Annotated in this window: 60 protein-coding genes (1 of these 60 only partly in view); 37 read left to right on the plus strand and 23 right to left on the minus strand. The window is 69.4% G+C overall.

What is annotated here, in order from left to right:
- The coding region (locus JWP60_RS22725; RefSeq protein ID WP_299796473.1) for a DEAD/DEAH box helicase at positions 1-1,344 on the plus strand (1,344 nt) is incomplete at its 5' end.
- Positions 1,345-1,516: 172 nt separating this feature from the next.
- On the opposite strand, the gene JWP60_RS22730 is transcribed toward JWP60_RS22725, so the two are convergent.
- Entirely contained in the window at positions 1,517-2,347 is an 831-nt protein-coding gene (locus JWP60_RS22730) for a symmetrical bis(5'-nucleosyl)-tetraphosphatase (protein ID WP_299796476.1), read from the minus strand.
- Positions 2,332-3,255: a DUF2971 domain-containing protein gene (locus tag JWP60_RS22735; protein ID WP_299796479.1), complete on the minus strand. Its 924-nt coding sequence runs from the start codon at positions 3,253-3,255 to the stop codon at positions 2,332-2,334. Before JWP60_RS22735 ends, JWP60_RS22730 begins: the two co-directional genes overlap by 16 nt.
- Before the next feature lie 85 nt (positions 3,256-3,340).
- Between JWP60_RS22735 and JWP60_RS22740 the strand changes: the two genes are divergently transcribed.
- Positions 3,341-4,645: a hemolysin family protein gene (locus tag JWP60_RS22740; RefSeq protein ID WP_299796482.1), complete on the plus strand. Its 1,305-nt coding sequence runs from the start codon at positions 3,341-3,343 to the stop codon at positions 4,643-4,645.
- Positions 4,646-4,670: 25 nt separating this feature from the next.
- A complete protein-coding gene (locus JWP60_RS22745) occupies positions 4,671-5,405 on the plus strand; it encodes a SapC family protein (RefSeq protein WP_299796485.1) in 735 nt (244 codons plus the stop codon).
- A 15-nt stretch (positions 5,406-5,420) separates the two neighbouring features.
- Here JWP60_RS22745 and JWP60_RS22750 read toward each other — a convergent pair whose 3' ends face one another.
- The 3 genes from JWP60_RS22750 to JWP60_RS22760 form a co-directional block, all read right to left on the minus strand.
- Complete coding sequence (locus JWP60_RS22750; protein ID WP_299796488.1) at positions 5,421-5,777, minus strand: hypothetical protein; 357 nt, start codon at positions 5,775-5,777, stop codon at positions 5,421-5,423.
- 180 nt (positions 5,778-5,957) lie between these two features.
- The gene (locus tag JWP60_RS22755) at positions 5,958-6,641 is read right to left on the minus strand and encodes a response regulator transcription factor (RefSeq protein ID WP_299796491.1); all 684 of its coding nucleotides are present in this window, start codon (positions 6,639-6,641) and stop codon (positions 5,958-5,960) included.
- A gap of 83 nt (positions 6,642-6,724) precedes the next feature.
- A complete protein-coding gene (locus JWP60_RS22760; protein ID WP_299796494.1) occupies positions 6,725-7,033 on the minus strand; it encodes a hypothetical protein in 309 nt (102 codons plus the stop codon).
- A gap of 355 nt (positions 7,034-7,388) precedes the next feature.
- Between JWP60_RS22760 and JWP60_RS22765 the strand changes: the two genes are divergently transcribed.
- The 7 genes from JWP60_RS22765 (at position 7,389) to JWP60_RS22795 (ending at position 11,726) form a co-directional block, all read left to right on the plus strand.
- Positions 7,389-7,742, plus strand: coding sequence for a YXWGXW repeat-containing protein (locus JWP60_RS22765; RefSeq protein ID WP_299796497.1), 354 nt, complete (start codon positions 7,389-7,391; stop codon positions 7,740-7,742).
- A gap of 41 nt (positions 7,743-7,783) precedes the next feature.
- The gene (locus tag JWP60_RS22770; protein WP_299796500.1) at positions 7,784-7,918 is read left to right on the plus strand and encodes a hypothetical protein; all 135 of its coding nucleotides are present in this window, start codon (positions 7,784-7,786) and stop codon (positions 7,916-7,918) included.
- Positions 7,919-7,925: 7 nt separating this feature from the next.
- The gene (locus JWP60_RS22775; RefSeq protein ID WP_299796503.1) at positions 7,926-8,624 is read left to right on the plus strand and encodes a TerC family protein; all 699 of its coding nucleotides are present in this window, start codon (positions 7,926-7,928) and stop codon (positions 8,622-8,624) included.
- Positions 8,625-8,699: 75 nt separating this feature from the next.
- Positions 8,700-9,392 (plus strand): SGNH/GDSL hydrolase family protein, encoded by a 693-nt coding sequence (locus tag JWP60_RS22780; RefSeq protein ID WP_299796506.1) that lies wholly within the window; start codon positions 8,700-8,702, stop codon positions 9,390-9,392.
- Positions 9,393-9,443: 51 nt separating this feature from the next.
- Entirely contained in the window at positions 9,444-10,892 is a 1,449-nt protein-coding gene (locus tag JWP60_RS22785) for an amidase (protein WP_299796510.1), read from the plus strand.
- Positions 10,889-11,422 carry a Mut7-C RNAse domain-containing protein gene (locus tag JWP60_RS22790; RefSeq protein WP_299796513.1) on the plus strand — a complete coding sequence of 178 codons (534 nt, stop codon included), beginning with the start codon at positions 10,889-10,891 and terminating at the stop codon, positions 11,420-11,422. Before JWP60_RS22785 ends, JWP60_RS22790 begins: the two co-directional genes overlap by 4 nt.
- A gap of 55 nt (positions 11,423-11,477) precedes the next feature.
- The gene (locus JWP60_RS22795; protein ID WP_299796517.1) at positions 11,478-11,726 is read left to right on the plus strand and encodes a hypothetical protein; all 249 of its coding nucleotides are present in this window, start codon (positions 11,478-11,480) and stop codon (positions 11,724-11,726) included.
- A 14-nt stretch (positions 11,727-11,740) separates the two neighbouring features.
- Here JWP60_RS22795 and JWP60_RS22800 read toward each other — a convergent pair whose 3' ends face one another.
- A complete protein-coding gene (locus tag JWP60_RS22800) occupies positions 11,741-12,655 on the minus strand; it encodes a diacylglycerol kinase family protein (RefSeq protein WP_299796520.1) in 915 nt (304 codons plus the stop codon).
- 143 nt (positions 12,656-12,798) lie between these two features.
- Here JWP60_RS22800 and JWP60_RS22805 point away from each other — a divergent pair, with 143 nt between their 5' ends.
- The 3 genes from JWP60_RS22805 (at position 12,799) to JWP60_RS22815 (ending at position 15,391) form a co-directional block, all read left to right on the plus strand.
- Positions 12,799-13,410, plus strand: coding sequence for a DUF1080 domain-containing protein (locus tag JWP60_RS22805; protein WP_299796523.1), 612 nt, complete (start codon positions 12,799-12,801; stop codon positions 13,408-13,410).
- 522 nt (positions 13,411-13,932) lie between these two features.
- Entirely contained in the window at positions 13,933-14,205 is a 273-nt protein-coding gene (locus JWP60_RS22810) for a YkvA family protein (RefSeq protein ID WP_299796679.1), read from the plus strand.
- Positions 14,206-14,443: 238 nt separating this feature from the next.
- Positions 14,444-15,391 carry an alpha/beta fold hydrolase gene (locus JWP60_RS22815; RefSeq protein ID WP_299796526.1) on the plus strand — a complete coding sequence of 316 codons (948 nt, stop codon included), beginning with the start codon at positions 14,444-14,446 and terminating at the stop codon, positions 15,389-15,391.
- A gap of 9 nt (positions 15,392-15,400) precedes the next feature.
- Here the strand turns inward: JWP60_RS22815 and JWP60_RS22820 are convergent, their stop codons facing one another.
- The 3 genes from JWP60_RS22820 to JWP60_RS22830 form a co-directional block, all read right to left on the minus strand.
- On the minus strand, positions 15,401-16,684 hold the full coding sequence (locus tag JWP60_RS22820) for a RidA family protein (protein WP_299796529.1): 1,284 nt from the start codon (positions 16,682-16,684) through the stop codon (positions 15,401-15,403).
- A 23-nt stretch (positions 16,685-16,707) separates the two neighbouring features.
- Entirely contained in the window at positions 16,708-17,679 is a 972-nt protein-coding gene (locus JWP60_RS22825) for a tripartite tricarboxylate transporter substrate binding protein (protein ID WP_299796533.1), read from the minus strand.
- 104 nt (positions 17,680-17,783) lie between these two features.
- Complete coding sequence (locus JWP60_RS22830) at positions 17,784-18,767, minus strand: tripartite tricarboxylate transporter substrate binding protein (RefSeq protein ID WP_299796536.1); 984 nt, start codon at positions 18,765-18,767, stop codon at positions 17,784-17,786.
- Positions 18,768-19,018: 251 nt separating this feature from the next.
- Here JWP60_RS22830 and JWP60_RS22835 point away from each other — a divergent pair, with 251 nt between their 5' ends.
- From JWP60_RS22835 to JWP60_RS22860, 6 genes are read left to right on the plus strand one after another with little or no spacing between them, the layout of a single operon-like run.
- Entirely contained in the window at positions 19,019-19,735 is a 717-nt protein-coding gene (locus tag JWP60_RS22835) for a DUF1028 domain-containing protein (protein ID WP_299796539.1), read from the plus strand.
- Complete coding sequence (locus tag JWP60_RS22840) at positions 19,735-20,748, plus strand: ABC transporter ATP-binding protein (RefSeq protein WP_299796542.1); 1,014 nt, start codon at positions 19,735-19,737, stop codon at positions 20,746-20,748. The genes JWP60_RS22835 and JWP60_RS22840 overlap by 1 nt, the downstream gene beginning before the upstream one ends.
- Positions 20,745-21,833, plus strand: coding sequence for a dipeptide ABC transporter ATP-binding protein (locus JWP60_RS22845; protein ID WP_299796545.1), 1,089 nt, complete (start codon positions 20,745-20,747; stop codon positions 21,831-21,833). Before JWP60_RS22840 ends, JWP60_RS22845 begins: the two co-directional genes overlap by 4 nt.
- 15 nt (positions 21,834-21,848) lie before the next feature.
- Positions 21,849-23,366 (plus strand): ABC transporter substrate-binding protein, encoded by a 1,518-nt coding sequence (locus JWP60_RS22850; RefSeq protein WP_299796550.1) that lies wholly within the window; start codon positions 21,849-21,851, stop codon positions 23,364-23,366.
- A 12-nt stretch (positions 23,367-23,378) separates the two neighbouring features.
- Positions 23,379-24,320 carry an ABC transporter permease gene (locus tag JWP60_RS22855; protein ID WP_299796553.1) on the plus strand — a complete coding sequence of 314 codons (942 nt, stop codon included), beginning with the start codon at positions 23,379-23,381 and terminating at the stop codon, positions 24,318-24,320.
- A complete protein-coding gene (locus JWP60_RS22860) occupies positions 24,320-25,207 on the plus strand; it encodes an ABC transporter permease (RefSeq protein ID WP_299796556.1) in 888 nt (295 codons plus the stop codon). The genes JWP60_RS22855 and JWP60_RS22860 overlap by 1 nt, the downstream gene beginning before the upstream one ends.
- A gap of 45 nt (positions 25,208-25,252) precedes the next feature.
- Here JWP60_RS22860 and JWP60_RS22865 read toward each other — a convergent pair whose 3' ends face one another.
- Positions 25,253-26,662, minus strand: coding sequence for an amidase family protein (locus tag JWP60_RS22865; RefSeq protein ID WP_299796559.1), 1,410 nt, complete (start codon positions 26,660-26,662; stop codon positions 25,253-25,255).
- Positions 26,663-26,796: 134 nt separating this feature from the next.
- On the opposite strand from JWP60_RS22865, the gene JWP60_RS22870 reads away from it, so the two are divergent.
- From JWP60_RS22870 to JWP60_RS22880, 3 genes are all read left to right on the plus strand, one after another.
- Positions 26,797-27,801, plus strand: a complete 1,005-nt coding sequence (locus JWP60_RS22870; RefSeq protein WP_299796562.1) for a DnaJ C-terminal domain-containing protein — start codon at positions 26,797-26,799, stop codon at positions 27,799-27,801.
- Positions 27,802-27,924: 123 nt separating this feature from the next.
- On the plus strand, positions 27,925-28,533 hold the full coding sequence (locus JWP60_RS26815; protein ID WP_363320972.1) for a c-type cytochrome: 609 nt from the start codon (positions 27,925-27,927) through the stop codon (positions 28,531-28,533).
- Between the two features lie 104 nt (positions 28,534-28,637).
- Positions 28,638-29,078, plus strand: a complete 441-nt coding sequence (locus JWP60_RS22880) for an SRPBCC family protein (RefSeq protein ID WP_299796565.1) — start codon at positions 28,638-28,640, stop codon at positions 29,076-29,078.
- On the opposite strand, the gene JWP60_RS22885 is transcribed toward JWP60_RS22880, so the two are convergent.
- A complete protein-coding gene (locus tag JWP60_RS22885) occupies positions 29,075-30,013 on the minus strand; it encodes an aldo/keto reductase (RefSeq protein ID WP_299796568.1) in 939 nt (312 codons plus the stop codon). The two genes, JWP60_RS22880 and JWP60_RS22885, sit on opposite strands and share 4 nt — an antisense overlap.
- A 41-nt stretch (positions 30,014-30,054) precedes the next feature.
- Positions 30,055-30,594, minus strand: coding sequence for a cupin domain-containing protein (locus JWP60_RS22890; protein WP_299796571.1), 540 nt, complete (start codon positions 30,592-30,594; stop codon positions 30,055-30,057).
- Positions 30,595-30,650: 56 nt separating this feature from the next.
- On the opposite strand from JWP60_RS22890, the gene JWP60_RS22895 reads away from it, so the two are divergent.
- Positions 30,651-31,067 carry a hypothetical protein gene (locus tag JWP60_RS22895; protein WP_299796574.1) on the plus strand — a complete coding sequence of 139 codons (417 nt, stop codon included), beginning with the start codon at positions 30,651-30,653 and terminating at the stop codon, positions 31,065-31,067.
- Positions 31,068-31,089: 22 nt separating this feature from the next.
- Here the strand turns inward: JWP60_RS22895 and JWP60_RS22900 are convergent, their stop codons facing one another.
- Positions 31,090-31,641, minus strand: coding sequence for a hypothetical protein (locus JWP60_RS22900; protein WP_299796576.1), 552 nt, complete (start codon positions 31,639-31,641; stop codon positions 31,090-31,092).
- Between the two features lie 221 nt (positions 31,642-31,862).
- On the opposite strand from JWP60_RS22900, the gene JWP60_RS22905 reads away from it, so the two are divergent.
- Both JWP60_RS22905 and JWP60_RS22910 read left to right on the plus strand, forming a co-directional pair.
- Entirely contained in the window at positions 31,863-32,366 is a 504-nt protein-coding gene (locus JWP60_RS22905; protein ID WP_299796579.1) for a hypothetical protein, read from the plus strand.
- 133 nt (positions 32,367-32,499) lie between these two features.
- Entirely contained in the window at positions 32,500-32,967 is a 468-nt protein-coding gene (locus JWP60_RS22910; protein WP_363320973.1) for a hypothetical protein, read from the plus strand.
- 109 nt (positions 32,968-33,076) lie between these two features.
- On the opposite strand, the gene JWP60_RS22915 is transcribed toward JWP60_RS22910, so the two are convergent.
- Together JWP60_RS22915 and JWP60_RS22920 are read right to left on the minus strand one after the other, a co-directional pair.
- Positions 33,077-33,352: a hypothetical protein gene (locus JWP60_RS22915; protein ID WP_299796581.1), complete on the minus strand. Its 276-nt coding sequence runs from the start codon at positions 33,350-33,352 to the stop codon at positions 33,077-33,079.
- Between the two features lie 126 nt (positions 33,353-33,478).
- The gene (locus JWP60_RS22920) at positions 33,479-34,096 is read right to left on the minus strand and encodes a TetR family transcriptional regulator (protein WP_299796584.1); all 618 of its coding nucleotides are present in this window, start codon (positions 34,094-34,096) and stop codon (positions 33,479-33,481) included.
- 101 nt (positions 34,097-34,197) lie between these two features.
- Between JWP60_RS22920 and JWP60_RS22925 the strand changes: the two genes are divergently transcribed.
- The 4 genes from JWP60_RS22925 to JWP60_RS22940 all read left to right on the plus strand — a co-directional run bounded on the left by JWP60_RS22925 (position 34,198) and on the right by JWP60_RS22940 (position 40,271).
- A complete protein-coding gene (locus JWP60_RS22925) occupies positions 34,198-35,433 on the plus strand; it encodes an efflux RND transporter periplasmic adaptor subunit (protein WP_299796586.1) in 1,236 nt (411 codons plus the stop codon).
- Positions 35,434-35,446: 13 nt separating this feature from the next.
- Complete coding sequence (locus JWP60_RS22930) at positions 35,447-38,617, plus strand: efflux RND transporter permease subunit (protein WP_299796589.1); 3,171 nt, start codon at positions 35,447-35,449, stop codon at positions 38,615-38,617.
- Positions 38,614-39,999 carry an efflux transporter outer membrane subunit gene (locus tag JWP60_RS22935; RefSeq protein ID WP_299796592.1) on the plus strand — a complete coding sequence of 462 codons (1,386 nt, stop codon included), beginning with the start codon at positions 38,614-38,616 and terminating at the stop codon, positions 39,997-39,999. Before JWP60_RS22930 ends, JWP60_RS22935 begins: the two co-directional genes overlap by 4 nt.
- A gap of 119 nt (positions 40,000-40,118) precedes the next feature.
- On the plus strand, positions 40,119-40,271 hold the full coding sequence (locus JWP60_RS22940; RefSeq protein WP_299796595.1) for a hypothetical protein: 153 nt from the start codon (positions 40,119-40,121) through the stop codon (positions 40,269-40,271).
- 99 nt (positions 40,272-40,370) lie between these two features.
- On the opposite strand, the gene JWP60_RS22945 is transcribed toward JWP60_RS22940, so the two are convergent.
- A complete protein-coding gene (locus JWP60_RS22945) occupies positions 40,371-40,619 on the minus strand; it encodes a DUF6139 family protein (protein ID WP_299796598.1) in 249 nt (82 codons plus the stop codon).
- A 202-nt stretch (positions 40,620-40,821) separates the two neighbouring features.
- Between JWP60_RS22945 and JWP60_RS22950 the strand changes: the two genes are divergently transcribed.
- On the plus strand, positions 40,822-41,223 hold the full coding sequence (locus JWP60_RS22950; protein ID WP_299796600.1) for a response regulator: 402 nt from the start codon (positions 40,822-40,824) through the stop codon (positions 41,221-41,223).
- A gap of 12 nt (positions 41,224-41,235) precedes the next feature.
- Here JWP60_RS22950 and JWP60_RS22955 read toward each other — a convergent pair whose 3' ends face one another.
- The 4 genes from JWP60_RS22955 to JWP60_RS22970 are packed head-to-tail and all read right to left on the minus strand — an operon-like array spanning position 41,236 to position 45,546.
- A complete protein-coding gene (locus tag JWP60_RS22955) occupies positions 41,236-42,024 on the minus strand; it encodes an SDR family oxidoreductase (protein WP_299796602.1) in 789 nt (262 codons plus the stop codon).
- 57 nt (positions 42,025-42,081) lie between these two features.
- Positions 42,082-42,951 (minus strand): SMP-30/gluconolactonase/LRE family protein, encoded by an 870-nt coding sequence (locus tag JWP60_RS22960; RefSeq protein WP_299796604.1) that lies wholly within the window; start codon positions 42,949-42,951, stop codon positions 42,082-42,084.
- An 11-nt stretch (positions 42,952-42,962) separates the two neighbouring features.
- A complete protein-coding gene (locus JWP60_RS22965; protein ID WP_299796606.1) occupies positions 42,963-43,856 on the minus strand; it encodes an SMP-30/gluconolactonase/LRE family protein in 894 nt (297 codons plus the stop codon).
- Positions 43,846-45,546: a thiamine pyrophosphate-binding protein gene (locus tag JWP60_RS22970; protein WP_299796609.1), complete on the minus strand. Its 1,701-nt coding sequence runs from the start codon at positions 45,544-45,546 to the stop codon at positions 43,846-43,848. Before JWP60_RS22970 ends, JWP60_RS22965 begins: the two co-directional genes overlap by 11 nt.
- A 105-nt stretch (positions 45,547-45,651) precedes the next feature.
- On the opposite strand from JWP60_RS22970, the gene JWP60_RS22975 reads away from it, so the two are divergent.
- The 6 genes from JWP60_RS22975 (at position 45,652) to glgX (ending at position 51,418) form a co-directional block, all read left to right on the plus strand.
- A complete protein-coding gene (locus JWP60_RS22975; RefSeq protein WP_299796612.1) occupies positions 45,652-46,572 on the plus strand; it encodes a LysR substrate-binding domain-containing protein in 921 nt (306 codons plus the stop codon).
- A gap of 96 nt (positions 46,573-46,668) precedes the next feature.
- The gene (locus JWP60_RS22980; RefSeq protein WP_299796615.1) at positions 46,669-47,640 is read left to right on the plus strand and encodes a tripartite tricarboxylate transporter substrate binding protein; all 972 of its coding nucleotides are present in this window, start codon (positions 46,669-46,671) and stop codon (positions 47,638-47,640) included.
- A gap of 17 nt (positions 47,641-47,657) precedes the next feature.
- The gene (locus tag JWP60_RS22985) at positions 47,658-48,215 is read left to right on the plus strand and encodes a hypothetical protein (RefSeq protein ID WP_299796618.1); all 558 of its coding nucleotides are present in this window, start codon (positions 47,658-47,660) and stop codon (positions 48,213-48,215) included.
- A complete protein-coding gene (locus JWP60_RS22990) occupies positions 48,202-48,756 on the plus strand; it encodes a cupin domain-containing protein (protein WP_299796620.1) in 555 nt (184 codons plus the stop codon). Before JWP60_RS22985 ends, JWP60_RS22990 begins: the two co-directional genes overlap by 14 nt.
- A 146-nt stretch (positions 48,757-48,902) precedes the next feature.
- Positions 48,903-49,274, plus strand: a complete 372-nt coding sequence (locus JWP60_RS22995) for a DUF192 domain-containing protein (protein WP_299796623.1) — start codon at positions 48,903-48,905, stop codon at positions 49,272-49,274.
- Positions 49,275-49,279: 5 nt separating this feature from the next.
- The gene (gene glgX / locus JWP60_RS23000) at positions 49,280-51,418 is read left to right on the plus strand and encodes a glycogen debranching protein GlgX (RefSeq protein WP_299796625.1); all 2,139 of its coding nucleotides are present in this window, start codon (positions 49,280-49,282) and stop codon (positions 51,416-51,418) included.
- Positions 51,419-51,514: 96 nt separating this feature from the next.
- Here the strand turns inward: glgX and JWP60_RS23005 are convergent, their stop codons facing one another.
- Positions 51,515-52,297, minus strand: coding sequence for an alpha/beta hydrolase (locus tag JWP60_RS23005; protein ID WP_299796628.1), 783 nt, complete (start codon positions 52,295-52,297; stop codon positions 51,515-51,517).
- A 36-nt stretch (positions 52,298-52,333) separates the two neighbouring features.
- Here JWP60_RS23005 and JWP60_RS23010 point away from each other — a divergent pair, with 36 nt between their 5' ends.
- Entirely contained in the window at positions 52,334-53,428 is a 1,095-nt protein-coding gene (locus JWP60_RS23010) for a 3-deoxy-7-phosphoheptulonate synthase (protein ID WP_299796630.1), read from the plus strand.
- A gap of 84 nt (positions 53,429-53,512) precedes the next feature.
- On the opposite strand, the gene JWP60_RS23015 is transcribed toward JWP60_RS23010, so the two are convergent.
- The gene (locus JWP60_RS23015; protein ID WP_299796633.1) at positions 53,513-53,869 is read right to left on the minus strand and encodes an STAS/SEC14 domain-containing protein; all 357 of its coding nucleotides are present in this window, start codon (positions 53,867-53,869) and stop codon (positions 53,513-53,515) included.
- A 97-nt stretch (positions 53,870-53,966) separates the two neighbouring features.
- A protein-coding gene (gene icmF / locus JWP60_RS23020; RefSeq protein WP_299796637.1) for a fused isobutyryl-CoA mutase/GTPase IcmF crosses the window boundary here: on the minus strand, positions 53,967-54,123 show its 3' portion. 3,137 nt of this gene lie beyond the right edge of the window; the window shows 157 of its 3,294 coding nt (coding positions 3,138-3,294); its start codon lies off the right edge, out of view; it ends in the stop codon at positions 53,967-53,969.

Raw genomic sequence — 54,123 nt, forward strand, 5'->3', positions numbered from 1 at the left:
GGCTACGAATCGATGACCCCCATCCAGGCCCAGGCGATTCCTGTGGTGCTGGCGGGCAAGGACGTCATGGGTGCCGCCCAGACGGGCACCGGCAAGACCGCCGCCTTCGCGCTGCCCCTGCTGCAGCGCATGATGAAGCATGAGAATGCCTCCACCTCGCCGGCGCGCCATCCGGTGCGCGCCCTGGTGCTCCTGCCCACCCGCGAACTCGCCGACCAGGTGGCGCAGCAGGTCAAGCTCTACGGCAAATACACCAACCTGCGCAGCGCGGTCGTCTTCGGCGGCATCGACATGAAGCCGCAGACCCTGGAGCTGAAGAAGGGCGTCGAAGTGCTGGTGGCCACGCCGGGGCGCCTGCTCGATCACATCGAGGCCAAGAATGCCGTGCTGAACCAGGTCGAATACGTGGTGCTGGATGAGGCCGACCGGATGCTGGACATCGGCTTCCTGCCCGACCTGCAGCGCATCCTGTCGTTCCTGCCCAAGCAGCGCATCACCTTGCTGTTCTCGGCGACTTTCTCGCCCGAGATCAAGCGCCTGGCCAGCAGCTACCTGCAGGACCCGGTGGTGATCGAGGTCTCGCGGCCGAACACCACCGCGTCGACGGTCGAACAGCATTTCTACAGCGTCGTGGACGACGACAAGCGGCGCGCCGTCAAGCAGATCGTGCGCCAGCGCGGTATCACCCAGGCCTTCGTGTTCGTCAACAGCAAGCTCGGTTGCGCGCGGCTGGCGCGCTCGCTGGAGCGGGAGGGCATGAAGACCACGGCGCTGCACGGCGACAAGAGCCAGGACGAGCGCCTGAAGGCGCTGGACTCCTTCAAGAAGGGCGAGGTCGACCTGCTGGTGGCCACCGACGTCGCGGCCCGCGGCCTCGACATCAAGGACGTGCCGGCGGTGTTCAACTTCGACGTGCCGTTCAACGCCGAGGACTACATCCACCGCATCGGCCGCACGGGTCGCGCGGGTGCGTCGGGGCTGGCGGTGACGCTGGTGTCGCCGAGCGACACGCGCCTCATGGCCGATCTGGAAAAGCTGTTGAAGCGCAAGATCGAGATCGAGCCGATCGAGTACGAGGAAGACCGTCCGCGCGGCCGCATCAACGACGGCCGCCGGGCCTGGCGCGAGGAGGACGAGGACCGTTCCGCGCGCAACGAGGAACGCCGCCGCGAGTCGCGTTCCTTCGGTGCGCCCAAGGACCCCTTCTTCGAGCAGCCCTACGAGCCGCCGCAGCGCGAGGAAGCGCCTTCCTGGGAAGCCGGCGCCAAGCCGGCGAGCGGCCGCGTCTCCGCGAACATCAAGCCCAAGCGCAAGGTGGCGGCGCTGTTCAAGTCGGCGGAATAAGCGCGTCGATGGCTGCCGTCGTGGATGGCGGCTCGAGGCCACATGACAGCCAGAACCGGGCGCCCTTCGCGCCGTCGCAAGGATGTCATCCCGGGCTCGACCCGGGATCCACGCTGCGCATGCATTGGCGCTGTCGTGGATTGCGGCTCGAGGCCGCAATGACAGCCAACGATCACTCCCCCGGCGCCTGCGCCTGTTCGCACGGCTCCTGAATCAGTTCGTGCCCGCCGTCTTCGGCTAGCCGCAGCGCGCTGAGACACCCGCCCCACACGCAGCCGGTATCCAGGCCGATCAGGCCCGGCCGCCGCAGGTAGCCCAGCGTCGACCAATGCCCGAAGGCGATGGTCACATCGGCCGTCCTGCGCCCCGGCACCTCGAACCACGGCAGCAGTCCGCCCGGCGCCTGCTCCGGTCCGCCGGAGGCCTTCAGGTCCATCACCCCTTCCGGCGTGCAAAAGCGCAGGCGTGTGAGCGCATTCACGATCACGCGCAGGCGGTTCGCGCCGCTCAGGCCATCGTCCCAGCGATCCGGCTGGTTGCCCCACATCTGCGCCAGGAAGTCGACCAGCCCGGGCCCGCGCAGCACCGACTCGACTTCCCCTGCCAGGCCCATGACCTGCGGCGCGCTCCACTGCGGCAGCACGCCCCCATGCACCATCAGGATCCCATGCGCCTGCAAGGCCATGGATCGATGCCGCAGCCACTCGAGCATCGCCTCGCGATCCGGCGCTTGCAGGATGTCGTCCATCGTGTCGTTGCGGTGCGGCGCGCGATGCCCGTGCGCCACCGCCAGCAGGCTCAGATCGTGGTTGCCCAGCAGGCAGCGCGCCGCAGCGCCATAGCCCGAGAGGCGGCGCAGCACCGCCGCCGAGGCGGGCCCGCGGTTCACCAGGTCGCCCAGCAGCCAGAGCGTGTCGCGGCTCGGCGAATAGGCGATCCTTGCCAGCAGGCGAGCCAGCGGCGCGTCGCAACCCTGCAGGTCGCCGATCAGGTAATCGGCCATGTGCGTTGCGAGCGGTATGGCGTGGTGGAGCGGGCCACGCGGGTGGCCCACTGCGGTTGGTACAGCTCCAGCATGCGGGCCACGGAACGCACCGCCAGCGGGGTGGCCAGCACGGGACCCAGGATGATCCGCTGCACCATCTGCTCCAGCGAAGGCTTGTGCTCGCCGTCGCCCAGGGCGTCCGTGCTGAAGCGCAGCCGCGGCTCGATGCCGCGCGAACCGATGGCGTAGTGCAGTTGCTGGGTGAAGCGGTCCTCGAGGTCCTGCTCGCGCAGGTAGACCATGCGCCATTCGCGCTCCTCGTGGAAGCCGCGGTGCTTGGTGAACAGGGCGAACAGCTTGATGCGCTCGAACAAGGCCGCGGCCGCGGTGGCCATGTCCTGCACCGAGCCGCCCTGCCGCTGCAGGGCCAGCGCAAAGCGCTGCAGCTTGTGCGCCATCCAGTCCTCGCTGGCCTCGTACGAGAGGTACTCCACCTGGTGCACCAGCAGCGGCGCGGGCGCGGCCAGCAACTGCGACATGTCGAACACGATGGCCACGCCGTTGCCGTCGCCGCCATAGCCGCGCCACATCGACAGCAGGCCGTCGTCGCCGATGTTGTCGTCGTGCTCGGAGCAGCTGAAGACGTAGACGTCGAACGCCGACTCGTTGTCGAAGGCCGTGAACAGCGCATCGAAGGCGTCGAGCAGCGCGTTGTAATGCGCCGGCGGGCAGGCCTGGCGCAGGCCCGTGTGGGTGCGCACGGCGTGCAGGCCCAGATTCATGCCGTAGCGAAGCTCGTCCACGTCGTTCATGTAGAGCGGGTTGGAAAACCAGATCTCCCCCGTCTGCGCGATGCGCTCCAGGGTGCCGATCGACGTGTAATGGGCCAGCAGGGGAACGGCGCCCGGGGCGGGCTGCGCTTGCATGTCTGACCAGAGGACCCGGTCGAGGCTGTCTTCGGGCACGATGCCTTGCAGTAAAGTCCGTCTCCCTGCGATTCTGTCCTGATTCATGGATTTCCTGCTGATCGCATTCCTCACGTTGGTCAACGGCCTGTTTGCCATGTCCGAAATGGCGCTCGCCTCCACGCGGAGGGGGCGCCTGGCGGCCATGGCCGAAGATGGCGACCGCGGCGCGCAGACCGCGATCAAGCTGATGGACCAGCCTACCCAGTTCCTGTCGACGGTGCAGGTGGGCATCACCTCCATCGGCGTCATCAACGGCATCATCGGCGAGGCCGCCTTCAGCTCCGGCGTGGCCCAGTGGCTGCACGGCCTGGGACTGTCGCAGCGCGCCGCCTCGGTGACGGCCACCGCCGTCGTCGTGGCCATCATCACCTACATCACGATCATCTTCGGCGAGCTGGTGCCCAAGCGCATCGGCCAGATCTACCCGGAGCAGATTGCGCGCTGGATGGCTCGGCCGATGCATTGGCTGTCGCGCGCGGCCGGGCCGTTCGTGAAATTGCTGGCCGCATCGACGCAGGCCACGCTGCGGCTGCTGGCCGTCAAGGCCACGCCGCGCATGGTCACCGAGGAGGAGATCGCGCACAGCCTGGAAGAGGGGGTGGATGCCGGCGTGATCGAGCACCACGAGCACCAGATGGTGCGCAACGTGTTCCACCTCGACGACCGCGCGCTCACCTCGATGATGGTCCCGCGCACGGACGTGCGCTGGCTCGACGCGGCCCTCAGCGTGCGCGAGGCCTTGCGGCGCGCCGGCGAGAGCGAGGCCCATTCCTGGTACCCGGTGTGCCGCGGCTCGCTGGACGACGTGGTGGGCGTGATCAGCGTCTCGCGCCTGATCTCGCTGGGCCCGGGCCACGAGGGACCGGTGGAGCCGCACGCGGTGCCGGCCGTGTTCGTGCCGGAGACGCTCAGCGGCATGGAACTGCTCGAGCAGTTCCGCAGGCTGGCCTCGCGCCTGGTCTTCGTGGTCGACGAGTACGGGGTGGTGCAGGGCCTGATCACGCCGCACGACCTGCTGGAAGCCATCACCGGCGAGCTGCAACCGGGCGCCGACGCCCAGGCCTGGGCCACCCGGCGCGAGGACGGCTCCTGGCTGCTCGACGGCCTGATGCCGGTCTCGGAACTGAAAGCCCGACTGGACATCCGCGACCTGCCCGAGGAGGATAAGGGGCGCTACAACACCCTGGCCGGATTGCTGATGGCCGTTTCGGGCCACCTGCCCGGTCCGGGGGAGCGCATCGATTGCGGCGACTGGGTGTTCGAGGTGGTGGATCTCGACGGCCGGCGCATCGACAAGGTGCTGGCCCAGGCCGTCCCGGAGCCCGCGGATGCCGCGGCCGGCGATTGACAAGAACTGCCTGAGGAGGAGAGACATGGCCGACCCCCTGAACTACGCGGCACCCGCGCTGCTCGATCGCAACAAGCACCGCCGCACCCGCGTGCGCCCCGGCGCCGGCTTCGCCTTCGCCCGCAACACCAACTCGGTCTATGTGGCGGCGGCGGAATTCAACGAGGCTGCCAAGGAATACGCGATCGTCTTCACGCGCAGCGGCACCGGCGGTCAGCCCGCGCCCGTGCTGCTGCTGGGAATGCGCGATCGCGAAAACCTGTTCGTGGCCGAGGGCGACCGCTGGGACGGGCGCTACATCCCCGCCTTCGTGCGCCGCTATCCCTTCGTGCTGGCGCAGGCGCCGCAGCAGCAGCTGGCCGTGTGCATCGACGAGGCTTGTCCCGGCTTGTCCGAGAGCGAGGGCGAGGCCCTGTTCGACGGCGAGGGCCAGGAGACGCCCTACCTGAAGAACACGCTCAGCTTCCTCACCGACTACCAGCGCGAGTACGCCCGCACCGAGGCTTTCTGCAAGCGGCTCGACGAGGCCGGCCTGTTGACGGAGATGAATGCGCGCGCCGACCTGAACGACGGCAGCAGCTATGCCGTCAATGGCATGCTGATCGTCGACGAGAAGAAGTTGCTGGCCCTGCCCGATGCCACGGTGCTGAGCCTGTTTCGCACCGGCGAGCTGCACCTGGTGTCGGTGCACCTCGCCTCACTGACCAACATGCAGCGGCTGGTGGACCGGATGGCGCAAAGGCCTGCGCCGGCGCGCTGAGGCAGCGCGGGCCGCTCAGGCCTGCAGCGGCTCGCGACCGGCGAAACGCGCCGGGTCGATCACTTCCAGCGCGCCTTGCGCGACCAGCTGGCGCAGGAGCTTGTCGAGGTCCTGTGCCGGCATCGTGCAGCGCGCCGCCAGCCATTGCCGGTTGACGGGTTGGCTGCTCATGACTGACAGGATGCGATAGATCTCGGCCGTGCGCTCGGTGTCGCCGAGCTCCGGCCACGCCTTGAGCCGAAAGATCAGATCGGCACCAGCGCCGCGGAGGCGGGCCGGGGCGGGCCGGGTGGCCTGGAAGGAACTGGCGCCGGCCTGCTGGGCCGATCCGCCCAACAGCCGGCGAAGCGAGACAAACGTCAATGAAAGCATGTAGGAAGTGTCCGACGCTGCGTTGCACGCGCTCTAGGGGAAAGGTCAGCACGGCCGTAGTGCTTTTCCTAACACCTTCTACCTGCCCTCACAATCGTTCGATGGGAGGTTTGGTGCGCCGAAAGCCTCGGCCAAAAGGAGGGGCCCGAAGGTGAGCCCTCACGAACGTACGCCGCGCGCCTACGCGCCGTCGTCCGCCGCGATGCGGTAACCGACGCCCCGCACGGTCTGGATCACGTTGTCGCCCAGCTTCTTGCGCAGGTGATGTACGTGCACTTCGACAGCGCTGCCATCGCCCACCCGGTTGCCGCTGCGCGCCTGGATGTCGGCGCGGCTCAGCGTCCTGGGCTGGTCTTCCAGCAGGGCCAGCAGCACGGCGAACTCCTGCTCGGTCAGTTCGATCGGCGTGCCGGCGCGCTGCACGAAGCGGTTGTTCGGATCCAGCACCAGGTCGCGGTAGCTGATCTGGCCGGCCGAGAGCGTCGTCCGCCGGCGCAGCAGGGCGCGCATCACGGCGGCGACCTCCTCGAGGTGCACGGGCTTGATCACGTAGCCGTCGGCGCCGAGGTCCAGCGCGGTCAGCCGCGAGCGCAGCTGCGAGCGGGCCGAGACCACCAGCACTGGCGTCTTCGCCTCCGGCAGTTCGCCGGCCGGCGAGCGGCGCAGCTTCTGCAGCAGGTCCGTACCTTCGCCGTCCGGCAGGCTCAGGTCCAGCACGAGGATGTCGAACGAAGCAGTCCGCAGGGCCTCCCACGCGGACGCCAGGTCCTCGCGGGTTTGCGCCTCCCATTGCTGGCGCCGGACGATGCCGGCGAGCGCGGCGGAGGTGGTTGGATCATCCTCGACGATCAGGACACGGGTCATGCGTTCTCAGGAGCTGATGCTCCGAGAATACGGCATGGCCCGGCTTCCTTGGTGCGGCGGAGCCGAACGTGCACTCCCGCCGGTCAGGCGGAGAGTTCGGGCTTCAGTTCCTGGGCCGGGATCACCCCCTGGTCACCGTCTTCGTAGATCAGGTAGGCGGCGTTGCCCATCATGCGCCAGCAGGCGTTGAAGCGCTGGCCCTGGAACAGGGCGGAAGCGGCGCGGTATTCGCCTACGTCGCCGGGTTCGATGCGGCTCAGGACGAGGTCGCTCTTGCACGCCTCTTCTGACAGCCGCACGGAGTCGTTACCCTGCCGGGCGATCAGGTCCTGGGCGAAGACCGGCGCGGCGGCCAGGGTGGCGAGGGCGGCGCAGAACACAACGGCTTTCATCGAAAACTCCAGAAGGTGAGCGCATCCGCAGGCGACGGGATGAGGACTGAAGGTCTGCGCTATGGCCGCAATGTTGCGACGCAGCTTCGCGGGAACCTGTAGGAGAGGCGGTGCCGCAGCCGTCCGCCAAGCACGCCTCGACACCGTCGCTGCCGCGAAGTCGACACAGCGTCGGCGTCCGGCGGGCGTAGGCTGCCCCAGCCGCAATTCGTCAGCGTGACATGCTGCGTGCCGCGCCATCATTTACAGCCCGGGTTGCACTGCATCGACTCCGTCCTACGGGGGGTCGTGCGCCGCGGTCGCAAGCTCGGCTTCGCCGGTGCATGGGTGCCGGCCTTGCAAAGGAGACAGAAGCATGAACAAGAGAGACTTCCTCGGTGGCCTGCTGGCCGTGTCCTTCGGCGGCTGGATGAGCGCGGCCGAGGCGCAGGTGATCGTGCGCGTCGCACCGCCGCCGCCGCGCGAGGAACGCATGCCGCCGATGCGCCGCGGCATGGTGTGGATACCGGGCATCTGGGACTGGAGCGGTCGCCGCTACGTCTGGCGCACCGGGCACTGGGTCCCCGAGCGCCGCGGCCACCGCTGGCGCGAGGATCGCTGGGTCCCGCGCAATGGCGGCTGGGCGCGTGAACGCGGCGGCTGGGACCGGGACGGCGACGGCGTGCCGAACCGCATGGACGCACGCCCCAACAATCCGCACCGCCAGTAGGCGCCCGTGCCCCGGAGAGGAACCGTTAGCATTCCCTTCCGATGCGCATCCTGCTGATTGAAGACGACAAGGTGCTGGCCGACGCGCTCGCGCGCGCGCCGGGCCATTCCGCCCACGCGTCCATGCGGCGGGCACGGGCGAAGAGGCCGGCCGCGTGCTCGCCCTCGGCACGGTAGGAACACCATGGATCTCCTGACCAGTGCCGTCTTCTGGTTTGCCCTTTTCAAGATCATCCTGATCAACATCGTGCTGTCGGGTGACAACGCGGTGGTCATCGCGCTGGCCTGCCGCTCCCTGCCGCCGCAGCAGCAGAAGAAGGCGATCGTGTTCGGCAGCGTCGGCGCGATCGTGATGCGCGTGGTGCTGACCTTCTTCGCCGTCAAGCTGCTGGCGCTACCCTGGCTGAAGCTGGTGGGCGCGGCCTTGCTGCTGTGGATCGGCATCGGCCTGCTGAAGGAGGAAGACGAGGACGACGAGCTCGAGGGCCATTCGGGCCTGTTTGCCGCGATCAAGACGATCATCGTGGCGGACCTGGTGATGAGCATCGACAACGTGATCGGCGTGGCCGCGGCCGCCAACAACGACCTGCTGCTGCTGGTGATCGGCCTGATCATCAGCATTCCGCTGATCGTGTTCGGCAGTACGCTGCTGCTCAAGATGATGGGTCGGTTCCCGATCATCATCACCCTGGGGGCCGCGCTACTGGGTTGGGTCGCCGGCGACATGGCGATGTCCGACCCGGCGATCGCGCCCTACGTCGGCGAGCACGCCGAGACCCTGCAGAGCATTGCCGCCGTGATCGGCGCGGCGATCGTCGTCGCCGTCGGCAAGTGGCTCGCCAGGCGCAGCACGGCGGGCGAGCCTGGCGAGCACGCCGCCTGAGCCGCGCCGGCTCGCCTACGCCTCGTTCCGCGCGCAGACGACAAGCCGGCTGCCGGCGCGCTGCAGACTGTGCGCATGCTGCGCCGCTTCCTGCTCGCCCTTCCCACCGCACTCGGTTCCGGCCTCGCCGCCTCGGCGCCCGCGCTCACCGTCTGCACCTTCGGCGATTCCATCCTGGACTGCGGCCACTACAACCCGCAAGGCGTGCAGCCCGGCCAACTGCTGGTGCGCAACGACGACGCGCTGTTCCCCGACTTCCGCGGCCAGGACCTGCAGGCCAGGCACGGTGGCCGGCTGCAACATCGCGCCGTCGATGGCGCGACGGTCGACGGCCTGCAGCGGCAATTGCAAGGCGTGCGGCCGGTCGCCGGACCCGCCGTCGCCATGCTCACCGTTGGCGGCAACGACCTGCTGCGCGGACTTGCCGCGGACACCGGGGCCGGCATGCGCGCCTTCGAGCGCACGCTGCAGGAGTTCGTGCGCGCATTGCCGGTGCGGCCGCTCTTGGTCGGCACGGTCTACGACCCCACCTTCGGCGACGACAGCCGCAACTTCCTCGGCGTGGAGGCGCGCATCGCCCGCGCGAACCACGAGCGCGTGAACCGCATCCTGGCGGAGGTGGCGACGCGCGAAGGGGCGCTGGCGGACCTGCATGCGCACTTCCTGCACGGGGATGCCTCCTGGTTCACGCACACCATCGAGCCGAGCCTGCGCGGCGCCTCGGAAGTGCGCCGCGTCTTCCTGCCCCTGGTGCTCGGCCGCGCCTGATCCGGGGCAACCCCGCTGCGCCCAGGCGCGGCCTTCGGGCACCATAGCGCCATGACCCGTGCCGAAGGAATCCTGAATCTCGATGCCTCCACCCTGTCGCGGCGCATTGCCGCGCGGGAGCTGTCGTGCCGTGCGCTGATGCAGGCGTCGCTGGAACGCATCGCCGCCCTCAATCCGGTGCACAACGCGATCGTGTCGCTGCGCGATGCCGACACGCTGCTGGCGCAAGCCGATGCGCACGATGCCGTGCTTGCGCGCGGCGAGATCGTCGGCTGGATGCACGGCTTCCCGATCGCGGTGAAGGACCTGAGCGACGTCGCCGGCCTGCCCACCACGATGGGCTCGCCGGCGATCGGCTTGCGGATGGCGCAGGCGGACGCCCTGTTCGTGCAGCGCATGAAGAAGGCCGGCGCGATCGTCATCGGCAAGACCAACACGCCCGAGTTCGGCCTGGGCTCGCACACCTACAACCCGGTGTTCGGCGTCACCCGCAATGCCTGGGATGCTGCCAAGTGCGCCGGCGGCAGCAGCGGCGGCGCGGCGGTGGCGCTGGCCCTGCAGATGCTGCCGGTGGCCGACGGCAGCGACATGGGCGGTTCCCTGCGCAATCCCGCGGCCTTCAACAACGTCCTCGGCCTGCGTCCCTCGCGCGGGCGCGTGCCCGCAGTGCCGGCGGAAGACGTCTTCTTCCAGCAGCTCAGTACCGAAGGTCCGATGGGGCGCACGAGCGAAGACGTCGCGCGCCTCCTGATCACGATGGCCGGCTGGGACGACCGGGCACCGCTGTCACTGGCCGAAGCCTGGCCCGATCCGGCGGGCGAGGACCCGATCGCGTGCGAACCCGGCCAGCGCATCGGCTGGCTGGGCAGCCTCTGGCCCGACCTGCCGCTGGAGTCGGGCGTGTCCGCTCTCTGCGCGGCCACGCTGCAGAAGCTGCAGGCCGCGGGCTTCGAGGTGGAGCCCTGCACGCTCGATGTGCCGCGCGAGGCCAACTGGAACGCCTGGCTGCGGCTGCGCCAGATGCTGGTGGGCGGCAAGCTCGCACCGCTGTACGCGCAGCAGCAGCACTTGCTCAAGCCCGAGGCGCAGTGGGAGGTGGAGCAGAGCTTCCAGCTCACGGCGGCGCAGTTGTACCAGGCCTCGGTGCAGCGCACGCAGGTCTACCAGGCGTTTCGCAAGCTGTTCGAACGCTACGACTACCTGGTCGCGCCCTCGGCGCAGGTCTTTCCCTTCCCGGCGGAACAGCATTGGCCGAAGGAGATCGCCGGTGTCGCGATGGACACCTATCACCGCTGGATGGAGATCGTCACCCCGTTCACGCTGGCGGGCCTGCCGGTCGCCAGCGTGCCCGTGGGTTTCGGGGCGCAGGGCCTGCCCATGGGCATGCAGGTGGCCGGGCCGCCGCGCTCCGACTTGCGGGTGCTGGCGCTGGCCCGCGCTTGCGAGCGCATCGCCCCCTGGTCCCACGTGCGGCCTGCAGCGCTGGCGCATCCCGCTTGAGCGACTCGCCCCGCTTCGCCGCCGATGCGATGCTGGGCCGCCTCGCGCGCTGGCTGCGCGCGCTGGGCTACGACACTTCGTACGACGAGAGCCTGGCCGATCCGGTGCTGGTGCAGCAGGCCAATGCGCAGCAGCGCGTGCTGCTCACGCGCGACCGCCACCTGCTGCGCGATCTGCGGCCGGAGCGGGCGCTGGAGATCCGGCATGACGACCCACTGCAACAGTTGCACGCCGTCGTCACCACACTGGCGCTCGCTGCGCCGACCGACCTGTTCACGCGCTGCCTCCTGTGCAATGCGCCGCTGCAGGAACTGGATCCCGAGCAGGCGCAGGCGCTGCTGCCCGCCGGCATGCTCGGTGTGCCGGGGCCGGTGCGGCGCTGCCCGCAATGCGGCCGCAGCTACTGGGAAGGCTCGCATGTCCGCCGCATGCGCGCAGCTCTGGAACGGGTTCTCCCGGCTTGGGTCAGCAACGTGGAATCGGGAACAATTACGCAAACCAAAGGACGCACCCCGGGTTTACCGGGCTGACACAGGCCGGGTGGGGCCGCTTGCTAGATTGCACTGGCGCCTACCACCTGGAACCATGAAGTACATCCCCTTCTCAGCCCTGCCTCTGGACGAACGCATCGCCTTGCTGGCGGCCCTGCAGCGCACGGGAGTGGCCGCGCGCCAGGTGTGCATCTCGAAGCTCGAGCCGGGCTCGGCGGCCGAAGGCGACACGCTGCCCGGTATTGCCATGGTGTCGGCGCCGGGCTGGATCCGCTGCTACGAAAGCGGTGCCGGCTGGATAGGCGAACTGGAACGCGACCTGGGTGCGCTCGCGCGCCGCTAGGAGCCTCGCGGGAGCTACTTCATTGCCGGCGCAATGACCCGCAATGCCCGCCGCCGGATGCGGTAGTGCAGCGGCGTATCCATCATCCCCACCTCGCCATCGGTCGCAACGCGGATGCGCTGGTCGTGCGTGGTGATCTCGAAGGCCTCGCCGGCCAGCATCTCGAAATCGGCGGACTGCTCCAGCCGCCGCAGCAACGCCCGCAGCGCCAGCAGCACCAGGCCGAGGCGGCCGCGCCGGCGGCCGAGATAGAGCGCGAGCTCGCCGGCATCCAGCGTCTCGCGCGCGCCGATGTCGAAGCCTTCCATGATGTAGCGGTTGTTGCCGATGAAGACGAAGGGCGTGCGCCGCAGGTGCTGCTCGTCTTCCGTTGCGATGCGCACGGCGATCCCGGGATTGCCTTCCGTGGCATGCAGGGTGGCGCTTGCCAGCGCCCGCCACTTGCTCTTGCCCAGGCGCAGCTGCTGCAACTCGCGCTCGCGCACGATCTCCGGATACAGGCCGATGCTGGAGTTGTTGATGAAGATGCGATCGTTGACCTGGCCGACGTCGACCTGCCGCACCGCACCTTCGGCCAGCGCCCGCACCGCATCCTCCAGCTTCAGCGGCACGCCCAGGTCCTTGGCAAAGTGGTTCAGCGTGCCCAGCGGCAGCACGCCTTGCACCAGGTCCGTGTCGACCAGCCGCGAGGCCACCGCGCTCTGCGTGCCGTCGCCGCCGCCCGCCACGATGAGCCGCGTGCCGTGCGCGCGCGCTCGCTCGATCGCCTCGAACAGCGCGTCGCCGCCGTGCGCCAACACCGCCTCCGCGTCCATGCCGTGTTGCTGAAACAGGGCGCGCAGTTCGTCTGCCAGCTCGGGGCCGCAGCCGGTGCCCGACTTGGCGTTGAGGACCACGAGGGGCTGGCGGCGGAGGTCGTCGATGGGCATCGGGCGCGAGCATACCCTCCGACGCCGCCTGGCGTCGGGCTGGCGACCCGTGCTGCCACAGCCGCCCGCGCGCGCCTTCAGTGAATACCCCGGGATCGCGGCGATACGCCGAAAGTAGCATGGCCTCCTTTCGAGGAGACGCCATGAAACGTTCGACCTTCCTTGCCGCGGCGCTCTGCGCGGCCACGCTTGCCGGCTGCGCCGGCATGGGCATGTCCGGCAACGCCGGCTGGGAAACCCTGATCGACGGCGAGCAGGGGCTGGCCAATTTCGACCGCATCGGCGAGGCCAACTGGCGGGCGGAGCAGGGCGCCATCGTCGCCGACCGGGGCGCCGGCGGTTACCTGGTGTCGCGCAAGCCCTATCGCGACTTCCAGCTGCGCGCCGAATTCTGGGCCGACGCCACCACCAACAGCGGCGTCTTCCTGCGCGCCACCGAGCCGGCGAAGATCGCGGCGGCCACCGCGTATGAGGTCAACATCTTCGACCAGCGACCCGACCCCAGCTATGGCACCGGGGCGATCGTCAACGTGGCCAAGGTGGTGCCCATGCCGAAGGCCGGCGGCCAGTGGAACGTCTACGAGATCACGGCCCGCGGTTCCCACCTGACGGTGGTGCTCAACGGCGTGCGCACGGTGGACGTGGAAGACAGCAAGTTCGCGCAGGGCCCGATCGCGCTGCAGTACGGGCTGGGCGCCAACGACCGCCCGGGCGGCCCGATCAAGTTCCGCAAGGTGCTGATCCGCTCGCTCTGACCGGGTGTCCACGCGAACTGCCGCTCCACCAGCAGCTCGATCGCCACCCCGTCGACCACGTCCTGCAACAGCTGCGGCTCTCCGGAGCGCAGCTGGCAGTCGATCACGAGGCGGTGCGGTCCGAACCAGCGCGTGTCCACCTCCTCGCAGTCGCCGGCGAACACCAGCCGCGGCGAGAGGCTGCGCAGCCAGGCGTAGCGCCCCCGCAGGTACACGCCGCTCGCGCGGCCGCGCGCCTGGGGCAAGGCGCGCACTTCCGCGACGTGGGCGCCATCGGGCGCGCTGGCCTGCGGTTTGAGCAGATCGTGGGCGGAGCGCCAGTAGAACTCGCGGCCAAGCAGGCCCGCCAGCAGCAGGGTGGGCACGAGCGCGGCCAGGACGGATGCACGAATTTTCACGATGGGGACGATTGTGTCGCGCGACCGCCGCTTGCGCGCGGGGATCGGTCTTGCAGCGGGGCTGGCGAGTCCCATGTACGCTCTCGCAAGGCCCCGCCGGGGCCGATACCGGAAAGATGCCATGTTGTTCAAACGCCTGACGCTGCTGTGGTCGGTGCTGCGCGGGGACGCGCGCACGCTGTGGTTCGCGCTGCGCCATCCGGGCGCACCGGGCTGGCTGAAACTGGGCACGGCGCTGATCGTGCTGTACGTGATCTCGCCGATCGACCTGATCCCGGACTTCATTCCCGGCATCGGCCTGCTGGATGACATGGTGCTGGTGCCGCTGGCGATCCGCTTCCTGCTCAATCGCCTGCCGCCACACATCGCGCAGGCCGCGGCTGCCCGCGGCCGCTGAAGCCCGCAGGCCGCGACCGTAAACTCGCGGCGTGCCCCTGACCGACCTGCTCCCGCTCGCCGAATACTGGACCTACCGCTTGGGCGGCTACGTGATCCTGAATTTCCTCGACGACCCCGCCTGGCTGGCCCTGATCTTCTGCTGACGGCGGCCGGACTGCCCGCATTTTCCCGGTTGTGCCTTGCGCATCCTTTCCAGATGATGGCGCATCCCAACAGCACCTCAGGAGATCCAGGCGATGCCCACCGACCATTCCTCCGGCCTTCCCGGCAACGACATCCGCTGGAGCGGCGGCGAGGAACACTGGACCACGCGCAAGCAGGGCGAGATCGACCTGTTCCTGTGGCACAAGCCGGCGGCCGCGGGCGTGCCCTTTCGCGGCACCATTCTCTTCGTGCACGGCTCGTCGATGGCCTCGCAACCGACTTTCGACCTGTCGGTGCCGGGGCGCGCCGATTCGTCGGCGATGGACTGGTTTCGCGAGCGCGGCTTCGACACGTGGACGATGGACAACGAGGGCTACGGCCGCTCGAGCAAGCACCGCGAGATCAACTTCGACATCGCCAACGGCGCCGACGACCTGGCCGCCGGCACCGAGTACATCCTGCAGCGCGCGCGCAGCAGGCAGCTGATGGTCTACGGCATCTCCTCGGGGGCGCTCAAGGGCGCGCTGTTCGCGCAGCGCCATCCGGAACGCGTGGCGCGGCTCGCGCTCGACGCCTTCGTCTGGACCGGCGAGGGCAGCCCCACGCTGGCCAAGCGGCGCGAGAAGATGGCCGAGTGGACCGGCGCCCATCGCCGCAAGATCGACCGCGACTTCGTCTACAGCATCTTCAACCGCGACCACCCGGGCACGGCCGAAGACCGCGTGATCGAAGCCTTTGCCCAGGCCATCCTGACGCTGGACAACTCCATGCCGACGGGCACCTATGTCGACATGTGCTCCAAGCTGCCGCTGGTGGATCCGCAGGAGATCGCCGTGCCCACCATCGTGATGCGCGGGGAATGGGACGGCATCGCCAGCTTCGACGACCTGCTCGAATTCTTCAAGCGCCTGCGGCACTCCGACAAGCAGTTCGCGGTGATGAAGGGCATCTCGCACGCGAGCTTCCAGCAGAAGAACTACCAGAACGTGTATCACATCCTGCATGCGTTCTTCACGCAGCCGCCGCAGGTGTATGCGTGAAGGATGGCGCTACTCGGGAACGTGGCCCCAGAGATCCAGGACCACTCGCGCCCCCGGCGCGAACATCTGCTGCGCCACTTCGACCGCGGTGAATGGAATGCCCTCGGCCCGCAGCGCCGGGTCCCACGCGAGATGGCAATTGCGGAAGTCGCGCAGGTCGCCGTGGAAGTGCAAGGCGCGCGTGACCTGCGACAGATCCGAGCCCGCCGCCGCGAAGATCTTCGTGGCCTTGCGCAGCGCATCCGCCATCTGCGCGGCGGCGCTGTCCTGGTAGAAGGGCGCCGAGGGATCCACCTGCGCGCTGGGGCAGATGCCGCCGTCGGCAATGCCCATCAGGCCGGCCACGAACAGCAGGCCGTCGAACGCGCGCGCCGGGATCATGTCGCCGGCGATCAGCTCCACGTCGCAATCGATGTCGCGCACCGCGTCGGCCGCGGACTCATGCGCGGCGACCACGTTGATTTCCACGGTCGCGGCGCTGGTGCCGAAGGCCGGATGCCGCACCGGCACCACGGTGGTGGGCGGGACGCGGCCGCCAAAGGCCTTGGACCAGCTGAGCCAGAACGCCGGTAGATCGTCCGGCTGGCTCAGGTAGACCTGGGCCTTCAGCACCAGGCCGAGCCGGCTGCCGGCGTCGGTGAGCGCCGGGACCAGGCGGTGCTGCACCAGGTAGTCGGTCTCCAGTTGAATGCCCGTGCCGTTCCATTGCTGGCCCGCCGGGACCTGCGCCTCGGCGGCCAGCTGCCCGCTGGCATCGCGCGCCAACTGGCCGGCGATGAACACCAGGTCGCCCACCCGCAGGTGCGGCGCATAGCCCGAGGTGGCAGGCACGTGCAGCCCGCTGCCCGCTGCGGCCTGGCGCAGCTGGTAACCGCTGGCATCGGTGGCGGCCAGCACCTGCAGGTCCATGGCCGCATCCAGGTTCAGCAGCCGGTTGACGATGATCGAGGTGCTGGGCGAGACGCGCCCGGCCAGCACGTTCTTGCGCGCGACGTGATACGGGTCCACCGCGCGCGGGTCTGGGTAGTACTGGTCGAGGCGCGCCACCCGCTCCAGGCTGCTGCCGGCCAGGTGCAGGTGATGGGCCATGGTGGCGAAGATGGCTGCCGCCTCGCGCTGCGACTGCGGCGGCACACCCAGGGGCCGAGTGCTGCGCACCACGTCCGGGTCGAGCCGGCCGTCCGGCAGCGTCGCGCGCAGCCCGGTGCCGAATACCCATTTTCCGGCACGCACGAAGGGCGCATGCACCACGCCGCCCGCATATTCGCGGGTGCCGAACTTCTCCAACGCCATCCTGCTTCCTTCTGGTTCCTGCTTCAGTCCACGCGCAGGCCGGCGGCGCGTACCGCCTTGCCGCTGCGTTCCTTTTCCTGCCGCATGAAGGCCAGCATCTCGGCCGGCGAGGTGGTCACCTGCTCGATGCCCGCCTGCTCCATGAAGGCCTTGACCGCTGGCGCCTCGAGCGCCGTGGCCAGCTCTCGATGCAGGCGCTCGATCAGCGCCGGCGGCGTGCCCTTGGGCGCCACCAGTCCCGACCAGACATAGGCCTCGAAGCCGGGGAAGCCCGACTCCGCCAGCGTGGGCACGGCGGGCAGCAACGGCGAGCGCGCGGTGCCGGTCACGGCCAGCGCGCGCAGCCGCTGCTCGCGGATGTAGGGCACCATGGCCGCCAGTCCCGGCATCGCCATCGGCACCTGGCCCGCCAGCACGTCCTGCACCGCAGGAGCGCTGCCGCGATAGGGCACGTGGGCCATCTTCAGCCCCGCCGCCGAGAGAAACCGGGCAACGAACAGGTGCTGCGCGCTGCCATTGCCCGAAGACGCGTAGTTCACCTCGCCCGGCCGTGCCTTTACATAGGCGATGAAGTCCTGCAGGGTGCGCACCGGCAGCGAGGGATGCACCACCAGCACGCTGGGCTCGCGCCCGAACAGCGACACCGGCGCGAAGTCTTCCACCGGGTCGAAGGTGAGCTTCTCGTACAGGCTCGCGCCTATGGTCTGGGGATTGGAGGCCAGCAGCAGCGTGTAGCTATCGGGGGCGGCCCGCGCCACCATTTCGCTGCCGATCAGGCCACCCTGGCCCGGCTTGTTCTCGACGACCACGGCCTGTCCCAGCTGCTTCGCCAGTTCCTGCGCGATCACGCGCATCGGTGCATCGGAGGCGCCGCCGGCGGAATAGGGAACGACGATGCGCAGCGGCCGGTTCGGATAGCCCGCCTGCGCCCGCACTGCCCACGGCGCAAGTGCGGCGGCCGCCAGCACGCGGCGGCGGGTGGGGGACGGACTCATGGCGGCTCCTGCTTGCGACCTACAGGGCAGGATGGTGGGCCACCACGCGGATGCTGGCAACCCTTTGCGCACGCCCTGTCAGTTCAGGCCAAGGCGCCGGCCGCTCATTCCAACCGGATGTGCGCGTCCTTCACCACCTTGCCCCAGCGCGCGAGCTCTTCGCCCAGGTACGCCGACATCTCCTCGGGGCTGGTGGGGGTGGCCTCCACGCCGGCATCGAACAAGGCCTTCTTCGTGTCGGGCGCGGCCAGCACCTTGGCGATCTCGCCATTGAGCTTGCGCACGATCTCGGGGGGTGTGCCCGCCGGCGCCAGCAGCGCCAGCCAGACGGAGGCGGCGTAGCCCGGCACCCCGGCTTCCTGCATGGTGGGCACGTCGGGCATTTGCGGCGCCCGCTTCGCCGTAGTGACGGCAAGGGCTTTCAGCCGGCCCTGCGCTACCTGGGGCAGGGCATTGGGCAGCCCGGCGAAACTGCTTTCGACCACGCCGGCCACCAGGTCGGTCGCCGCGCCGGAGCTGCCCCGGTAAGGCACGTGCTTGAGCGGCGCGCCGGTCATGGCAACGAAGAGGCCGCCCATCAGGTGCTGCGCGCTGCCGTTGCCCGAGGAGGCGTAGTGGATGTCGTCGGGCTGCGCCTTCGCCAGCGCGATGAATTCCCGCACGTTCTTCACCGGCACCCTGGGGTGCACCAGCAGCACGTAGGGCGAGTCGACCAGCTTGCCGATCACGGTGAAGCTCTTGATCGGGTCGTAGGGCAGGTTCCGGTAGATCCAGGGGCTGATCACGTGCGTGCTGGAAACCATCAGCAGCGTGTAGCCGTCGGGCGGCGCCTTGGCCACGAAGTCGCTGCCGATGGTGGAGCCGGCGCCGGCCTTGTTCTCGATCACCCACTGCTGGCCCAGCGACTGCGACATCTTCATCCCGACGATGCGCGCCACCACGTCGGTGAAGCCGCCCGGCGCGAAGGGCACGATCAGCTTGATCGGCCGGGACGGATAGTTCTGCGCCGCCGCCTGGCCCTGCGCCAGGGCGGGTGCGGCCGCGGCCAGCATCGTGCAGAGGACCAGAGCGGGACCGGAAAGGCGCATCGCAAGACTCCCAGTGGAGCGGCGATTCTGCGAGCCCCGCCGCGGCAGCGCATCAGGGTTGCACCCGGCGCGCGCCTGCGGCCTGGCGCCAGGGACTACGCGGCCGAACGCCGTCGACGATCTGGCGCGCGGCCGGTGTGCGCCCGTCAGGAGATCGACAGCGTCCCCGGTGAAGCCGCCTTGGCGGCTTGTGCATTTGTGCTCAGAATGGCTGCTGCCCGGGCCGACGGCCCACCACAAGGATTGCGGCAATGACCTGGTCGATTCTGGCGCGCGACGACAGCGGACGCCTCGGCGTCGCCATCGCGAGCCGGTTCTTCGCGGTGGGAGCCCTGTGCGTGCACACGCAGCGTGGCGTCGCCGCCCTTGCCACCCAGGCCTTGATGAATCCGCTGTACGGGCCGCAGGGCCTGGCCTTGCTCGCGCACGGCAGCACCCCGCAGGACGCGATCGCCACCTTGACCGCCGCGGACCGCGGGCGCGACCAGCGCCAGCTGCACATCCTGCCGGCGCGCGGCCGGCCCGCCGCGTGGACGGGCTCGGCCTGCGTCGACTGGTGCGGCCATCACCTGGGCGAGGACTTCAGCGTTGCCGGCAACATGCTGGCCGGCCCGCAGGTGGTCGCCGCCACGGCTGAAGCATTCGCCGCCACCCGTGGCCGCGATCTCGCCGAGCGACTGCTCGCCGCCATGCAGGCCGGTGAAGCGGCCGGTGGTGACAAGCGGGGCAAGCAGGCGGCGGCCCTGCGCATCCATGCCGACGAGGACTATCCGCAGCTCGACCTGCGGGTCGACGACCACGCCGAGCCGCTGCAGGAACTGCGTCGCCTCTACGAGAAAAGCCTGGAGCGTTACCAGCCCTTCATGGCCTGCCTGGCCGGCCGCAGCGACTCCGCGGGCATCACGGACCGCACGGTCATCGAGGAGCGCATCGCGCGCTTCCACCGTGAACGCGGAGGCGAGCGCTGATGCCGGTGCTGCAAGTGCAGGACCTGCGCACCGAGTTCCGCACCGACGAGGGCGACTTCCCCGCCGTGGACGGCGTGAGCTTTTCGGTCGACGCCGGCAAGACGCTGGCCATCGTCGGTGAATCGGGCTGCGGCAAGAGCGTCACCGCGCTGTCGATCATGGGCCTGGTGCCGGATCCGCCCGGCCGCATCACGGCCGGCTCGATTCGCTTCGAAGGCCGCGAACTGGTGGGCGCGCCCAAGCGCGAGCTGCTGGATTTGCGCGGCAACGGCATGGCGATGATCTTCCAGGAGCCCATGAGCTCGCTCAATCCCGCCTTCACCATCGGCGACCAGATCGTCGAGGGCCTGCTGCGCCATCGCCGCAGCTCGCGCGCCGAGGCGCAGGCCCGCGCCATCGAGGTGCTGCGCCAGGTGCGCATCCCGGCGCCGGAGCAGCGCTTCCACGAATACCCGCACAAGCTCTCGGGCGGCATGCGCCAGCGCGCGATGATCGCCATGGCGCTGGCCTGCAAGCCGCGCCTGTTGATCGCCGACGAGCCCACCACAGCCCTGGACGTCACGATCCAGGCGCAGATCCTCGAGCTGATGCGCGTGCTGCGCGACGAGACCGGCACCGCCGTCATCCTGATCACGCACGACCTCGGCGTGGTGGCGGAAGTCGCCGACGAGGTCGCCGTGATGTATTCGGGCCGCATCGTGGAACGCGCCAGTGCCCGCGCCATCTTCGAGGCGCCGCAGCATCCGTACACCGTGGGCCTGCTCGGCTCGATCCCACGGCTGGACGTGGCGCGCGAGCGGCTCGCCTCCATCGAGGGACAGGTGCCGAGTCCGCTGCAGCGTCCGACGGGCTGCAACTTCGCCGACCGCTGCCCTTTCGCGATCGCAAAATGCCGCAGCGACGATCCGCCGCTGATGGCGGTCGGCGACGCGCATCTCTCCGCCTGCTGGCGCGCGCCGCTCGATCCCGACGCGTTGCTGCCGCAGCCGGCGCAGGCAGTGGCGCTCGCATGATGGCAGCCGCCCCGCTCGTGCTGGCGCAAGGGCTGGTCAAGCACTTCCCGGTGCGGCGCGGCCTGCTGGGCCGGGTGAGCGGGCTGGTGCGCGCCGTCGATGGTGTCGACCTGCGGATCGCCCCCGGCGAGACGCTGGGCATCGTCGGCGAGTCCGGTTGCGGCAAGTCCACGCTGGGCCGGCTGCTGCTGCGCCTGATCGAGCCCACCGCCGGCCGGCTCGAGTTCGACGGCCGCGACCTGCGGGCACTCGGCACCGCACAGTTGCGCGCGCAACGAAGGGCGCTGCAGATCATCTTCCAGGACCCGTACTCCTCGCTCAACCCGCGCATGACCGTCGGCCAGACGCTGTCCGAGCCGCTGCGCCTGCACGGGCTGCACGCGGGCCGCGAGGCGCAGCGCGTCGCCGAACTGCTGCACACCGTGGGCCTGGCGCCCGAGCACGCGCAGCGCTACCCGCACGAGTTTTCCGGCGGCCAGCGCCAGCGCATCGGCATTGCGCGTGCATTGGCGGTGGAGCCGCGGCTGATCGTCTGCGACGAGGCCGTGTCGGCACTGGACGTGTCGGTGCAGGCGCAGGTGGTCAACCTGCTGCAGGACCTGCAGCGGCGCTTCGGGATTGCGTATGTCTTCATCGCGCACGACCTCGCCGTGGTGAAGCACATCGCCACCCGCGTGGCCGTGATGTACCTGGGGCGCATCGTCGAGAGCGCCGACAAGGACGCGCTGTTTGCCAATCCGCGGCACCCCTACACGCAGGCGCTGCTCGCCGCGATCCCGCGGCCCGACCCCACGCTGCAGCGCGAGCGCGCCGTGCTCGGGGGCGACGTGCCCAGCCCCTTGCAGCCACCGAGCGGCTGCCACTTCCATACGCGCTGCCCGCATGCGCAGCCCCTGTGCTCGGAACTGACGCCGCCCCTGGAGGCCACCGCTGACGGCCACGCCGCAGCCTGCCACTTCTGGCGCGACATCCAGCAGCGCGCTGCAGTGCCGCGGCCGATCGCCTTCACGCCCGCGCGCCAGCGCCTCGAGCGCCTGCAGGCCGCCTTCATTGCCCACGATCCCGCCTTGCTGCCCCCAACCTGAATGGAGAGCCCCACGATGCCCCGCCCCTCACGACGATTCCTGCTGGCCCTGATGCTGGGCGCCGCCGCGCTCGGTGCGCAGGCGCAGACCCTGCGCGTCGGCCTGGCCGAAGACCCGGACGTGCTCGATCCCTCGCTGGCGCGCAGCTTCGTCGGCCGGGTGGTGTTCGCGTCGCTGTGCGACAAGCTGTTCGACATCGACGCCAAGCTCAATATCGTGCCGCAGCTGGCCACCGGCTACGAGTGGTCCGCCGACGGCAAGCAGCTCACGCTGAAGCTGCGCCAGGGCGTGACCTTCCACGACGGCGAGAAGTTCGACGCCGCGGCGGTGAAGTACAACATCGAGCGGCACAAGACCATGGCCGGCTCCAACCGCCGCGGCGAGCTCGCGCCGGTCGCGACCGTCGACGTGGTCGATCCGGCGACCGTGCGGCTGAATCTCTCGGCCCCGTTCTCGCCGCTGCTGGCGCAACTGACGGATCGCGCGGGAATGATGGTGTCGCCGAAGGCGGCGCAGGCAGCGGGCGACAAGTTCGGCGCGCACCCGGTGTGCTCGGGCCCCTTCAAGTTCGTCGAGCGCGTGCCGCAGGACAAGATGGTGTTCGAGCGCTACGCCAATTACTGGAACAAGGGCGCGATCCATTTCGACAAGGTGATCTACACGCCGATCCCCGACGCCGCCGTGCGGCTGGCCAACCTGCGCTCCGGCCAGCTCGATTTTATCGAGCTGGTGGCGCCCAGCGACATGCAGAAGATTCGCGCCGAGAAGAAGCTCAAGACCGCGAGCATCACCGAGATCGGCTACCAGGGCATCTACATCAACATCGGCAAGAGCGAGAAGGCCAAGGCCAACCCGCTCGGGCGCGACCCCCGCGTGCGCGAGGCCTTCGAGCTGGCGCTGGATCGCCAGGGCCTGGTGCAGGTGGTGATGGACAACGAGGCGATCGTCGGCAACCAGTGGGTCGCGCCGGACAACCCGTTCTACGCGAAGAACGTCCCCGTTCCCAAGCGCGACATTGCGCGCGCCAAGCAGCTGCTGAAGGAAGCCGGCGTGCCCAATCCCAGCTTCACGCTGCTGACGACCACGGCGTCCGATGCGCAGCGCATCGCGCTGGTGGTGCAGGCGATGACCCGCGAGGCCGGCTTCGACGTGAAGATCCAGACCAGCGAGTTCGCCACTTCGCTGAACATGGCCGACAAGGGCGACTTCGAGGCCTACGTCCTCGCGTGGAGCGGCCGCCCCGATCCCGACGGCAATCTCTACAGCTTCGACGCCTGCAAGCAGCCCCTCAACTACGCGGGCTACTGCGACGCCGAGACCGACAAGTTGATCAACGAGTCGCGTGCCGCCCGCGACCCGGCGCAGCGCAAGAAGATCTTCGAGCAGGTCGCCGCCCGCGTGCTGAAGGAGCGGCCCATCGTCTATCTGTACCACCGCAAGTGGCTGTGGGCCTATACCCCGAAGCTCTCGGGCGTGCGTGAGATCCCGGACGGCCTGCTGCGCGTCACGGACCTGAAGATGGCAGCGCCCTGATTCACGCGCGCCATGTTCGACTTCCTCGTCCGCCGCATCGCGCAGCTGGTGCCCACGCTGGTGCTGGTGTCGATGCTGATCTTCGGGCTGCAGCAACTGCTGCCCGGCGACCCGGCCAAGGTGCTGGCGGGCGAGGAGCAGGATCCCGCGGTGATCGCGTACCTGCACCAGAAGCTGCACCTGGACGATTCGCTGCCGGTGCGCTACGGGTGGTGGGTGCGTGGCGTGCTGCATGGCGACCTGGGCGAGTCGGTGCGCAACCAGCAGCCGGTGCTGTCGCTGGTGGCGCAGAAGCTGCCGGTCACCTTGCAACTCGCGACCATGGCGATGCTGATCGCGGTGGTCATCGGCGTGCCGGCGGGCATCGTGTCGGCCGTCCGCCGTGGCGGCGCCTGGGACTGGGCGGCCAACGTGTTCGCGCTGTGGGGCATCTCGACGCCCAACTTCTGGCTCGGGATCCTGTTGATCCTGCTGTTCGCGGTCAAGCTCGGTTGGCTGCCGGCCTCGGGTTACGTCAGTCCGTTCGAGGACCTGGGGGCGAATCTCAAGGCGATGATCATGCCGGCCTTCGTCCTGGGCAACGCCATCGCCGCGGTCCTGATGCGGCACACGCGCAGCGCGATGCTGCAGGTGCTGTCGGCCGACTACGTGCGCACCGCCCGTGCCAAGGGGCTCGATGAAAAGACCGTGGTGCTCAAGCACGCGTTGCGCAACGCGCTGACGCCGGTCATCACGCTGGGCGCGCTGGAACTGGGCACGCTGCTTTCGGGCGCCGTGCTGACCGAACAGGTGTTCACGATCCCGGGCTTCGGCAAGCTGATCGTCGATGCCGTCTTCAATCGCGACTACGCCGTGGTGCAGGGCGTGGTGCTGGTGACCGCCAGCGCGTACATGCTGCTGAACCTGCTGGCGGATCTGGCGTACTTCGCGGTCAATCCGCGCTTGAGGCATTGATGGTGAGCGCTGTCCTTCCCACCCCGGTCGCGACCGCCGCTCCGGCTCCCGCCGGTCCCTGGCGGCGCGCGTGGAAACGCCTGCGTCGCCGGCATTCGGCGCTGCTGGGCCTGGCCGTCGTACTGGCCTTCATCGTGCTGGCCGTGTGCGCGCCCTGGATCGCGCCGCAAGACCCCATCGCCACCAGCTGGAGCGCGGTGCGCAAGGCGCCTTCGGCCCAGCACTGGTTCGGCACCGACGAAATCGGCCGCGACGTGCTGTCGCGCGTCATCTGGGGCACGCGGGCATCGCTGCTCGCGGGCGTGACCTCGGTGAGCATCTCGCTGTTGATCGGGGTGCCGATCGGGCTCGCGGCCGGATTCCTCGGCGGCTGGGTCGACGCGGCGATCTCGCGCCTCACCGATGCTTTCCTGGCCTGCCCCTTCCTGATCCTGGCGATCGCGCTCGCCGCCTTCCTGGGGCCCAGCCTGAGCAACGCGATGGTCGCGATCGGCGTGTCGGCGGCGCCCATCTTCGTGCGGCTCACGCGCGGACAGGTGCTGTCGGTCAAGGTGGAGGATTACGTGGAGGCAGCGCGGGCTGTTGGCAATCCGCCCTTGCGCATCGCGCTGCGCCATATCCTGCCGAACGTCACCGCGCCGCTGACGGTGCAGGCGACGCTCGCGATCGCGGCGGCCGTGATCGCGGAGGCGAGCCTGTCCTTCCTGGGGCTTGGGCAGCAGCCACCCGCGCCCAGTTGGGGCAGCATGCTGAACACCGCCAAGGACTTCATCGACAACGCCCCGTGGATGGCGATCTGGCCGGGCCTCGCGATCTTCCTGCTGGTGCTGTCGTTCAACCTGCTGGGGGACGGGCTGCGGGATGCGCTGGATCCGCGGCAGCGGTGAATCCGCAGGCGCGCACGATCGCTGGGGTGCCTGCGGCAGCCCGGCCTACGCGCTCCCCAGGGCAAGCCACGGCAATTTGATCGGGTGGACGCGCTCCAGTGCGGCCGCCACGCGCAACACCATGGCTTCCTCTCCCCGAGCACCGGCAACAATCTGCAGCCCGATCGGCAAGCCTTGCGCATCCTCGCCGATCGGCATCGTCGCCGCGGCGTGGCCGGTCAGGTTGAAGGGGTAGGTGAAGTACGACCAGTCGACCGCATTGCGCCCCGGATGCCCGGCCGGCACATCGACGCCTACCGGCAGCGCGGTGACGGGCAAGGTCGGCGTCAGCAGGGCGTCGCAGCGCGCCAGCACCGCATCGGCCTCGCCCTGCACCTGCCGCCATAGCGCCTGTGCCTCGGGCGCGGCGAGCACGCATTGCCGCACCGCCGATCGCAAGGCGGGATTCACCAGGTCCAGCAGCGCCTCCGTGGGGGCGAGCTGCGCCAGGCGCGCGGCGAGGCCGCCGTAGAAGAAGTGGTTCCAGGCCGGGGCCGGGTCGCGCGCAAAGGGCGGCGGCAGTTCGATCACCTGCGCTCCTTGCGCCTGCAGCCAGGCGACGGCCGCGCGCGTGGCGGCGAGCACCTCGTCGTCGACGTGCTCGTCACCGAAGGACGGGCACCAGCCCAGGCGCAGGCCCTGCACGCCGGCGGCCAGCGAGCCGGCGAAGTCGGGCACCGGCGCGGCCAGCGAGGCCGGGTCGCGCGGGTCCGGGCCGGCAATCACGGAGAGCATCAAGGCCGCATCCGCCACGCTGCGCGTGATCGGCCCCACGTGCGCCAGCGCTGGCGCGGGCGAGGCCGGCCACACCGGCACCCGGCCAAACCGCGCCTTGATGCCGAACAGGCCGCAGAAGCTGGCGGGGATGCGGATGGAGCCGCCGCCATCGGTGGCCAGCGCCATCGGCACGAGCCCCGCAGCCACGCCGGCCGCCGCACCGGCACTCGAGCCGCCGGCCGTGCGCTCCGGGTTCCAGGGATTGCGGGTGATGCCGGTCAGCGGCGAATCGCCCACGGCCTTGGAGCCGAGCTCGCTGGTGGTGGACTTGCCGACGATGCAGGCGCCGGCCGCATGCAGCCGCGCCACCGACGGCGCGTCCTCGGCCGCGACGTTGTCCGCCAGCAGCCTGGACCCGAAGGACTGGCGCACGCCGCCCATGGCAATGAGATCCTTCACGGTGACCGGCACCCCGGCCAGCGGCCCGGGATCGCGGCCCTCGGCCAGCGCCGCATCGACGCGCGCCGCCGCCCGCAGGGCTTCCTCGAAGGTCGGCGTCGCGATCGTGTTGTAGCGCGGCTCCAGCCGCTCGCTGCGAGCGATGCAGGCGCGCACGACGGCGACGGCGCTGACGGCGCGCTTGCGTACCGCCTGCGCGATCTCGCTGGCGGTGGCTTCGGCGTAGCGGGTGGGGTCCATGGCGTGTCTCCGGTGCGGGCTCTGGCAGCGGCAGCATTTCAACCCGGGAGGCGGAAAAGAGAAAACCGAAATCGAGGGACGCATCCGCTACCATGCAACGCTGCAGTAGCGGTACTTGCCCGGTGGAGAGCGGATTGAACGTTGACGAGTGCTACAGCGAACTGGGACTGAGCGCGCACGCCAGCGATGCCGAGGTGAAGGCGGCCTGGCGCCGGCTGGCCGCGCGCTGGCATCCGGATCGCAACGCGAGCCCGCAGGCGCTGCGCAAGATCCAGCGCATCAACCGCGCCATCGAGGAGATCCGGCGGGTGCGCGGCCTGGCGATGACCATGCCGGCCTCGCTCGACGAGGAGGCCCCGGGCGCAGCACCCGACGCGCCCGTCGAGCATTCCGTGGAACTCACGCTGGAGGAGGCGGCCGCCGGCTGCGCCCGCATCGTCGAAGGCGAGATCGCCGAAACCTGCGGCCTGTGCGGCGGCCGCGGCCTGGCGGCGCAGCCGGTGCCCTGCGAAACCTGCGAGGGTCGCGGCACGGTGCGCCAGCATCTCTGGTTTTCCTGGGTCTCACCCGGACTCAAGTGCCGCGCCTGCGACGGCTCGGGCAGGGTGCGGCCCGCCTGCGCCCGCTGCCACGGCAGCGGCCAGGCCGCGCGCCGCTATCGCTGCCGGGTGCAGATCCCTTCCGGCTTGCGCACCGGCGACGTCGTCCACGCGTCGATGCGGGGGCAGGGCGGCGAGCCGCTGGCCTTGCTGCTGCACATCCTGCTGCAGCCGCATCCGCTGTTCGCGCTCGAGGGTGACGGCACGGTGCGCTGCGCGTTGCCGGTGGACGGCTTTGCCTGGCTCGCCGGCCGCTGGATCGAGGTGCCCACGCCCGGCGGGCCGCAGCAGATGCGGCTGCAGCGCGACCATCGGCTCTATCGGATCCGCGGCCACGGCTTTCCGGTCGCGCAGGATGGTCCGCGCGCCGACTGCATCATCACGGTCGACCCTCTGTTCCCGGAGGAACTCGGCAAGGACCAGGAGGCCTTGTTCGAGCGCCTGATCGCCAGCAACACGCGCCGGCGCGGCACGCCGGCGGGCGAGCGCATGGCGGCCTGGGACGCGGCCGTGCGCCGCTGGAAGGACGGGCTGGCCTAGCGGCAAGTCGGGCGAGCGGCAGCTCCCGGCCGAGTACCACTCTTGTATTGTCGGAACTGCCCTACAACCCGGGACGCAGCCGCCCGGGACAATCTGCACTCCCCCATTCTTCCGGGAGCATCGATGAACAAGCTCACCATCGCGCTGGCAATCGTGGCCGCCGCCGCCCTGGCCGGTTGCGGCCGCAACCATGACGCCGGCAGCGGCAGCACCGCCAGCAATGCGGGCAGCGCCAGCACCGGCAGTACCGCCGGCACCGCCGGCAACGGCTCGGGCAGCATGCCATCCACCACGGCGCAGTCCAGTCCGGCGCCGGGCTCGGACAGCAGCAGCACCAGCAATACGCTGGCCAGTGGCGGCGGCTCCGGCACGGCATCCGGGGGCGCGACCAGCACCACCGCCAGCGCCGCCCCGGCGACGGGCGACAGCACGACCGGCGGCAGTAGCGCCAGCAACACCGCCGCCATGGGCGCGGGCCCGGACCCGGGCAAGGCAACCTTCGACCAGACCTGCCAGGTCTGCCACGCCGCCGGCGTGGCGGGTGCGCCCAAGCTGGGCGACAAGGCCGACTGGGGCCCGCGCGTCGCGCAAGGCAAGAACACGCTCTACACGCATGCGCTGCAGGGCTTTACCGGCAAGAAGGGCATGATGCCGCCCAAGGGCGGCAACACCGCACTGGCCGACGCCGACGTGAAGGCGGCCGTCGACTACATGGTGGCCCAGGCGAAGTAAGTGCCGCGCCGGCCTGCTACAAATGCGGGCCGGCGCTGTCGATGGCGGCCGGCCTCGTTCGTCGTGTCCTTGAAGGAACCGTTCCTTCGCCCCTGGAGACCGCCATGTCCACCGTTCGCCTGCACCGCGTCCTGCGCTCGTCGCCGGACAAGATCTACCGCGCCTTCCTCACCCCTGCCGCGATGTGCAAGTGGCTGCCGCCGCACGGCTTCACCGCGCAGGTGCAGCAGATGGATGCGGAGGTGGGCGGCGGCTGGCGCATGTCCTTCACCACGTTCGGCACCGGCCACAGCCATTCCTTCGGCGGCAAGTACCTCGAGCTGGTGAAGAACGAGCGCCTGCGCTACACCAGCCGCTTCGACGACCCCAAGCTCCCTGGCGAGATGACCACCACCGTGGAACTGCGCCCGGTTTCCTGCGGCACCGAACTGCAGGTGGTGCAGGAAGGCATCCCGGCGATGATCCCGGTGGAGATGTGCTACCTGGGATGGCAGGAGTCGCTGCAGTTGCTGGCGCAACTGGTCGAGCCGAACATCCCTGGCTAGGGCGCGCTCGCCTCGTCCAGGCTGCGCAGCGTCTGCGCATCCAGCTGCAATTGCGCCGCGCGCACCAGGTCCTGCAGTTGCGCGAGCGAGGTCGCACTGGCGATCGGCGAGGTGATCGCCGGCTGCGCGATCGTCCACGCCAGCGCCACCTGCGCGGGCGTGGCGCCGGTGCGCTGCGCCGCCGCATCGAGCGCGGCCAGCACCTTCATGCCGCGCTCGTTCAGGTACTTCTCGACCACGCCAGCGCCGCGCGGGCTCTTGCCCGCATCCTCGCGCGAGCGGTACTTGCCGCTCAGGAAGCCGGAGGCCAGCGCGTAGTAGTTGATCACGCCCACTTCTTCGCGCCGGCACAGCGCCTGCAGCTCGCCCTCGAAGCCGGCACGCTCCATCATGTTGTATTCGGGTTGCAGCGTCTCGAAGCGCGGCAGCCCCAGGCGCTGGCTCACGGCCAGTGCTTCCGACAGGCGCGCCGCGCTGTAGTTGGAAGCGCCGATCGCGCGGACCTTGCCCTCCTTGACGAGCGCGGCGAAGCACTCCAGCGTCTCCTGCAGCGGGGTGGCCGTGTCGTCCTTGTGCGCCTGGTACAGGTCGATGTGATCGGTGTTCAGGCGACGCAGCGAATCTTCGACCGCCTGCCGGATCGTCTGCGGCGCGAGGCCCTTGTCCATCCCGACCTTCGTGCCGATCACCACCTTGTCGCGCCGGCCACCTTGCTTGAGCCAGCGGCCGATCACCGTCTCGGACTCGCCGCCGGTGTGGCCGGGCACCCAGCGCGAATAGACGTCGGCGGTGTCGACGAAGTTGAAGCCGGCATCGAGCCAGGCATCGAGCAGCGAGAACGAGGTGCGTTCGTCCGCCGTCCAGCCGAACACGTTGCCGCCGAAGCACAGCGGCGAGACTTGCAGGCCGGAGCGGCCCAGCGCGCGATATTGCATGTCAGAAACTCCAGAGGGAAATGGGTTGGCGAAGCGGCGTCTCACACAGCCCCGTGCGGATGCGTGGGGTCGACCCACAGCACCTGCTCGGGCTTCTCCACCGGCTCGATGTCGAGGTTCACGGCGACGGCCTCCCCGTCGCTGCGGCACAGCACGCATTCGAGCGACTCGGTGGGGCTGGCGTTGATCTCCTGGTGCGGCACGTAAGGCGGCACGTAGATGAAGTCGCCCGGCCCCGCTTCGGCGGTGAACTCCAGGTGCTCGCCCCAGCGCATGCGCGCCCGGCCCCGCACCACGTAGATCACGCTCTCCAGGTGGCCGTGGTGGTGTGCGCCCGTCTTCGCGTTGGCATGGATGGTGACGGTGCCTGCCCACAGCTTCTGCGCGCCGACGCGCGCGAAGTTGATCGCCGCCTGGCGGTCCATGCCCGGCGTCTGCGCCGTGTTGGGATCGAGCTGGTTGCCGGCAATGACCCGCACGCCGTCGTGCTTCCACTTCTCGTCGTGCGGGTGTCCGTGGCCGGGCTCGCGCGGATGGTCGTGCGGATGCTCGTGCGAAGGGTCGTGCTGCGGTTCGCTCATGGCCGAAAGCGTACACCCGTCCGACCGGCCGCCCGCGCGCGCAGCACAATGCCGGCATGACCGATGTCGCACTTCCCGTGCTCGATGCGCAGCAGTTGCGCCAACTCGCGCAAGCCCAGGCGCACGCACCTTGCCGCCGCTGTGCCGCCCTGAAGGCGCCCGGCTGGGAGGCTCTCTCGGCGACCTTCGAGCAATCGGCGCTGCGCAAGGTGGCGACGCTGCGGCGCTCCGACGTCGAGGATCCGACCTTGGCGGAATACCATCCCGCAGGCAGCAACGCCTGGTCGGCCGACGCCCCGGTGGCGCCCGCGTACTTTCCGTACAACCGCTGCGACGTCTGGGAGTGCGTGCAGTGCGGACGGCCGTTTCTGAGGTATGTCGAGTACGGCGGCTATTACATCGAGGAGAGGGTGCGTGAGTTGCACGCCGAAAATGTCGCGGTCGCCCCGGAACCGCCCGGAGCACTGGCGTAGCCCTGCGCCCCGGACCCCGGCGCTACTCACGCACCGGCGGATAGATCTGGTACTTCGCCGCATAGGGCGAACCCGTGACGCGCCGGACGGGCGCATAGGCGTAGGGCGGCGGAAACAGGTAGACGAACAGCTGCGCGTCGACCACCTCGAAGTACACGCAGTGCCCGGTCATGTTCCGCGGCAGCATGGGACGCAGGTCGACGCGGTCCTCGTGCACGGCGCGCGAGGGGAGTTCGCGCCATCGCACATGGAGGTACTCCCCGGCAGGCATGTATTGGTACAGGAAGACCCGGTCCGTCACTTTCTCCCGCTTCACGGCTTGCCGGCTGGCCCGCACGCTGCTGCCTGCGGCGCTGCCGTATTCATAGTCGAGAAGTTCGGCGTCCGGCGTTCCGTAGGCGAACGCGGAGGCCACCAGGTCGAACTTGAAGGCGTGGTCGAATTTCGAGCCGGAGCCTGCGGCCACCCGCGTGCACGCACCCAGCAGCCGCCACGTCCGGGTGACGGCCGCCCCGACCGAAAGCAGACGCTGCGCGCGAGACCGTAAAGCGTGGACGGTGCGTTGCCCGGTCATGTGGGTGTCCGACGAAAGGATTGCGCGATACTGCTTCAGCCCGCCTGGAAAATCTCGTGCGATATGTCACGCGGAGTTGGTGGCCGGAGGCGGATTTCGGCACGAACGTACGGGCGCTCCTCACACTGCGTGCGCTTGCTCTCCTACAGTCCGGGGCGGCTCTCTCGTCTGGCCGCAGCCATGCGCTCCTCGTAGGATTTCGGCTCGAAAGGATTTCCGGGATGACCTTGCATCGGTTCTGCCTCGCGCTCTGCCTGTGCGCGAACTTCGGCGCCTTCGCGGCCACGAAGCCCGCGCGCCCGCCCGCGCCCATGACGCGGCAGGCCTACGAGGCCGCCAAGACCAAGATAGGCGCGCAATACCAGTCGAACCAGAAGACCTGCCAGGGCGTGAAGGGCCAGTTGCACGACGTCTGCGAAGTGGAGGCCAAGGGCCGGCGCGACTCGCTGCTGGCCGACCTGGAAGCGCAGTTCAAGCCGAGCGCCGAGGCGAGCTTCAAGGCGAAGAACGTGACCGCCGATGCCAACTTCGAGGTCGCCCGCAAGAAGTGCGAGGCCCAGAAGGGGGATGCCAGGGACCGCTGCGTGAAGCTGGCCAAGGCCAGTCGCGAGGCGGCGATCCGCCAGGCAAAGGTCGAGAAGGTCGAGGAAACCGGCGGTCCGTTCGGCAACAGCCGGACGCGCGCCGCCACGGCCACGGCTGCGGCCGCGCTGAAAGGCGAGTGAATCCGGCAGCAGACGCGCGCTGTAGTCGCCGGCCTACAACCCGAGCTACACCGCTCCTACTGCTGGGACAGGGACTCGCGCGTTGAAGAGGCTGGACCCTGTCCAGAACCTCCACGAAGAAAGGATCTCCTCCATGAACAAACACCTGATCGCCCTGGCCGCCACCGTCTGCTTCGCTGCTTCCGGCACCGCCTTTGCCGCCGCCAACACCGGCATGACCAAGGACGCGCACAAGGCCGCGGCCGAGAAGATCGAGGCGCAGTACAAGACCGACAAGAAGGCCTGCGCAGACATGAAGGCCAACGCCAAGGACATCTGCCAGGCCGAAGCCAAGGGCAAGGAGAAGGTTGCCAAGGCCGAAAACGACGCGCAGTACAAGCCCGGTGCCAAGGCGGACGCCAAGGTGACGAGCGCCAAGGCCGACGCCGACTACGACGTCGCCAAGCAGAAGTGCGACGACCAGAAGGGCAACGCCAAGGACGCTTGCAAGAAGGAAGCGAAGGCTGCGCACACCGCCGCCAAGGGCCAGGCCAAGGCGGAGAAGACGGCTGCGCAAGGCAGCAATGCCGCTGGCGCCACCACCACGTCGGGCAACAAGTAAGTTCCAGCGGATCGCGTCGGGGCGCCTGCCGTCCCGACCCGACCCGACCGGCGAAGCAATGAAAAAGGGCTGGCAGCTGCCAGCCCTTTTGTCATGCCTGGCGCAAGCCTCAGCTGTTGTTGCGGTGGATCACCACCGTGCGGTTCGCGGCGTAGTGGTGATGCGCGGGATGCACCACGACCACGCGGTTGACGCGGTGGTACGGACGATGGTGGTTCACCACGACCACGCGGTTCACCGGACGATGCGCCGTGCTCACGATGTGACGGGTGACGGTGCCGCGCGGCGTCACGCGCGTGACCGTGCGCTCTTGCGTCACGGTGGCGGCAAAGGCCGAGCCGGCCATGGCCAAGGCGAGGCCGAGGGCAATGGATTGCAGTTTCATCGAGGACTCCTGTTGTGTCGCTTGCTATAGGGATATGCCTACTCGAGGCATACCTCTAGTAAACGCGGCAGCCCTCGCTGCGCTTGCAAGCCGGAACCTCCGCGGAGCGCAGGCCCAGTCCCACCTTCATGGCAGTCCTATGCCGCAGAGATACGCATCAATGGTCTTGCTGCCGCTGGCCTCGAGGGCGAAGGCAGTGGGATCGAGCAGCCAGTTGTTGATCAGGCCGTCCACCAGCGCATGCAGTCCCTGCGCGGCCACCGTTGCCGGGACCGCCAGGCGCACTCCCTGGACCGAGGCGCTTTGCAGCAGGATGCCGCGCATGCGCTCGACCACCGCCCTCTGCACGCTCAGGTGGCGGGCCCGCACGGCGCACAGGCTGTCGACGTATTCGACCTTGTGCGTTGCCACCTCGAACACGCGCCGCGTCTGCGGGTCGGCAGCCGTCTGGTGCATGGCCCGCCGCAAGGCCTTCTTCAGCTTGGGCAGCGGATCGGCGCCGGCCGTGGGCTCGTCCCATTCCAGTGCCGATTGCATCGGCATGATGACCCGGTCCATCATGGCGTTGAACAGGTCCGCCTTGTCCTTGAAGTGCCAGTAGATGGCGCCGCGCGTCGTGCCCGCGTACTGGGCGATGTCGTTCAGCGAGGTTCCGGCGACGCCTTGCGAAAGGAATACGTGTTCGGCCGCGTCGAGCAGGGCATGGCGGGTGGCGAGGGCATCTTCCTTCGATCGGCGGGGCATGACCCCGCGAATATACATGCAACCCTGCATGTATATACTCGCGGTTCCCGCCGGCCTGCCGTCCTGGGCCTCCCTCCCTCCACTACACGAACAACAAAGCCATGGCTGCTCGCGTGCCGCAGTGTCTTGCGCGGTCTCTTCTTCCCCTGCTCGTTGTCATCCTGTCCGCCTGCGGCAAGGGCGGCGGCAATGCACCGGCCGCCGCCGCGGCCGCGCCCCCGCCACCCGAAGTGGGCGTGATCACCGTCGCCACGGGCGACGTCGGCCTGGTGACCGAACTCCCCGGGCGGCTCGAGGCTTCGCGCGTGGCCGAGGTGCGCGCGCGCGCCGCCGGCATCGTACAGCAGCGCCTGTTCCGCGAAGGCAGCGACGTGCGCGCCGGCCAGGTGCTCTTTCGCATCGATTCCGCGCCCTATGTGGCGGCCAATGCCAGCTCCCAGGCCAACGTCGCCAAGGCGCAGGCCAACCTGGCGCAGGCCGCGGCGCTGGCGCAGCGCTACAAGCCGCTGGTGGAGGCCAACGCGATCAGCAAGCAGGAGTACGCCAACGCGGTCGCTGCCGAGAAGACGGCGGAGGCGGATGTGGCCGCCGCGCGCGCGGCACTGCGCAGCACCGAGATCAACCTGGGCTATGCGTCGGTCACGGCGCCGATCTCCGGCCGGATCGGCCGCTCGCTGGTCACCGAGGGCGCGCTGGTGGGCCAGGGCGAGGCGACGCCGCTGGCGCAGATCCAGCAGATCAATCCGCTGTACGTCAACTTCACGCAGCCGGTCACCGAAGTGATGAAGCTGCGCCGCGCGCTGGAGCAGGGGCGCCTGAAGCGCTCCGGCAGCGAGGGCGCGCTGGTCCGCATCATGCTGGAAGACGGCACCGAGCACCCGCAACCCGGCAAGCTGCTGTTTGCCGACCTCACCGTCGACCAGAACACCGGCCAGGTGACGCTGCGCGCCGAAGTGCCCAATCCGGGCGCGATGCTGCTGCCCGGCATGTACGTGCGCGTGCGGCTCGAGCAGGCCAAGGCCTCCAATGCGATGCTGGTGCCGCAACAGGCCGTGACGCGCTCGCCGCAGGGCGACACGCTGATGGTCGTCGGCAAGGACGGCAAGGTGAGCCCGCGCACCGTCAAGATCGGCGGCTCGCAGAACAGCGACTGGGTCGTGCTTTCGGGCCTCACGCCCGGTGAGCAGGTGATGGTCGACGGCTTCCAGAAGCTGCGCCCCGGCGCGCCCGTCAAGCCCGTCCCGTACAACGCAGGCACCGGCCCGGCCGGGACCGCGGCCGTGCCGGCCTCGGCGCCGGCCTCCGCCGCCGCCGCCGCCGTCGCGAAGAAGGGTTGAGAGGCACCCCCGCATGTCCAAGTTCTTCATCGACCGGCCCATCTTCGCGTGGGTGATCGCGCTGTTCATCATCGTGATCGGCGCCGTGTCCATCACCAAGCTGCCGATCGCGCAGTACCCGCCGGTGGCGCCGCCCGCGATCGTGCTGACGGCCACCTATCCGGGCGCCTCCGCGACGACGCTGGAGGAAAGCGTCATCAGCGTGATCGAGCAGGAAATGAACGGCTCGCCCGGCCTCATCTACATGGAGTCGGTGACGCAGGCCAACGGCATCGGCCAGATCACCATCAGCTTCGAGCCGGGTACCAACCCCGACCTCGCGCAGGTGGACGTGCAGAACCGCCTGGCCCGCGCCACCCCGCGCCTGCCGGCCGCGGTGACGCAGCAGGGCGTGCGTGTGGAAAAGTCGCGCTCGAACTTCCTGCTGTTCACGATCCTGTCCTCGGACGATCCCAACTTCACGCCGGTGGACCTGGGCGACTACGCCTCGCGCACCGTGCTGCCCGAGATCCAGCGCATCCCCGGCGTCGGCCAGGCGCAGCTCTTTGGCACCGAAGCGGCCATGCGCGTGTGGGTCGACCCCGAGAAGCTGGTCGGCTTCAACCTGTCGCCGGCCGACGTGAACAACGCCATCCGTGCGCAGAACGCGCAGGTGGCCGCCGGCACCATGGGCGACCTGCCCAACGTCCCCGGCCAGGGCGTGGCCGCGACCATCGTGGTGCCCGGTCAGCTGACGACGCCGGAGCAGTTCGGCAAGATCGTGCTGCGCTCCACGCCCGACGGCGCCACCGTGCGCCTGAAGGACGTGGCCCGGGTCGAGCTCAATGCCCAGAGCTTCGCCACCGCGGCGCGCCTGAACGGCAAGCCGTCCACCGGCATCGGCGTGCAGCTGGCGCCCACCGGCAACGCGTTGGCCACCGCCGATGCGGTCCGCAAGCGCATGGGCGAGCTCGCCCCGTATTTCCCGCGCGGCATGAAATGGGACATCCCGTACGACAGCTCGCGCTTCATCCGCATCTCCATCACGCAGGTGGTCGAGACGCTGGTCGAAGCGGTGGTGCTGGTGTTCCTGGTGATGTTCCTGTTCCTGCAGAACTGGCGCTACACCATCATCCCGACCCTGGTGGTGCCGGTGGCGCTGCTCGGTACCTTCGGGGCGCTGCTGGCGCTGGGCTTCTCGATCAACGTGCTGACCATGTTCGGCATGGTGCTGGTGATCGGCATCGTGGTGGACGACGCCATCGTGGTGGTGGAGAACGTCGAACGAATCATGAGCCACGAGGGCCTGCCACCCCGGGAGGCCACGCGCAAGGCCATGGGGCAGATCCAGGGCGCCATCATCGGCGTGACCGTGGTGCTGATCTCGGTGTTCGTGCCGCTGGCCTTCTTTGCCGGCTCCACCGGCAACATCTATCGCCAGTTCGCGGCGGTGATGGTGGCCTCGATTGCGTTCTCGGCGACCATGGCGCTGTCGCTCACGCCGGCGCTGTGCGCCACGCTGCTCAAGCAGATTCCGGCCGGCCACCACGAGGACAAGCGCGGCTTCTTCGGCGCCTTCAACCGCCTGTTCGCGCGCACCGCGCACGGCTATGAAAGCTTCGTCGCGCGCATCCTCAAGCGTGCCGCGCGCTACCTGATCATCTACGCCGCGATTGCCGGCGTCGCCGCGCTGATCTACACGCGCCTGCCCACGTCCTTCCTGCCGCAGGAAGACCAGGGCAACATGCTGGTGAACATCCAGCTGCCCCCGGGCGCGACGCTGGAGCGCACGGGCAGGGTGATCGAGCAGGTGGAGTCCTTCATCCTCAAGCAGCCGGAAGTGGAGAGCATCGTCGGCGTGCTGGGCTTCTCGTTCTCGGGGCAGGGCCAGAACGCGGCGCTCGCCTTCGTGACGCTCAAGGACTGGGACACGCGCAAGGGTGACGAGCACTCGGCGGCCGCGCTGGCGGGCCGCGCCTTTGCGGGGCTCTCGGGCATCCGCGATGCCTTCATCTTCCCGCTGAGCCCGCCGCCCATTCCGGAACTCGGCACGGCCTCCGGCTTCACCTTCCGCCTGCAGGACCGCGGCGGCAATGGCCACGAGGCGCTGGTTGCCGCGCGCAACCAGCTGCTGGGCATGGCCTCGAAAAGCAAGGTGCTGACGCAGGTGCGTCCGGACGGACTGGAAGACGCGCCGCAGCTGCAGGTGGACATCGACCGCGACAAGGCGCAGGCCCTGGGCGTGAACTTCGATGCGATCAACACGGTGCTGTCGACGGCGCTCGGCTCCGCGTACATCAACGACTTCCCCAACCGCGGCCGGCTGCAGCGGGTGGTGGTGCAGGCCGATGCGCCCGCGCGCATGCAACCCGAGGACCTGATGCAGCTGAACGTGCTGTCCACGCAGGGCAAGGCGGTGCCGCTGTCGGCATTTGCCACCACGCACTGGATCAGCGGCGCCATGCAGTCGGTGCGCTACAACGGCTATCCGGCCATGCGTATTTCGGGCTCGCCCGCCCCGGGCTACAGCACGGGTGCGGCGATGGACGAAATGGAGCAGCTCGCCGCCAAGCTGCCCACGGGCTTCGGCTTCGAGTGGACCGGGCAGTCGCGCGAGGAAAAGCTTGCCGGCTCGCAGGCGCTGATCCTCTACGGCTTCGCGATCCTGGCGGTGTTCCTGTGCCTGGCCGCGCTGTACGAGAGCTGGTCGATCCCGCTGGCCGTGATCCTGGTGGTGCCGCTCGGCGTGCTGGGCGTGCTGCTGGCGACGCTGCTGCGCGGCTACGCGAACGACGTGTACTTCCAGGTGGGCCTGATCACCATCATCGGTCTGTCGGCGAAGAACGCCATCCTGATCATCGAGTTCGCCAAGGACCAGCAGGCCGAGGGCAAGAGCGTGATCGAATCGGCCCTGGCGGCAGCGCGCCTGCGTTTCCGTCCGATCATCATGACCTCCATGGCCTTCGGCCTGGGCGTGCTGCCACTGGCCATCGCCAGCGGCGCGGGCTCCGCCAGCCAGCGGGCCATCGGCACCGGCGTGCTGGGCGGCATGCTGACCGGCACCGGCCTGGCCGTCTTCTTCGTCCCCATCTTCTTCGTCGTGGTGCGCGGCTACTTCCACGACAACGAGCGCCAGCGCAAGCTTTACACCCACGCGTTCGATCACGAGGTGCCCGCGGGCGCCACGGCGGGAGACCAGATATGAGTTTGCCCCGCATGAAGATGCTCACCACGCTGGCCGCGGCGCTGGCCCTGGCCGGCTGCACCAGCCTGATCCCCAAGTACGAGCGACCGGCCGCGCCGGTGGCGGCGGAATTCCCGTATCCGTCGGCCCAGAACGGCACGTCGGCGGAGCAACTGCCCTGGGAGCAGTTCTTTCCGGATCCTCGCCTGCGCGCCGCCATTGCCGCTTCGCTGCGCAACAACCGCGACCTGCGCATCGCCGTGCTGAACATCGCGCAGGCGCGCGCGCAGTACGACATCCAGAACTCGCAGCGCTATCCGACGGTGACGGCTGGGCTCGACGCCTCCCGCGCCCCCAGCACCGTCAATGGCCAGCAGGTCACCACGCTGCAGGCCAACCTGGCCCTGAGCAGCTGGGAGATCGACTTCTTCGGCCGCATCGCCAGCCTGAGCCAGTCGGCGCTGGAACAGTACCTGGCCACCGAGGAAGGCCGCAACGCGGCGCAGATGGCGCTGGTGGCGAACGTCGCCAGCACCTGGCTCTCGCTCGCGGCCGACGAGGAACTGCTGCAGATCACGCGCGACACGCTGCAGGGCCGCGGAGAGTCGCTGCGCCTGACGCGCCTGCGCTTCGAGAACGGTGCGTCCTCGGAGATCGACTTCCGGCTGGCGCAGTCGCTGTACGAAAGCGCGCGGGCCACGCTCGCGCAGCAGGATCGGCAGCGGGCCAACGACATCAACGCGCTCGCCCTCCTGGTCGGCGAACCGGTGTCGCCGGACTATGTCGTGGGCGTGACCACCGAAGGCGTGCACCTGCCGGACGTGCCGGCGGGCGTGCCGTCGGAGGTGCTGGTGCGCCGGCCCGACGTGCGCCAGGCCGAGCACCAGCTGCTCTCGGCAAACGCGGACATCGGTGCGGCGCGTGCCAACTTCTTTCCGCGCATCTCCTTGACCGCGGGCATCGGCAGCGCGAGCTCCGACCTCACCGGCTTGTTCCGTGCGGGCTCGTGGGGCTACACGGTGGCGCCTTCGCTGCTGCAGCCGATCTTCGATGCCGGCCGCAACCGGGCAACGCTGGAATCGGCCCGGGTCTCGCGCGACATCGCCGTGGCGCAGTACGAGCGTGCGATCCAGCAGGCCTTCCGCGACGTGGCCGATGCGCTGGCAGGCCGCGCCACCTTCGACAACCAGGTGGATGCCCAGGCGCGGGTGGTGGAGGCGGAGACGGTGCGCTATCGGCTCGCGCGCCTGCGTTACGACAACGGGGTGGCGAGCTACCTCGACCTGCTCGATGCGCAACGCTCGCTGTTCAACGCGCAGCAGGCGCTGGTGCAGACCAGGCTCGCGCGGCTGCAGAACCAGGTGCAGCTGTATCGGTCGCTGGGGGGTGGGTGGAGTTCCTGAGGCCGATGTCATTGCGGGCTTGAGCCGCGATCCAGGCGGCGCCTGAATCGCCGCCGCATGGATCCCGGGTCAAGCCCGGGATGACATCCTTCTCACCGGGACGAGATCCTTCTCCCGGGATGACATTCCTCGTCGCCTCAATAGCGAACCACCCGCTTCTGCATGCTGGCGAAGCGAACCCACTGGCCGAAGCGGGATTGGGCGATGGAGGAGAGCAGGGAGAGCGCGAGGAGCATTTTGTTTTCCGTCTGAAGATCGTTGCGATGGGGTGATCTTCAGGCATGCGCCTCGTCCGCTCCGTAGTCGCGGCTCGGCATTTGGCGTCCGCTTCCTGCCGGACAGCCGTAGGAGCTGTCCGGATCACTTTCGTCTCAAGGGGCGTTGCCGGTGACCTGGTGGTACACGCTGGTCATGGCGTAGCCCTTCTCATCGAGCTGCGCGCGCGGGTTGTCGATCTCGTAGGGGTGCAGGTGCTGCGCGGATTCGTCCACGTCCACACCCTGCTGGCGCGCCTGCCAGTCGGTGTTGGTCGCTTCCTCCGGGATCGGCTGGCCCGCGGGCACGATCAGGTAGCTGAACTTGTTCTGCGGCTCCGGCCGCCGGTAGATGTCTACTTTCATGGCCGCATTCTGCGAGCCGGGGGCCGCATCCCGGCGTAGGACACCGCCGGGTCAGCCCGGCTGTTGACCTGTAATTCCCGGACGCGGCGGCAGGTGGTGTCGCGGGCGGGACACGCACATAACCGACACACCCAAGACGATGGTTTTGTCGGCGGCGCCTTACACGTCTACACTAGCGTTTTCCCCCAGTTTTTACGGCCCGATGATCGACCGTTCCCTGCACAGCGTCCTGGTGGTGGACGATACGGATGCCCACCGCTACGCAACGGCACGCGGCCTGCGCGCCGCCGGCTTCAACGTGGTGGAGGCCGCGGGCGGTGCCGAGGCGCTGGAACTCGTCGATTTCGTCTCGGCCGTCGTGCTCGACGTGCACCTGCCGGACCTGATGGGCTTCGAAGTCTGCCGGCTCGTGCGCAGCCGCCCGAACACCGTGCGCCTGCCCGTCGTCTATGTCTCCGCGATGTACATCAGCCGCGACGACCAGGACCAGGGCATGACCACCGGCGCCGATGCCTACATGGTGGCGCCCGTCGACCCCGAGGCGCTGCTGGCTACGCTCGACCACCTCATCGCCGACCGCGGGCCGGTCCCCCAGGCCCACTGACGCCGCGGCTTCTCAGGCCACGAGCGGCACGGCGGCGCCGTCCATCGACAGGATCGCGCCCGATACGTAGCTCGCCCGGGGCGAGGCGAGGAACAGCACCACCGCGGCGATTTCCTCCGGCTGAGCCAGCCGCCCCAGCGGCAGCTTCTTCTCGGCCTGCTTCAGCACCTCGGCCTCGGTCGTGTGACGCAGCCGCGCATCCACGGCGAAGCCCTCGGCCAGGCGGTCGGTCAGCGTGAGCGTCGGGTTGACGGCGTTGATCCGCACGCCGCGCGGACCCCACGCATTCGCCAGCCCGGCCGTCGCCAGCATCAGCGCCGCATTCGCCGCCCCGCCCGCCAGGTGCGTGCTGGTGGCCACCTTGCCGCCCATGCCGATCACGTTGACCACGCAGCCGGTGCCGCGCGCGCCCATGCGCCGCACCACCGGGTCCATCACGTTGACATAGGTGAAGAACTTGGCCTGCATCGCGTCCTGCCAGGCCTGCGGCCGCAGTTCGTCGGGCGGGGTGCGGCGGGCCGCCCCGGCCGAGTTGACCAGGATGTCGATCGGCCCCAACTGCGCCTCGGTGTCCTCGACGGCCTGCAGGGCCGCGGCCGCGTCGCGCAGGTCGGCACAGTGGCCGGCCAATTGGGCGCTGCCGGCCCTGAGGGAGGACATCGCGCTGTCCATGTGGGCGGCGCTGCGGCCGACGAGCGTCACCTTGCAGCCCTCGCGCAGGAATTCGCGCGCGCACGCCAGGCCGATGCCCCGGCTGCCGCCCGTCACCAGCACGTGCTTGCCTTGCAATTGCAGATCCATCGCTTGCCTCCTTCGGGTTCCGGACCGATCCAGCAGGCGCAAGGGTACCAGCCGCCGTCAGGCGAGCGCGGCGCGGTAGACGCAGCCATCGGCCGCGGTGACGTACAAGTGGCCGCCGCCGCAGGCGCAGTGCATGGGCGCCGCCGCGGCAAAGGGATGCACTTCCACCAGCCGCAGGTCGCTATCGAACACGTGGACCGCCGGCCCCGGGCCCAGGCCCGGAGCGCCGCCGACCGCCGCCACGCGGCCCTGCGGCAGCAGGCACAGTCCCTCGATGCCACGATGCTTGCCGCGGTGATCGCTGCCGAAAGTGTGCAGCGTCTCGCAGGCACCGACGCTGCCGTCCGCGCGCACCGGGTAGGCGCGCAGCTCGCGCGGTCCGGGTCGGTCGACTTCTCCTTCAGCCACCAGCAGCGTGCCTTCGTCGGCGGTCAGCAGCACGCCGCGCGGGGCCTGCGTGTCGAAGGTGATCCGCCGCAGGATCCATGCGCGCCGGTCGTCGCGCTCCAGGCGCAACACCGAGGCGTGCTCCAGCAGCGGATAGATGCGCGGCCCGAACACCTGCAGGCCCGTATGCGAGTCGCTGAACCACACGCGCTGCTGCCGGTCGACGGTGAGGTCGCAGGGAAAGTTGTGGATCGCGCCGTTCCAGCGCGTGGCCGTGACGCGGGCACTGCCATCGGCGACCAGCTCGATCACGCGCCGGCCGCTCTCCTGCGCAACGAACACCGAGCCGGCGGCGCCGAGCGCGATGCCGTTGACGCGGCCGGTGTAGCGGCGCCAGTCGGTCGACTGCTGCGTGGCCGCGTCCCAGCGTCGCACCAGCATCTCGTCCGGCACCGAATAGAGCAGGCCGCTGCCGTCCCAGGCGGCGCCGACGGTGGGCCCGGCGTGCGGGCCGGCGATGCGTTCGAACTGCCAGGGCATGCGCTTGTCCTTCACCACACGGGCACGCCGGCGATGCCCAGGCGCGTGCGATAGAGCGAGCTGTAGCTCGTGATGTAGAGCGTGCGCCAGTCGGCACCGCCCCAGGCCATGTTGGTCGCGTGCCCCGGCACGCGGATGCGACCGAGCAGCCGGCCGGCGGGATCGAGCACGTGCACGCCCCCCGGCCCGGTGCAATAGACGTTGCCCTCGCTGTCCACCTTCATGCCGTCGGCCACGCCCGGCTCGCTGCCGGTGAGCTTGTGGAACAGGCGGCCGGCACCGACCGTGCCATCGGGCCGCACGTCGAAGACGCGGATCGCCGCCTCGCGCGTGTCGTTCACGTACAGCAGCGATTCGTCGGGGCTGAAGGCCAGGCCGTTGGGATAGGTGCAATCGGCGATCAGCAGTTGCACGGTGCGGCCATCGGGCGTCAGGCGGTACACGCCTTGCACGTCGAGATAGCGCTGCACGTCCTCGGCCACCATGCCGGGGATCGCCAGGCCGCCGGCCGAGTCGGTCCAGTAGATGGAGCCGTCCGAGCGCACGACGAGGTCGTTCGGGCTGTTGAACTTCTGGCCCTCGAAGGTGGCGGCCAGGGTCGTGAGGCTGCCGTCATGCTCGAAGCGGAAGACCGTGCGATTGCACCAGCCCGCCACGGTCAGGCGCCCCTCGCGGTCGAAGGTCAGGCCGTTGGCGTGGCCCGAGGGCTTCATCACCACCTCGCGACCGACTCCGGCTTGCCAGCGCCAGATCGTGCTGCCGATGATGTCGACCCAGTACAGCCAGCCGCTGCGCCGGTCCCACACCGGGCCTTCACCGAAGGCGAGTCCGTGGGCGATCAGATCGAGCGGGCCGGCATCGGCCGCGATGCGGGCGAACTGCGGGGTGGCGAGATCAAACTCCACGGCGCACCTCCGGGGTCCAGGCCTTCGGGGCGAAGGCGCCGACGTCGGTCACCACGTCGACCACCACCGGCTTCTTCAGGGCGATCGCCCGTTCCAGCGCGCCGCGCAATTCGCAGGGATGCTCCACGCGGATGCCGGCGCAGCCGAAGCTCTCGGCCACCTGCGCGAAGTTGGTCGGGCGCATGCGCCAGAGGTCGTCGACCCGCGCGTTGGCCGCGGACTTGCCCGGGTACACGGCGTCCCAGAGCGGGATCTCCTGGTTCAGTGCGCTGTTGTTGTTCACGACCACCACCAGGTTGATGCCGAAGCGCGCCGCCGTCTCGAGCTCGGTCAGGTGGTAGTAGAAGGCGCCGTCGCCGGTGAAGCAGACCACGGTGCGATCGGGCAGCGCGCATTGCACGCCCAGCGCGCCGGGAAAGCCCCAGCCCATGGACCCGGCGCAGCGGTAGTAGCGCTGACCGGGCTGCGTCAGTTCGATCATCGCGCCGGTCCACATGCCCGAGTGGCCGGTGTCGGAGACCACCACGCCGTCGGCCGGCAGCACGTCGGAGATCTCCTTGCACAGGCGCTCGGGACGGATAGGGCTGGCGTCGCTGGCGCGCAGCGGCTCGAACTCCGCGCGCCACTGCGCGACCAGCTCACGCGTGCGTGCGTTCCAGGCGCCGCGATCGACGGTGTCCTGTTGCTCGCACAACTGCAGCATGCGGACCAGCGTCGCCTGCGCATCGCCCGCGAGCGAGACGCTGTTGGGATAGTTGCGCCCCAGTTCCTCGGGCGCGATGTCCAACTGGATCACCTTCGTGCCGCGCGCAGGCACTTGCCAGTCCACGGTGGTCTGGCCGCCGGTGCGGCTGCCGATGAAGAACACCACGTCGGCCTCGGCCACGGCGCGATTGGCACAGGCGCGCGAGTAGAGGCCGGTCACGCCGACGGCCAGCGGGTGATTCTCCGGCAGCGTGCCTTTTGCATTCAGCGTGGTGGCGAGGGGCAGCGACAGTCGTTCGGCGAGCGCCCGCGCCACTTCGCGCGCCTGCGAAGTAGTGACTCCGCCACCGGCCACCAGCAAGGGCCGCTGCGCACCGGCGAGCAGCAGCAGCGCGGCGCGAATGTCCGCATCGTCGGCGACCGGCCGGAACGGCGGCGTGCGGGCGAAGCGCGGTTCGGCCAGCACCTCCAGTTCGGCACTGGCATAAGCCGCGTGGCCGTGCGGCCCCTGGATCTCGAGGTGCACGGGCCCGGGCGCGCCGGTGGTGGCGGCGCGAAAGGCCTGTCGCAGCAGGTCGGGCAGGCGGCTCACGTGCTCGACCCGGGCGTTGAACTTGGTCACCGCCTCGAACTGCGTGTGGTCCTCCACCTCCTGGTAGCCGTGGCGGTAGTGCGCGGCCACCGTCGGCCCGCCGGTGAGCGCGATCACGGGCGATGCCGCCATGTACGCATCGCGCAGGCCCGCCGCCAGGTTGGAGCCGCCGATCTGCTGCGCCATGCAGATGCCGGGGCGGCCGCTGGCGCGCGCGTAGCCGTCGGCCATGTAGGCCGCGGATTTTTCGCCGTGCGTCATGATGCGGCGGATCGGCATGTCCTCCATCTCCGCCAGCGCACCCAGCAGGATGGCCGGCATGTAGAACACGTGCGTGGTGCCGTAGCCCCGCAGCATTTCGGCGATCAGGCGCGAGCCGGTCATGGTGGTCATCGGGTGCTCTCGCGGTGGGAAGAGCGTCGATGCTAGGGGCGCCCCGCCATGAACAAAAGGAAGAGTTTTCTATCGCGCGATGCCCGCAGGTTATAGTGCGCCGCCATGACCCTCCAGCAGTTGCGCTACCTGTGCGGCGTCGTGGAGCACGGCTTCAGCGTGTCGAACGCCGCGCGCGCCCTGTTCACCTCGCAACCGGGGATCAGCAAGCAGATCCAGGCCCTGGAGCAGGAGCTCGGCGTGGAGATCCTGATCCGCCACGGCAATCGCATCACCGGCACCACGCCGGCGGGCGCGCAGATCGTCGACATGGCGCGCCGCACCCTGCAGTGCGCCGAGAACATCCGGCGCATCGGCGGCGAACACGCGAAAAGCGACAACCTGCGGCTGGTGGTCGCCACCACGCACATCCATGCGCGCTACGTGCTGCGGCCGGTGATCTCGCAGTACATCCGGAAGCATCCGCAGGTGGAACTCGTGCTGCGCCAGGGCTCGCCGGCGCAGATCGAGCAGTGGGTGGCCTCGGGCGAGGCGGACCTGGGCGTCGGCGGCAACACGCCCGACCCGCTGCGCGAACTCGTGTTCCTGCCTTGCGGCGAGCTGCAACGCAGCGTGCTGACGCCGCGCGAGCATCCCTTGCGCCACGTGCGCAAGCTCACGCTGGCGGCGCTGGCCCGTTATCCGCTGATCACCCTCGACGTGAATTTCTCGGGCGGCTGGGCCGTCATCAACGGCTTTGCCAGCGCGGGCGTCACGCCCAACATCGTGCTCACCGCCACCGATGCCGACGTGATCAAGTCGTACGTCGAGCTCGGGCTGGGCGTGGCGGTGCTGCCCACGATCACCTACGAGCCGGAGCGCGATCGCAAGCTGGCCGCGATCGACGCCAGCCACCTGTTCAAGCCCACGGTCACGCAGGTGCAACTGCGTCGCGGCAGCTACCTGCAGTCGCACCTGACCGACTTCATCACCACCACGCACGCGCGCTGGTCGCGCAACTCGATCGCCGACGCACTGGCGCGCTGACCATAACCGCGCGGAATGGCGCGATAGGAAGAAGTTTCTTTTCCGCATGACGGGCGCCGCTTAGCATGGCCGCCGACCTCACAGCCCGGGACTGTCATGCCCTTGCTCCCCCGCCTGCTTCGCGCGGCCGCCTGTTCGCTCGCGGCCCTCTGTTGTCTCGTTGCCTTGCCCGCCGCCGCGCAGGACTATCCGAATCGGCCGATCCGGCTGATCGTCGGGCCGGGCCCCGACATCCTGGCGCGCATCGTCGGCGACAAGCTCGGTGCCGCGCTGGGCCAGCCGGTGGTGGTGGACCAGCGGCCCGCCGCCGGCGGCGTGGTGGCCGGCGACGCGGTGGCCAAGGCGCCGGCCGACGGCTACACGCTGCTGCTCTCCACCGGCTCCTACACCGTCAACAGCGCACTGCGCAGCAAGTCGCCGTTCGACTTCCAGCGCGACCTGGCACCGGTGAGCCTGATGGCGACGCTGCCCTTCATCCTGGTGGTGCCACCCTCGCTGCCGGCCCACAACGTGCGCGAACTGGTCGCATTGGCACAGGCGCAACCCGGCAAGCTCAACTACGCGTCCTCGGGCAATGGCACGCCCTCGCACCTGTCCGGCGAGATGTTCAAGCAGATGGCGCGCGTGGACATCGCGCATGTCGCGTACAAGGGTGCCGCCCCCGCGTTGAATGACGTGCTTGCCGGCCAGGTGCAACTGAGCTTCCTGCCCGCGCCCACCGCGCTGCCGCTGGTCAAGGCGGGGCGGCTGCGCGCCATCGCGGTCAGCGGCCCGCAGCGCTACTTCGCCTTGCCCGACGTGCCGACGGTGGCGGAGCAGGGCTATCCCGAGTTCGCCGTGGTCGGCTGGAACGGCATCCACGCGCCGGCAAGGACGCCGCCCGCCATCATCGACAAGCTCAATCGCGAGATCGCAGCCATCCTGCGCCAGCCGGACGCGAAGGAGCGCGCGGCCGGCGCCGGCTTCGAGACCGTGGGTTCGACGCGCGAGCAGTTCGAGGCTTTCGTGAAGGCGGACATCGCCCGGGCGGCGGCCGTGATCAAGGCCGGCAACATCCAGGCGGATTGAGCGCCATGTCCGTCCCGATGAAACCGATCCGTCGCGTGGTCACCGGCGTCGACGCGGCCGGCCGCTCGCGGGTGCTGTGGGACAGCGCGGCGCCCAACGTCAACGTGGGGCGCATCGCCGCCAGCGCCGGCATGACGGACATCTGGGTGTTCGACGAGTGCCCGGCACCGGTGCGCGGCGAGCGTGACGACGGCAAGCGCCCGTTCGCCTTCGAGCCGCCGGAGCAGGGCGGCCACCTGCGCATCGTTCATTCCGCCGGCAAGCCGCAGGACTACGACCCGGCGCAGGACCCGAGCGCCGTGCCGCCACACGCACCGCGCCAGCGGCTCGGCGCGAGCACCTGGGACCGCGGCGGCCAGAACGCCTTCAGCTCGCCCGTGCACCGCTCGGAAACGGTGGACGTCGGCGTGCTGGTGGAAGGCCAGCGCACCCTGCTGCTGGACGACGGCCGCTATCCGCTCGCGCCGGGTGACGTCGTGGTGCAACTGCGCAACTGGCACGGCTGGACCAACCCCGATGCGCCCAGCCTGATGGCTTTCGTGATGATGGCGGCGGACGACCATGGCGATCGCTGACCGCGCGCCGCGCCGGCTGATCACCGTCGATGCGGCCGACGGCCGCTCGCATGCGCTGAGCGACGGCCCGGTGCAAGACGTGCTGCGCGATCCGGCGCGGCCCGGCTTCGCGCTGTACCGCGTGTGGGCGACGGACCGCTCACCGGCCGTGGCGCTGGCCGCGCGCGAGATCGAGTCCATGGCGCAGTCGCTCGGCGCGCCGGCCGGCGGCTCGGTGTTTCGCATCCTCGTGCTGCCGCCGGATGCGTCCTGGCACGACCGCGTCACACGCGCCGAGGTCGAGGCCTGGTTCCGCGCTGCCGGTTCGCCCGAGGCCTGCTGCAGCGAAGCGCAGGCGCGCCATCCCTACATGCAGCACTCGCGCACGCTGGACCTGTGCGTGGTGCTGGAAGGCGAGGCGACCCTGGTCCTCGACGCAGGCGAGGTCACGCTGGCGCCCAGCGACACGGTGGTCCAGCGGGCGGCGCGCCATGCCTGGAGCAACCGCGGCGCGCGGCCCTGCGTCATCGCGATTTCCTCGCACGACGCGCGCATCGGCTGATCAGGCCGCGCCGTCGGCGCCGGGGGTGAAGGAGGAAACGACAGGCGCGGTCGCGGGCGATCCTACAAGGCGCCCGCGCCGCTCCCGATCAGCCGTTGGCGCCGTCCTACGGCGTCGCAGCGGACTAGCGGCGAGGATCGCAGTCCATGAATCTTCCCCGTGTCGAACTGCAGGCTGGCGAGCACGCCATCCAGGTCTATGTCGCGCGCAGCGACGAGGAACGCGCAATGGGCCTCATGTACCGGCGCGACCTGGCCGAGGACGAGGGCATGCTGTTCATGTGCGACTCGCGCGAAGTCCAGAGCTTCTGGATGAAGGACACGCCGCTGCCTCTTTCCATCGCCTTCCTCGAAGAGGACGGCACCATTCTGAAGATCGCGGACCTCGAGCCGCACTGCCTGGAAGGCGAGTCTTCCGAGCACCCCGTGCGCTTCATCCTGGAAGTCAACCAGGGCTGGTTCGAGTCGCGCGGCATAGCTCCCGGCACCCGCCTGGCGGGCCCCGTCTTTATCGGATGAACATCATGCAAGGCAATCCTCCCCCGGCCGCCCAGATCCTCGTGCGGCCGGGCGACCCCTATCCGCTGGGCGCCACCTGGGACGGCGCGGGCGTGAACTTCGCGGTCTATTCCGAGAATGCCAGCAAGGTGGAACTCTGCCTGTTCGACGGCGCGGGCAACGAGACGCGCGTGCCCCTGCGCGAACAGACGGCCTTCGTCTGGCACGGCTACCTGGCGGGCGTGCAGCCGGGGCAGCGCTATGGCTGGCGCGTGCACGGCCCTTATGAGCCCGATCGCGGCCTGCGCTTCAATCCCAACCTGGTGCTGCTCGACCCTTATGCGAAGGCGCTCGACGGCGTCGAGAACTTCGAGCGCGGCGTGTTCGCGTACGAGGTGGGCGGCGCCGCCGAGGACCGCGCGATGCTGCAGGAGGACCAGCGTGGCGTGCCGCTGGCCGTGGTGCTCGATCACTCGTTCGACTGGAGCGGGGATCGCGCACCCAACCGGCCGCTGCACGAGACGGTGATCTACGAGACCCATGCCAAGGGCCTCACGATGCTGCACCCGGACATCCCCGAGGAACTGCGCGGCACCTATGCCGGCCTGGCGCATCCGGCCATGCTGAAGTACCTGCAGGACCTGGGCGTCACGGCCATCGAGCTGATGCCGGTGCATGCGCACCTGGACGACCCCTTCCTCCTGGACAAGGGCCTCACCAACTACTGGGGCTATTCGACGCTGAACTTCTTCGCGCCCGAGCTGCGCTACAGCGCGGCCTTCAAGCGCGGCGACCCGGTGGGGGCGGTGCGCGAGTTCAAGGAGATGGTCAAGACGCTGCATGGCGCGGGCCTGGAGGTGATCCTGGACGTGGTCTACAACCACACCTCCGAGGGCAACCACATGGGTCCCACCCTCAGCTTCAAGGGCATCGACAACCCCACCTACTACCGGCTCGTGCCCGACGATCCGCGTCACTACTTCGATTACACCGGGACCGGCAACACGCTGAACGTGCGGCATCCGCAGACGCTGCAGCTGATCATGGATTCGCTGCGCTACTGGGTGCAGGAGATGCACGTCGACGGCTTCCGCTTCGACCTGGCCAGCACGCTGGCGCGCGGGCTGCACGAGGTCGACCAGCTCTCCGGCTTCTTCACCATCATCCACCAGGACCCGGTGATCTCGCAGGTGAAGCTGATCGCCGAACCCTGGGACGTGGGCGAGGGTGGCTACCAGGTCGGCAACTTCCCGGTGAAATGGGCCGAGTGGAACGGCATCTATCGCGACTCGATCCGCGCCTTCTGGAAGGGCGAGGGCGGTCTGGCCAGCGACCTGGGCTACCGGCTCACGGGATCGAGCGACCTGTACAAGGACGACGGCCGCAAGCCCTCGTCGAGCGTCAACTTCATCACCGCGCACGACGGCTTAACGCTGCGCGACACGGTGAGCTACAACGACAAGCACAACGAGGCCAACAAGGAAGGCAACAACGACGGCGCCAACGACAACCGGTCGTGGAACTGCGGCGCCGAAGGGCCGACCGACGACGCCGAAGTGAACAAGCTGCGGGCCCGCCAGCAGCGCAACTTCCTGGCCACGCTGATGCTGTCGCAGGGCACGCCCATGCTGCTGGGCGGCGACGAGTTCGGCAACAGCCAGCAGGGCAACAACAACGCCTACTGCCAGGACAACGAGATCAGCTGGTACGACTGGGCCGGCAAGGACGAGGCGCTGCTCGCCTTCACACGCCGCCTGATCGGCATCCGCCGCTCGCATCCGGCACTGCACCGGCAACGCTTCTTCTCGGGCCGGCCGATCCGCGGCACCGACGTGCAGGACGTGATGTGGTTCCGCCATGACGGCGAGACCATGAGTGACGAGGACTGGCAGAACTCGCACACCCAATCGCTGGCGATGTTCCTGGCCGGCAACGGCCTGCGCGAAACCGACCGCGAGGGCCGGCCGCTGAAGGACGACCACCTGCTGCTGATGTTGTCTGCCTCCCACGAAGACCTGGAGTTCACGCTGCCGCGGCTGCCTGGCTGCGAGCATTGGGAATTGCTGGTGGACACCAGCAACGACGAGGCGCAGGAGACGCACGGTGCGGGCCAGAAGAGCTTGCTGCCGGCACGGTCGTTGAAGTTGTTCCGGTGTCCTCTTTGAGGATGCCTGGCGCGATGTGGCTGCTGTAGGCTGGGCTGCCGCAGGCACCCCAGCGATCCGGCGCCTGAACGCTGGGGTGCCTGTCGGCAGCCCAGCCTACACAGCCGCATCCGCCACGAACCGGGTCACCGCCGCGATCACCACCTCGGCGCGATCCCGGTGCGGCGAATGCCCGCACTCCGACAACTCCAGCAACCGCGTCTGCGGCACCCGCCGCGCAATCCCGCGGATCTGCTCCAGCGTGCCGTACTCGTCGTCCAGCCCCTGGATCGCCAGCACAGGGCAGCGGATCGCGGCGATTTCTTCCTCGATCGCCCAATCGCGAAACGCCGGGTCCAGCCAGATGTCGTTCCAGCCCCAGAAGGCGGAGTCGACGTCGTCGTGATGGCGCGCGAGCCGCTGCTTCAGGTCGGTGTGCAGGTAGGCCTCGCGGACCTGCGCGATGCTGCGCACCGACACCTCCTCCACCATGATGTGCGGCGCCAGCACGATTGCCCCGCTCAGCCCGGTGGGAAATGCAGCAGCGAAAAGCAGCGCGATCGATCCGCCATCGCTGTGCCCGAACAGCCAGGGCTGCCGCACGTCCAGCGCTTGCAGCAGGGCGGGCAGCACCTCGCGCGCCTGCCGGTGCATGAAGTCCGGCTGCCAGCGCTGCTGCGCAGGGCGCGGCGTGGAGCGGCCGTAGCCTGGCCTTGAATAGACCAGCCCGCGCAGCCCCGCCGCCGCGCACAGGCGCGCTGGGAAGTCGCGCCACATCGCGACCGAGCCCAGCCCTTCGTGCAGGAAGACCATCGTCGGCGCCTGCGGCGCTGCCGGGCCCACCCATTCGTACTCGATGCGCACAAGCGCATCGCCGACCGCGATCGAAGCGAATGCCATGGGCAGCCAATATAGTGCAGGACCGAGGAGAGTCCCATGAGCCCAGCCACCGCCGCCCGCCCCGAGGGCGCCGAAGAGATGCCGCAAGCCACGCGGCTGGACGACGTGCGCATCCGCGAGGTGCGGCCGCTGATCTCGCCGGCACTGCTGCAGTACGAGCTGCCGGCGGACGAGTCCGTGCAGGCCTTCGTCGAGCGCAGCCGCGCCGAGGTGGCCGCGATCGTGCATGGCCAGGATCGCAGGCTGCTGGCGGTGGTCGGTCCGTGCTCCATCCACGACCACGCGCAGGCGATCGATTACGCGCAGCGGCTGCGCGCCCTGGCGGACGAACTGCGGCAGGACCTGCTGCTGGTGATGCGCGTCTACTTCGAGAAGCCGCGCACCACGGTGGGCTGGAAGGGTTTCATCAACGATCCCCGCCTCGACGGCAGCTTCCGCATCAACGAGGGCCTGCGCCTTGCGCGCGAGTTGCTGCTGGAAGTCGCGCAGCTCGGGCTGCCCGCCGGCACCGAGTTCCTGGACCTGCTGAGCCCGCAATACATCTCCGACCTGATCAGCTGGGGCGCGATCGGCGCGCGCACCACGGAGAGCCCGAGCCATCGCCAGCTGGCCTCGGGCCTGAGCTGCCCCATCGGTTTCAAGAACGGGACCGATGGCGGCGTGCAGATGGCCGCCGATGCGCTGGTGGCCTGCGCAGCGCCGCATGCCTTCATGGGCATGACGAAGATGGGGCAGGCCGCGGTGTTCGAGACGACCGGCAATGGCGACTGCCACATCATCCTGCGTGGCGGCACGCGGGGCCCCAACTATTCAGCGGCGGACATCGAGGCGGCCTGCGCCATCCTGCGCAAGGCCAGCGTCACCGAGCGCGTGATGATCGACTGCTCGCATGCCAATTCCTCCAAGGACTACCGCCGGCAGGCGGAGGTTGCACGGGACATCGCGCAGCAGCTGCAAGGCGGCGAGCGCCGCATCCTCGGCGTGATGATCGAGAGCCACCTGGCGCCCGGTCGCCAGGACCTGAAGCCGGGCGTGCCGCTGGCGCATGGGGTGTCGATCACCGATGGGTGCATCGGCTGGGCGCAGACGCAGGAGGTGCTGCGGGAGCTGGCGGCGGCCGTGCGCGGGTGACGGGGCTGCCCTCACCCCAGCCCTCTCCCGCAGGCGGGAGAGGGAGCGGACTGGCTCAGCTCCCTTCAGGAGGGGCAGCGGCCTTCACGAGACCAGCCATCCCACCGCATCCCCCAGCGCCGGAAACGCCCGCAGTTCCAAGCCCTTCGCCCGTGCGACCCCGGCGCTCACCCCGGTGATCTTCTCCGGCGGCGCCAGCGTGGCCACCTTCTCCATGTGCGCGAGGTAGCGATAGGTCAGCGCGCCGATGATCTGGTGTTCTTCGGCGGTGAAGGTGCCGACCACGTCGTTGATGTTGATCAGGATCCGCCGGTCGCCGTACTCGCGCGTGCGCTCCGCGATGTCGCGCAGCACGGGTTCCACGTCTTCGATGAAGGCAAGGGCGGTGATCTCCACGGCCGCGAAAGCCGGGCCGTGGGTGTAGTGCAGCGTGGCGGTCACGCCGGCGAGTATGCCGCGTTCCCGGCCCCAGGCATGCCGTACTGGCGACGCCCCCGCCATAGTGAGTAGCCCAGGCAGCCCGCGCGTGGCGGCGGCCCTACATGTTGCGGCGGTACTGCCCGCCAACCTCGAACAAGGCGTTGGTGATCTGCCCCAGCGAGCAGACCCGCACCGCATCCATCAACACCTCGAACACGTTGCGGTCGGCGATCACGGCCTCCTGCAGGCGCTTGAGCATCGCCGGCGCCTCGGCG

The sequence above is a fragment of the Ramlibacter sp. genome (assembly GCF_028291745.1).
Lineage (GTDB): Bacteria > Pseudomonadota > Gammaproteobacteria > Burkholderiales > Burkholderiaceae_C > Ramlibacter.

Coding starts and splice junctions, on each gene's coding strand:
- JWP60_RS22845 (WP_299796545.1), top strand. CDS start 20,745: ATGATGGCAGCCGCCCCGCTCGTGCTGGCGCAAGGGCTGGTCAAGCAC.
- JWP60_RS22780 (WP_299796506.1), top strand. CDS start 8,700: ATGCTGCGCCGCTTCCTGCTCGCCCTTCCCACCGCACTCGGTTCCGGC.
- JWP60_RS22990 (WP_299796620.1), top strand. CDS start 48,202: ATGGCGATCGCTGACCGCGCGCCGCGCCGGCTGATCACCGTCGATGCG.
- JWP60_RS22820 (WP_299796529.1), bottom strand. CDS start 16,684: ATGGCGTTGGAGAAGTTCGGCACCCGCGAATATGCGGGCGGCGTGGTG.
- JWP60_RS23005 (WP_299796628.1), bottom strand. CDS start 52,297: ATGGCATTCGCTTCGATCGCGGTCGGCGATGCGCTTGTGCGCATCGAG.
- JWP60_RS22925 (WP_299796586.1), top strand. CDS start 34,198: ATGGCTGCTCGCGTGCCGCAGTGTCTTGCGCGGTCTCTTCTTCCCCTG.
- JWP60_RS22970 (WP_299796609.1), bottom strand. CDS start 45,546: ATGACCACCATGACCGGCTCGCGCCTGATCGCCGAAATGCTGCGGGGC.
- JWP60_RS22750 (WP_299796488.1), bottom strand. CDS start 5,777: ATGCTTTCATTGACGTTTGTCTCGCTTCGCCGGCTGTTGGGCGGATCG.
- JWP60_RS22935 (WP_299796592.1), top strand. CDS start 38,614: ATGAGTTTGCCCCGCATGAAGATGCTCACCACGCTGGCCGCGGCGCTG.
- JWP60_RS22835 (WP_299796539.1), top strand. CDS start 19,019: ATGACCTGGTCGATTCTGGCGCGCGACGACAGCGGACGCCTCGGCGTC.
- JWP60_RS22960 (WP_299796604.1), bottom strand. CDS start 42,951: ATGCCCTGGCAGTTCGAACGCATCGCCGGCCCGCACGCCGGGCCCACC.
- JWP60_RS22885 (WP_299796568.1), bottom strand. CDS start 30,013: ATGCAATATCGCGCGCTGGGCCGCTCCGGCCTGCAAGTCTCGCCGCTG.
- JWP60_RS22890 (WP_299796571.1), bottom strand. CDS start 30,594: ATGAGCGAACCGCAGCACGACCCTTCGCACGAGCATCCGCACGACCAT.
- JWP60_RS22805 (WP_299796523.1), top strand. CDS start 12,799: ATGAAACGTTCGACCTTCCTTGCCGCGGCGCTCTGCGCGGCCACGCTT.
- JWP60_RS22865 (WP_299796559.1), bottom strand. CDS start 26,662: ATGGACCCCACCCGCTACGCCGAAGCCACCGCCAGCGAGATCGCGCAG.
- JWP60_RS22900 (WP_299796576.1), bottom strand. CDS start 31,641: ATGACCGGGCAACGCACCGTCCACGCTTTACGGTCTCGCGCGCAGCGT.
- JWP60_RS22980 (WP_299796615.1), top strand. CDS start 46,669: ATGCCCTTGCTCCCCCGCCTGCTTCGCGCGGCCGCCTGTTCGCTCGCG.
- JWP60_RS22915 (WP_299796581.1), bottom strand. CDS start 33,352: ATGAAACTGCAATCCATTGCCCTCGGCCTCGCCTTGGCCATGGCCGGC.
- JWP60_RS22895 (WP_299796574.1), top strand. CDS start 30,651: ATGACCGATGTCGCACTTCCCGTGCTCGATGCGCAGCAGTTGCGCCAA.
- JWP60_RS22880 (WP_299796565.1), top strand. CDS start 28,638: ATGTCCACCGTTCGCCTGCACCGCGTCCTGCGCTCGTCGCCGGACAAG.
- JWP60_RS22855 (WP_299796553.1), top strand. CDS start 23,379: ATGTTCGACTTCCTCGTCCGCCGCATCGCGCAGCTGGTGCCCACGCTG.
- JWP60_RS22800 (WP_299796520.1), bottom strand. CDS start 12,655: ATGCCCATCGACGACCTCCGCCGCCAGCCCCTCGTGGTCCTCAACGCC.
- JWP60_RS22995 (WP_299796623.1), top strand. CDS start 48,903: ATGAATCTTCCCCGTGTCGAACTGCAGGCTGGCGAGCACGCCATCCAG.
- JWP60_RS22930 (WP_299796589.1), top strand. CDS start 35,447: ATGTCCAAGTTCTTCATCGACCGGCCCATCTTCGCGTGGGTGATCGCG.
- JWP60_RS22910 (WP_363320973.1), top strand. CDS start 32,500: ATGAACAAACACCTGATCGCCCTGGCCGCCACCGTCTGCTTCGCTGCT.
- JWP60_RS22740 (WP_299796482.1), top strand. CDS start 3,341: ATGGATTTCCTGCTGATCGCATTCCTCACGTTGGTCAACGGCCTGTTT.
- JWP60_RS26815 (WP_363320972.1), top strand. CDS start 27,925: ATGAACAAGCTCACCATCGCGCTGGCAATCGTGGCCGCCGCCGCCCTG.
- JWP60_RS22775 (WP_299796503.1), top strand. CDS start 7,926: ATGGATCTCCTGACCAGTGCCGTCTTCTGGTTTGCCCTTTTCAAGATC.
- JWP60_RS22905 (WP_299796579.1), top strand. CDS start 31,863: ATGACCTTGCATCGGTTCTGCCTCGCGCTCTGCCTGTGCGCGAACTTC.
- JWP60_RS22760 (WP_299796494.1), bottom strand. CDS start 7,033: ATGAAAGCCGTTGTGTTCTGCGCCGCCCTCGCCACCCTGGCCGCCGCG.
- JWP60_RS22825 (WP_299796533.1), bottom strand. CDS start 17,679: ATGAGTCCGTCCCCCACCCGCCGCCGCGTGCTGGCGGCCGCCGCACTT.
- JWP60_RS22955 (WP_299796602.1), bottom strand. CDS start 42,024: ATGGATCTGCAATTGCAAGGCAAGCACGTGCTGGTGACGGGCGGCAGC.
- JWP60_RS22745 (WP_299796485.1), top strand. CDS start 4,671: ATGGCCGACCCCCTGAACTACGCGGCACCCGCGCTGCTCGATCGCAAC.
- JWP60_RS22860 (WP_299796556.1), top strand. CDS start 24,320: ATGGTGAGCGCTGTCCTTCCCACCCCGGTCGCGACCGCCGCTCCGGCT.
- JWP60_RS22840 (WP_299796542.1), top strand. CDS start 19,735: ATGCCGGTGCTGCAAGTGCAGGACCTGCGCACCGAGTTCCGCACCGAC.
- JWP60_RS22850 (WP_299796550.1), top strand. CDS start 21,849: ATGCCCCGCCCCTCACGACGATTCCTGCTGGCCCTGATGCTGGGCGCC.
- JWP60_RS22985 (WP_299796618.1), top strand. CDS start 47,658: ATGAAACCGATCCGTCGCGTGGTCACCGGCGTCGACGCGGCCGGCCGC.
- JWP60_RS22730 (WP_299796476.1), bottom strand. CDS start 2,347: ATGGCCGATTACCTGATCGGCGACCTGCAGGGTTGCGACGCGCCGCTG.
- JWP60_RS22830 (WP_299796536.1), bottom strand. CDS start 18,767: ATGCGCCTTTCCGGTCCCGCTCTGGTCCTCTGCACGATGCTGGCCGCG.
- JWP60_RS22815 (WP_299796526.1), top strand. CDS start 14,444: ATGCCCACCGACCATTCCTCCGGCCTTCCCGGCAACGACATCCGCTGG.
- JWP60_RS22765 (WP_299796497.1), top strand. CDS start 7,389: ATGAACAAGAGAGACTTCCTCGGTGGCCTGCTGGCCGTGTCCTTCGGC.
- JWP60_RS22755 (WP_299796491.1), bottom strand. CDS start 6,641: ATGACCCGTGTCCTGATCGTCGAGGATGATCCAACCACCTCCGCCGCG.
- JWP60_RS22945 (WP_299796598.1), bottom strand. CDS start 40,619: ATGAAAGTAGACATCTACCGGCGGCCGGAGCCGCAGAACAAGTTCAGC.
- JWP60_RS22975 (WP_299796612.1), top strand. CDS start 45,652: ATGACCCTCCAGCAGTTGCGCTACCTGTGCGGCGTCGTGGAGCACGGC.
- JWP60_RS22785 (WP_299796510.1), top strand. CDS start 9,444: ATGACCCGTGCCGAAGGAATCCTGAATCTCGATGCCTCCACCCTGTCG.
- JWP60_RS22735 (WP_299796479.1), bottom strand. CDS start 3,255: ATGCAAGCGCAGCCCGCCCCGGGCGCCGTTCCCCTGCTGGCCCATTAC.
- JWP60_RS22920 (WP_299796584.1), bottom strand. CDS start 34,096: ATGCCCCGCCGATCGAAGGAAGATGCCCTCGCCACCCGCCATGCCCTG.
- JWP60_RS22940 (WP_299796595.1), top strand. CDS start 40,119: ATGACATTCCTCGTCGCCTCAATAGCGAACCACCCGCTTCTGCATGCT.
- glgX (WP_299796625.1), top strand. CDS start 49,280: ATGCAAGGCAATCCTCCCCCGGCCGCCCAGATCCTCGTGCGGCCGGGC.
- JWP60_RS22795 (WP_299796517.1), top strand. CDS start 11,478: ATGAAGTACATCCCCTTCTCAGCCCTGCCTCTGGACGAACGCATCGCC.
- JWP60_RS22950 (WP_299796600.1), top strand. CDS start 40,822: ATGATCGACCGTTCCCTGCACAGCGTCCTGGTGGTGGACGATACGGAT.
- JWP60_RS23010 (WP_299796630.1), top strand. CDS start 52,334: ATGAGCCCAGCCACCGCCGCCCGCCCCGAGGGCGCCGAAGAGATGCCG.
- JWP60_RS22770 (WP_299796500.1), top strand. CDS start 7,784: ATGCGCATCCTGCTGATTGAAGACGACAAGGTGCTGGCCGACGCGCTC.